Source organism: Primorskyibacter sedentarius (genome assembly GCF_004342065.1).
Lineage (GTDB): Bacteria > Pseudomonadota > Alphaproteobacteria > Rhodobacterales > Rhodobacteraceae > Primorskyibacter > Primorskyibacter sedentarius.
The window spans coordinates 1-43,225 of sequence record NZ_SLZU01000026.1 but is presented as its reverse complement, the minus strand read 5'-3'; the positions used below and the strand labels follow the sequence as shown (position 1 = coordinate 43,225).

The window sequence follows — 43,225 nt, the reverse complement described above, 5'->3', positions numbered from 1 at the left end:
AGCAAACGCGCAAAGCCTGATCAGAAAGGCGCTCGCGGTCAGTTCAGCGCACTACTTTCTGCGACCGCAACACGTTGTTTTTCCACAGAATGGGCGGGAAGCGGTCTTTCGTTGCTCGTGCGAGCCAGTTACGCAAGGATATTGAAAACCGACATTCAAGCGACCTGGAAGCAGAATACTGCCTTACTGCTCTGCAAATCGACTTCGAGCTGCAACAACACTTTGCGCGCTGGAGTGTCGCGTGATATTTCAATGACTAAATTTGGATCCATAAACGGTCCGTGTAATAAGGCGTATGATCGACATGCATATTGAAGAGATAAAAATTGAAAATTTTCGGCTCCTTCAGGATTGCTTCTTGGATATGAGTGAAAAGACAACGATCCTTGTAGGGAAAAACAATACAGGGAAAACATCCTTTGCTTCCCTTCTGGAGCGGTTTTTGGAAAAGCCCGATAATTTTACATACACTGACTTTCCCATATCGATAAGGGAGAAATTGCTCGGTATTGATGAAGAGACAAATGTCGAGGAACTCGCGATCAGGCTGGTTCTGCGTATAGCTTACGACGAGACTGATGACCTTGCGATACTCTCCGAGTTCATGTTGGATCTTGATTCGACGCGACGACATACCAACATCCTTTTCGAATGCTGCATAGACAAAACGAAACTCCTTCGTGTTCTCCCGAGCGACCCGAAAGAGCGAAAGAAGTTCATTGAAAACAACCTCGGCGGAAAGTTTCTGAAAATCAAAGTTTATGCATTTGATGATTTCGGGCACGCCGATCAAACGCCATACTACCTGGCGCACCGCGATCAACTGGAAGAGAAAGAACGATCCGAAATACGGGCGCTATTGAATTTTCAGGTCATTCACGCGCGAAGAAATGTTGCGAGTTCCGAAGATGCCGGACGTGGCGCGAAGCCCCTGTCGGCGATATCTACAAAATTCTTTCGAAAGCGTGACATCGAGGCTGACGCTGATGATAATGATGCTGCGACCGGTGGGGCAGGCGGTGAAAGCATTGAAAAGCTCAGATCAATGCTTGCCAGTATCGATGATCAGCTTGGAGAGCAGTATACGCAGGTTTTTGGGGGATTTTTGAAAAGCTCACGCGACTTTTTGGAGTTGGGTGATTTGAAGGTCGTGTCGAATATTCAATCGCAATCACTCATCGAAACATCATCACAGGTTATATACGGTGAAACCGGTAACTTTCTTCCTGAGCACTATAGCGGACTCGGATACCTGAACATCCTCTACCTTCTGTTGCAAATTGAGTTGTGTCGTGACGACTTTACCAGACGAAACGCGCCTCTTAACCTCTTGCTTATCGAAGAACCCGAAGCGCACACGCATCCGCAGATGCAGTATGTCTTCGCGGACAAAATCCAAGGATTGATTTCGCAAGTTCCAAATTTGCAAGCTTTGCTGACAACCCATTCGTCCCACATCGTTTCAAAATCGAAATTTGAGGACGTCAGGTATCTTTCAAGGCCGTCCCCGGCGGAACCTGTCACGATCAAGAATTTCCACACTGATCTGAGCGCCAAGTACGAAGAGCTTGGAGCGGACGGAGCAGCGCTTTTTCAGTTCCTCAAGCAATACCTCACAATCAACTCTGCTGAGCTATTCTTTGCGAGCAAAGCGATCTTCATTGAGGGAACCACGGAACGCATCCTGCTTCCCCTATTCATTGAGTTGCATGACAAGGAAAATGTCGATGAAACCACGGAGAACGGGCTGTCTTCGCAGAACATATCCGTTCTTGAAGTCGGCGCTAACGCGCGTGCGTTTGCTCCGTTCCTTGAATTCATCGGCGTTCGCACATTGGTCATCACCGATATCGACACAACCAAAGCGGTTATCAGCGAGAAGATGGGAAAGACCAGCTATCTCGCATGGCCTGTTGCAGAGTCGAGCCACACCTCAAATGAAACCCTGAAGCACTTTCTCTCAGCGCCTGATCCTACGGAAGAGAAGGACTTCTCGGACTGGCACAAGCGGCTTGTAGATGGAGCTGCCTCCTCGGGCGAAGGGCAGATTGAGCTTGCCTACCAGCATGCAGAGGACGGTTACCACGCAAGGAGTTTTGAAGACGCTTTCATTTCGATCAACCTGGATAAAGTCAAGGCCCGAAAGGATACGTTGGCCGGTTTGAAAAACCGAGACAAGCTGGAGAAATTCAGCGGTAATGACTTTTATTCTCTCACAGCTGATATACTCGGAAAGAAGTCCGATTTTGCCGGATCGGTTTTATATCTGGCGCTTGTAGAGGGCGAAAGCTGGCGTGTGCCAAAGTATATAATGGATGGTTTGAAATGGATTCACAAAAATTGAAGCCGGTAGATCGGATCTCGGAGCTTGTTTCCGGTAGCGAGAACTTCGTTCTTCAAGGAGGAGCCGGAAGCGGAAAGACAGAGAGCCTGAAAAGAGTCGTCCAACAGGTTCTGAGCGTCAATCCAAGCCTTCGTATTGCGTGTATCACTCATACGAACAAGGCAGCAGACGAAATTTCCGATCGTGTAGCGGACAATATAAAGGTTTCGACAATTCACTCGTTCTTGGGTGAGACAATTTCGCCATTCAAGAAGAACATCCAACAGGTTTTTCCAAAGCTCTTCGAATTACCTGAGTTTGTTGCTCTTGGGGATGACCACTATAACGGCGATGAAAAGGTGAGGAAGAAGGAGGAACACGACCGGTTCAAGAAGGCGCACGGCAGGATCGAAAGCCGTCGCAGGACGGTACTCGGTGAAGATACGGCGAAAGTTACCGGAAAGCGGGAATACGACAAGGAACCCGACACATACATTGAGGAGCTCAATGGGTTGATCGGCGAGGTCAACGAGGCAATCCGCGACAAGCTGGCGGCGAGACAACCGAACGAGTTTTTTTACAACGATACTGCCTATGATAATTTCAACGATCCGTCATACGGCCATGATGGCCTAATCGCGTTGGCCTGCCACATATTTGAAAGCTTCCCTACGCTGGGCAGGATCGTATCAGATCGGTACGACTGTATCTTTATCGATGAGTATCAGGACACAAGTGCAGATGTCGTTCGCGTCCTTCTACGCTGTTTGCCGGGAGACGCCAAGACCAGCATAGGACTGTTCGGCGACTCCGAACAGGCCATCTATTCAGACGGCATAGGAAGCGCTCAGCCACATATCGATGCCAAAGAGCTTATTCTTGTCGAGAAGGAGGACAATTATCGCTGCTCTCCCCAGGTTATAGATTTTAGCAATAAATTTCGGACGGACGGTCTAAAGCAGGGTGTAGCATTGAAATCGCTTGATGACGGAACCCTTGAACCCCTTGAGAGCCGCCAGGGCAGCGTGAAGCTGGTGTACGCCTTGGCTCCTGAGGAGATTGATACGGGAGATAAGGCAGCAAACCAGAAGGAAAATGCGGCATTATTCAGAAATGCGCTTGATGCATTGGTTGAGAAAGCTGCCTCCGTATATCCGGGTTACGTTCAGTTGAAACTAACGAATAAGTCCATTGCGAACGACGTCGGATTTGGAAGGCTATATCAGTTCTTTGACGATCGATACTCCGAACCACGGGATCGCATGCGCAAGACGCTTGACAGGTTGCAGTTTGGCGAACTGATTGACTTGCTTGCTCTATACAGAAGTGTGCCGGGCGACAGGCGCTCATATAACCGTTTGATCGCGAAATTACGCAAACGTGGTTATTCTATTACGTCAGTGGCAGACAAGGCCAGGCTCGATAAAATGCTGTACTCGGCCGGGTCGAAGGATCGCGCCGCATATGAGGCCATAGAGCATGCCGCCGAATGTGGCCTAATACGAGTTTCAGACAGCCACAAGGCATTTGTTGATCGGCGCAATGAGCTTTTGGCAAAGCTTGCAGATGACCCTATCTTTGCCGAGTTTGAAGAACTTCACCGGAGCGGCCACCGTACCAAACTCCAAATGTCAAAAGAGGTGGCCGCCACTAATATGAAGCACATCAGCGTTGAGGTTCTGGAGCAAGAGTACGACGACAGATTAAATGATTTGAAGCAGAAGAATTTTCTTAATTCATTGTTTTCCGCAGAACTCCCGCTGCGCGAGATAATGTCCTTCTACGAGTATGAGGACGGCGAAGGAGAGTTTTCCACGATGCACAAAACGAAAGGAACTGGCATCGAGAATGTTCTTCTCGTTATCGATGAATATGGCTGGACGAGTGAGTATGATTTCGCAAGCTGCTTTATGAAATGCACTCCGGAGACAAAGCGGGAAATCGCATCTAAGAAGCTTATCTATGTTGCGTGCTCACGGACAAAGAAGAATCTCGTATGTGTTCGCCTGATGAAAAGTCAGGATGAGGCTGATCAGTTTGCGTCCTTCTTTCCTGATACTATAAAATTTTAGTGGTTCATCAGAAATCACCTCTACAGTTATTGGTTGGCATACAGACGTTATAGGATCGTGCGTTCAACATCATCGGAGATTGGACTTCGAGGCTATTTTATTCGTAATTGCGGCGAATGGCCGGTCTGGCGTCTCGCAGGGGCAAAGTCTATGATGACGACGAATGTCCGAAATGGGCCGTCATCGGTTGTGGTCTCCCAGGGCGGATTGCGGAAGTTCGCTGCGTACGCAAACTAAATTGTACAACTTGAAAAAGGAGACGTTCAGTGCGGCGGTCCAGTTTCTCGATGTACCAAAGCCGTGAGTCGAATTCTGTCCGCTTCAATTGGAATTTGCCTGAAGGTAAACGGTGCGAATAGGGTTTCGAACACAGGGTGATCAACCGACAGAAACGCGTTAAGGGCCGAAAAAACAGTCGTAGTAGAGGCGGCTTGGCTGTTTTTCTACGTCAGACTCGCCACGGCAAGTCAGGCGTCCGCCAAAGGTTTCAGCTTTCTCTACGCTATAGAAACTTAATTTAGCACGTCAGCCCATTCGGGGTGTTTACGAAACTGAGAAGCGGCGAACGGGCATAGGGGCACGATCTTTTTCCCTTGTGCTCGCATGTCAGTGACAATGTGTTCGATCAGCACCTCTCCGTACCCGAGGCCACGCAGGGCGTCGTCCACTTCGGTGTGGTCGATGATGATGATCTTCTCGCCAGCTTTGGAGAACGTCGACACGGCCTCGCCGTCCTTGGTGCGGATGGTATAGCGCCCGCTTGTCCCGCCGTCTTCAAAATCTACTTGCATGAGGAACTCATTCAAATTCTGGTCTGAGGTTTATCGGTTCAGATGACTCCAGACCGCACTCATCACAACCGACCCTTCGCCCACCGATGACGCCACGCGTTTGACCGAGCCGGACCGCACGTCGCCCACTGCAAAGATGCCGTGGGTCGATGTTTCGAATGGCGACCGCCCCCCGTTTTCGGTACCCGTCAAAACGAAGCCCTTGTCGTCCAGCGCGGCATGCCCGGCCAGCCAATCTGTGTTTGGCGCAGCCCCCGCCATGATGAAAACCGCGCGGCTTTCATAGCGATGATGCGTGCCGTCGGCTTTGTTAGTTACAGTCACGGCGGATAGCCTGTCTTCGCCATGCAGATCGGCAATTTCGGTTTGGTAGTGGATTGTGATCCCTGGGTCGGCCTCAAGACGGGAGGACAGATAGTCCGACATAGACGCAGCAAGGCTTCCAGAGCGCACCAGCAGATGCACGTGCGCCGCCGCGCGGCTCAGGTACATGGCCGCTTGCCCCGCCGAATTGCCGCCTCCTACAACGATGGCTTCGGAGTTTCGACAGAACCGAGATTCCATCTCGGTGGCCGCATAATAAACACCGACCCCCTCGAATTCTTCCAGCCGCGGGATTGGCAGCTTGCGATACTGAACACCGGTTGCCACGACGATCGAGCGCGCGCACAGTTTCCGTCCGTTCGAACAAGTCGCATAGAAGCGGTCGTCGCGACAGGCCAATGCCTCGATCCGCAATGGCATGGCAAAGCGGGTGCCGAATTTCATCGCTTGAACCTCGCCGCGCCAGACAAGGTCTACACCAGAGATGCCCGTGGGAAACCCCATGTAGTTTTCGATCCGGCTGGACGTTCCCGCTTGCCCACCGATTGCGATATCTTCGGCCACGATGGCGGAAAGCCCTTCGGCACCGGCGTAAACCCCCGCGGCCACGCCCGCTGGCCCACCCCCGACGATCAAAACATCAACCACTTCGTCGTTCGCGATGATCAGTTCAAGCCCCAACGTCCGGGCGAGCTTTTCCGGCGTCGGATCGTCAATCACCTCACCGCCGAATATCACCGCAGGGCCACAGCCTTGCAAATCGCAGCTTGTACGTTCCGCGTCGGCTTCGGCACTCTCCAGATCAATCAGCTGTGCCGCGATCCGGTTGCGCTGTGCAAAGATGGCGACCTTCTGAATGCTCTTGTCGACATCCGCGCCAATCAACTTTAGCTCGGTTTGCCCAAGCTCGACATTCCCGCGGCGTCTGGCGGCAAATACAGTCAGAATTATATCGCTCATCTCTGGGATGCGGGACATCAGCTTGGTCAGGTCGGTGTTCTTGACAACGATTACCGTGGAGTCTTTGCACGCTCGCATTTGGATCATTGACACTGCACCGGACAGCGTCCCGATTTCACCGGTAAATTGCGATGGTCCCATCGTGGCCGCGATCGTGCGATCCTGCGTAATCGGATGCACGACTTCTATCTCCCCGCTTTCAATATAAAGCAGTTCCTCCAACGGATCACCGGGTCGAATGATCGTGTCGCCTGCGTCATAAGTCCGTATCTTTCCAACCTCGCGCAGGGCTTCGACGTGGTCCGCTTGCAAGGGCGTCCGTTGCATCTGGCTAAGATCGTTGGCAAAGCTTTCCATGCTCGGCGTCCTTTTTCGCTGTACGTTCGTTGGGTCTCTTGGCGCGTCGCGGATGCTTCGGCGAGGATAGCCGCAGGATGCACGGACGCTCAAGGCATCTTCCGTCTTCCGCACACGCAGCGGGCTCATCTTACCCCGTGAAATGGGAGCCACCTGACGATTGAGAGGCCTCAATCGTCAGGCTGGTTGAGCAGACTTTGAGATGCGGCCACTTCTTGTCTCAATTGATACGCTCACCACAAGCACTATTGCCGCATAAACCGCGTAGACGAACGGGCTGTGTTTCTCGGCCCCCGACCATATTCACCGACGTCGGGAAACGGAAGTTCGCTGCAAGCACAAGCGCACTCCGGACCAGGCGGGGAAGCGGGCGAACATGTAACTTGCTGCATGCTTTCGAAATATACGATGGTGAGCGAAAACTCCGAACCCATTCATCCCCTGCCGATGCTGACGCAGATGCCAAAGGCTTTATATGGGCTCTGCTGCGCAACTGGCAGCGCAGGATGGTTCACAGCACCGGTCGGTCATACCAGTATGCTCGGCTGCAAGTGATAGGCGGCACGGAGGCACGTTGGATGGCATGCAGACTGACCGGATAGGTCAGCCACAGATTCTTGTCCAATTGTCGGCATAGTGTTTTAACCGATTGGCTTCCGGCTCTTGGAGGCTCGTCCGACATGCCGACACGCGCTGAATACTCGCAGGAGCCATGATCAGGAGCGCGGCTCCTTGGCTCGTGCCGGTTGCGCTGACCATCGGGGTCACTTCGCAGCCTGTCGATACCGAGAGCATCTGCAGATAAATGCGGTTTCTTGCAAAGGGCCCTTCGACAATGATTGTGCCGCGATGCCCGACAAGCTCGAGGCAGCGTTTGGTTACCAATGCGAGGTAGAGCGCGACCGCAACCCCTCGCGCTGCGCTTCCAATGCTGGGCTCCGGACCTACCCAACGGGAAAAGCACCCCCGATATGGTCCGGTTTCGGGCACCACCGCGGGGGTCAAGATTATGCCTTGATCAAGAACCTCGGCCAAGGCTGCCTCCGTCGCCTCCGGGTAGGAGCCGCCCGAAGCGAGATCGTGTTCGCGGCCGCCCATGAACCTTGCGGATGGGACTGCCGCACCCTGTGCGTTGACATTGATCAAGACGTCCCTGCCCGGATCGAGCGACACAGGATGCCCGCCAATGGACATTGCGATGGTCCATGTGCCGCTCGACACGACTGAAAACGGGGGCGCCTGTGTCAGGATGTGCGGCAGGAGCGAGGCGTTGCTGTCATGGATGCCGCAATGCACCGGTGTGCCCGGTGCAAGCCCGGTGCGTGTTGCGATTTCGGGAAGCACCGGTCCCAAAATATCGGCCGATCGCCGCGCCGACGCGATTTTATTCGCGATCCCCAGCCGGTCAACCAGCGTTGAGAACTGCCCGTCATGCGGATTCCAGAGATCGGTGTGACAACCCAGCGAGGTGACGTCCGTGGCGGCAACGCCGGTCAGGCGATGACCCCAGTATTGCGGGTAGGTCACGATGGTGTCGGTGCGCGCCCTGAGCCCTGGATCGGCCGAGAATTGCCAGTGCAGTTGCGCACCTATGTTCAACCCGCCCGCAAGGCGCGGCGAGCCGGTCTCGTCGAATGGCGGCCGTAGCTCGTTGTAAGAGGCAGCCGTTTCGTCGGGGCCGTCGAACTCGTAGTCCAGTATGGGCGCGGCCAATTCGCCATTGGCATCAAGCAACGCCGCGCAGGCACCATGGGTGGTGATCGAAATTGCGTCAATGCCGTGTTCGGCATGAAAGCGGGCGAGCCCTTCCAGCAGGAAAACCCAATGCCCCTCGACGTCGAAATGCGGGTAAGGCGGACCTTCAAGCACCCTGTTGGGCCGGGTGATCACGGCAATTTCTGACAGGTCGGAAAGGTCGACAAGCGCCAGCTTGGCATTGGTCTTGCCGATGTCGATGACGGCAACATGTCTCATGGCATGTGAAACACGGTCTCAAGAGACACGGCCACTGGTTCGCTATTGGGCTGGGTTTCCATGATATCAGCCATATGCGCCCACCATTTTTGCATCACGGGATGCTTGGGCAAATCCTCCATCCCGTGATTTTCTGCCCGCCAAAGCACGCCGAACAACAGGCCTGTTTCGCGGTCGAGGTGGATCGAGTAATCAGACACCCCGGCCTTTTTCAGCAACGCGACCAATTCCGGCCATATCGCGTCATGCCGCTTGCGGTATTCCTCTTCACAGCCGGGGTGAAGCCGCATCCAAAATGCGTATTTCTCCATCACTGCGCCCGCCACATCTTCCAGAGGCGGGGCAATGCGATCACTCCGATCAGCAGCGCACCAATCACGATCGACATGACGATCCCCGGCACGTTGAGAAGCCCAAGCCCGAATGTCACCAGCCCCATCACGAATGCTGCGATCACCACACCCGGTATTGTGCCGGATCCGCCAAGGATGTTGACCCCGCCAAGAACCACCATTGTTACCACCTCCAGTTCCCAGCCTGTGGCGATGGAGGGGCGGGTCGAGCCCAGCCGAGAGGTCAGGCAGATGGCGGCAACGCCAGACATCAACCCGGTCAGCAAAAACAGGATGAACTTGACCCGCGCTACCCGAATGCCGGAAAACAGCGCCCCCGTGGGGTTGTTGCCGATGGCATATACAGCGCGGCCGAAGTTGGTCATGTGCAGGATCATGCCATAGATCACCGCGATTACGGCAAAGAGCACCAGTTCGAAAGTGATCACCCAGAAGACATAACCCTGTCCAAAGAAGGCGAAATCGGCCGGATAACCGCGGAACGCCTGATCGCCGAGCACGATGTAAGAAATACCGCGGAACAGGCTCATCGTGCCGATGGTCACCACGATGGAGGGCAGCCCGAGGCGCGTCACCAGCACTCCGTTGAAAGCGCCGCACAGGAGACCCGTACCCAGGCCAACGAGGATCAGGACCGGCGTCCCGGCGCCCATTTGCACCGCCGCGCCCATCGCCGTTGAGGCCAGCGCGATGATGGATGCAACCGAAAGGTCAATTTCGCCCGAAATGATCAGCAGCGCCATGGCAAAGGCGATCATCGCCTTTTCAGTGAAATTGAAGGTGGCGTCACTCAGATTCCAGGCATTCAGGAAGTATGGCGAGGCAAAGCTGTTCGCAACGAAGATGGCGATAGCCACGAGCAGCAGCAATGACTCCCAGCTTTTCAGGCGTTTCTGAAGCGGCGATTGCAGCCGGTCTGGGATGAAACGGGTTGTATCGGTCATGCCGCGTGCTCCGCTGATTTGAGGATGATCCGACCCTTGGTGCGCGAGGCCCGCGCATTGACCGCCACCGCGATGATGATTGCGCCGCCCGAGATGGCCAACTGCCAGAAGGGCGAGACATTGATCACCGGAAGGGCATTCTTGATGACGCCGAGGAACAACGCGCCCAGCAGCGCCCCACCGACCGAGCCGATGCCGCCGGCGATGGAGATGCCGCCGATCACGCAGGCGGCGACCACGTCCAGCTCGAACCCGCCCGCAATATCGACATAGGCCACCGCGTAGCGCGACACCCAGAGATATCCGGTCAACCCGGCCAGCGCGCCTGAGATTGTGAAGGCCCAGAATTGCGTGCGCCCCACCTCAATGCCGGTATAGGTCGCTGCATGCGGATTGCCGCCCACCGCATAAGCCGCCCGGCCCAGCGTGGTGCGCGACATGACGATCGTGAAGACGATTACGGCAAGGATCGCGGTCCAGCTCAGCATCGGCAAGCCCAGAAGCTCGAAGCGTGGGAAGGCCTTGAAGGCAGGGCTCATCTCGTGGCTGTTGACCCATTTGCCGTCGGAAATCAGAAAGATAATGCCGCGGAAGATGGTCATCGTGCCCAGCGTCACCACGATGGGCGGAATGTCGAGCTTCCACACCAGAATTCCGTTGAACATTCCCATCAGCGCGCCGAGCGTGATGGCGACCACCAGAATGAGCGCAACTGGCAGGCCGGGAAAGGCCAGGTTGAGCATCGACACCACCATGCCGGTCAGCGCCAGATTGGCGGCGACCGAGAGGTCAATGCACTTGGTCAGGATCACGATCATCTGGCCGATGGCCAGCAGGATCAGCGGCGATGTGTCATTGAACACATCCGCAAGGTTCGAAGGCGTCACGAAGCCCGGAAACCGGGTGGAGATCAGCGCCAAAAGGACCGCGATTGCGCCCAGCAACAGCGCTTCGCGCGAGGTTATCAATCGTTGCAGCATTGCGTCCTCATATCCCCGCCGCGTGGCGGACAAGCGTTTCGGGGGTCAATTCGTCGCCTGCCAGTTCGGCCACCATGCGACCTTCGCGCATCACGATGACGCGGTCCGACATGCCAAGAACTTCCGGGATCTCCGAGCTGACCATAATGACGGCCAGACCTTCGGCGGCCAGTTCGGCCATAAACTCGTGCACCGCGGCCTTGGAGCCGATGTCGATGCCTTTGGTCGGTTCGTCGAGGATGATGACCTTGGGCTGTGTCGCCAGCCATTTCGCAATCACCACTTTTTGCTGGTTGCCGCCAGAAAGATTGCCAACAGCGGTATCGAGCGACGCCGCGCGCAGGTCGAGCCGCTGGGTGTATTCCCGGGCAAGCCTGAACTCCTCTGCCAACCGAAGGAACCCTTTGTGCGAGGTCCGCCCAAGCGAAGGCAGGGTAACATTCTGAAAGATCGGTAGCGCAGTGATCGCACCTTGCTTGCCGCGGTCCTCGGGCACATAGACGATGCCCGCGTCCACCGCATCGGCGGGCGACCGGATAGCCTCTTCCACACCATCAATCGTCACGCGTCCGGCGGACGGTTTGGTGATGCCGAACAACGCCTGCATGAATTCTGACCGGCCCGCCCCGACAAGCCCGTAGAACCCGAGGATCTCGCCACGTTGCAGGCGGAAGCCGACATCCGCAAACTCGGTTGGGTGGTTCATACCCTCGACGCGCAGAACCTCGTCGCCGGGTATGTTGTTGCGTGTCGGGAAAATCTGGCTGACGTCGCGCCCGACCATCATCTTGACCAGATCGGACTCGGTCACATCGGCGATCTTGCCATCGGCAATGAACTGCCCGTCGCGGAACACCGTGAACCGGTCAGCGATGCGAAAGATCTCGTCAAACTTGTGACTGATGAAAAGGATCGCCTTGCCTTGCGACTTTAGCGTCTCGACAAGTTCGTAAAGCTCCTGGATCTCCTTGTGTGACAACGCTGCCGTGGGCTCGTCCATGATCACCACACGCGCGTCGATGGAGAGCGCCCGGGCAATTGCCACGAGGTGTTTGTTGGCAATTCCCAGATCGCGCAGTTTGTGCGCGGGGTCGATTTCTGCCCCTATGCCGCGAAGAATTTCTGTGGCTTTTGCCTCCATCGCAGCCCAATCGATCAGCCCGAACCGCCCACGCGGCTCATGGCCGAGAAAGATGTTCTCGGCCACCGAAAGCTCATCAAACAGAACCGTTTCCTGATGGATCGCGGTGATCCCGGCATCCGCAGCGTCTTGTGCCGTAGGAAAGCGTTTGGGCGCACCATCAACAAGGATTTCGCCACCATCGGGCTGATATATCCCGGTCAAGGTCTTGACCACGGTGGATTTGCCAGCGCCATTCTCGCCGATCAGCGCGGTAACCTGCCCAGGGTACAGCCGCAGCGACACGCCATCCAGCGCTTTGACGCCGGGAAAGGTCTTGGTGATCCCGTCAAGGGCCAGCACGGGTACATCCGTCGGCGCGTCTGTCTGGGTCTCGGCTTGCATCAGCATGCGAATGGCCCTTTTTAAGTTTCAAAAATGTGCTGAGAGATCCGGAGGCAAAGCCCCCGGATGGTCGTCTTGCAAAGGCAGGGTGCAATCAGAAGATCGACTTGAATTCGTCGATGTTCGAGCTGTCATAAACGAACGGGTCGGCCATGGCAGCGGAATTTGTCTCGTCCAGCGTGATCGTTCCCATGCGCCCGATGGAGATCTCAGCACCCGGCTCGGCAGTTGCCTCGCCTGCCGCAAGGGCATGCGCGATCATCGCCGCCGAATAGCCAAGGTCGATCGGGTTCCAGATAGCAAAGCTCTTGGAGGCACCGCTTTCAATGGCACCGGCCATTTCCGAGGGAAGCCCAAGGCCGGTCACGTTGACCTCGCCGATCTTGCCGGCGTCCTCTACAGCCTGCGCCGCAGCCACGATCCCCACACTCGTCGGTGCGATGATCGCATCGAGGTCAGGGTAGGATTGCATGAGGCCCTGCGCTTCGCGATAGGACTTGTCGGCCAGATCGTCGCCATAGACGGTCGAGACCACCTCGATGCCCGGGTAGTTGGCCATTACCTTGTTCATCTCCTCGATCCAGATGTTCTGGTTGGTCGAGGTGGTGGTGGCCGAGAGCAGCGCAACCTGGCCACCGTCGGGCAGATGGTCAGCTGCCAGCTTGATGATCATGTTGCCGATAAGCGGGTTGGACGAGGGGTTCAGGTGCATCTGGCGGCCTTCTTCGGCGACGCCACTGTCCCAGGAGATCACAGTGATACCGCGCTGCATCGCCTTCTTCAGTGTCGGCACAAGTGCGTCCGTGTCATTGGATGACACGGCAATAGCATCGACGCCCTGCGCGATCAGCGAGTTGATCACCTCGATTTGACCCTCGGCGGTGGTGTCTGTCGGGCCGGTGTAGATGATTTCGACATTGCCCAGCTCTGCGGCGGCCTCTTCCGCGCCTTTGTGTGCGGCTTCAAAAAAGCCGATGCCCAATGCCTTGACCACCAGCGCGATGCGCATGTTGTCCTGCGCCATGGCCGACGTGCCCATGAGTGAAGCTCCGAGGCTGAGGCCAAGTGCGAGTTTGGTGAAATTGCGACGTTTCATGATGGTTTCCTCCCAAAAACATGATTGTTGAGGCGGGTCTACGAGGCCGCTTCGTCCTCTTGCTGCGCCGCGCCCGATTGCGCGACGATCAGTTTGATGTCTGCGGCCTCCAGCATGGCGGCGGCCTTGTCGGTGATGCCCTCGTCGGTGATCACCGTGTCGATCCTTGCCAGCGGACAGAGCACCAGGCTGGAGCGATTGTCGAATTTCGTGCTGTCGACAAGGACCACCAATTCGTCGGCCTGACCGATCAGCTTTTGTTCCGCCTGAATAAGCAGAGGGTCCGCCTCCATCAGCCCGATCGGACCGAGCCCCTGGGCGCCCATGAACATGCGTTTGGCATAGAAATTCCGGGTCACGTCATTGTCGAACGGCGACAGGATTATGTTTTGTTCCCGGTAGATTGCACCGCCTGAGAGCATGATCGTGTTTTTCGAATGTTTGAGCAGATGCTCGGCGATCGGGAAGCTGTTGGTGAAAATCTGGCAGCGGCGCGATGCCAGCGGATGCACCATCTGGAATGTCGTGGTGCCGCCGTTAATGATGATCGAGTCGCCGTCTTCGCACAGATCAACAGCCGCCCGGGCAATCGCCTGCTTCTGGCGGCTCTGCATCGTCTGGTTGACAGAAAACGGTCGCCCGGCCAAGCCCACGAATTGCGGCGGGGTGATCGCTTCGGCGCCACCACGGACACGGCGCAGTTTTTTCTGCATATGAAGTGCTGCGATGTCGCGTCGGATCGTGGCTTCGGAAGCTTCGGTGAGGTTGCACAGGTCGGCTACCGTCACCATCGGGCGATCCTGAACGGCGGATAGAATGATCCTATGGCGTTCTGTCTCGTGCATTTCGTCCTCCCTTGATGGCTCACACTCGGCGAATCGCTGCCTTCTGTCAATCATAAATAATCACAATCAATCATTCTGCACCGCAGAATGACTATTAATGATCGAAAATGATTGACTTCCGTCATGCGGCAAAGCAGTGTCCGACCCAAGCCATCATGCAGGGCGCGCGGCGCCATATGGGAGGACACCATGCTGAAAACCGTTGAAACGCAGCTTCTTGAGAACCGTTGGAGCGAGGCCGAAGCAGCTGGAAAAAGCGAATCAGAACTGCTGCTTTATCGTTCCAATATTCTTGGTGCCGACAAGCGGGTGACCAACTATGGCGGCGGCAACACTTCGGCCAAGGTGGTGGAAATTGATCCGCTCACAGGCAAAGAGGTCGAGGTGCTTTGGGTCAAGGGGTCGGGCGGCGATATCGGTTCGATCACCATGGACGGTTTCGCCACGCTCTACATGGAGAAGCTCGAAGCGCTGAAGGGGCTTTATCGCGGTGTCGAATTCGAAGACGAGATGGTGGGTTACCTGCCGCATTGCACTTATAAGCTGAACCCGCGCGCTGCTTCGATCGACACGCCGCTGCATGCCTATGTCCCGCGCAAGCACGTCGATCACGTGCATGCCGATGCGATCATCGCCATTGCGGCCTCGAAGAATTCGAAGCAACTGACGAAAGAGATCTTCGGCGACAGCATCGGCTGGCTGCCGTGGAAAAAACCGGGTTACGAGTTGGGGCTTTGGCTGGGCAAGTTCTGTGAGGACAACCCCGAGGCCGATGGTGTCGTGCTGGAGAGCCACGGGCTCTTTACCTGGGGTGACAGTGCCAAAGCCTGCTATGACAAGACCATAGAGGTCATCAACACCGCCACCAAATGGCTGGCAGAAAAGACCGACGGCGTCGCCGCCTTTGGTGGCGCGAAACACCAGAGCCTTTCCGAAGCCGAACGCCGCGCCGTCGCCGCGCGGTTGATGCCCGCCATCCGCGGATTTGTCTCGGGCAATCAGCACATGGTCGGGCACTTCAACGACAGTGACGCGGTTCTGGAATTCGTCAATGCGCAGAATATGGAGCCGCTTGCGGCGCTTGGTACGTCGTGCCCGGACCATTTCCTGCGCACGAAAATCCGCCCCCTGGTGGTGAATTTTGACCCGGCACAGGGCAACCTCGACGAGGTACTGGAAGGCCTGCCGACACAGATCAACGCCTATCGCGAGGATTACGCCGCCTATTACGAACGCTGCAAGCATGACGACAGTCCGGCCCAGCGCGACCCGAACGCGGTGGTCTACCTGGTGCCGGGCGTGGGCATGATCACCTTCGCCAAAGACAAAGCCACAGCGCGGATCTCGGGAGAGTTCTACGTCAATGCGATCAACGTCATGCGCGGAGCCTCTTCGGTCAGTGAATATACTGGCCTGCCCGAACAGGAGGCATTCGACATCGAATACTGGCTGCTCGAAGAGGCCAAGCTGCAACGCATGCCCAAGCCGAAATCACTGGCCGGCCGCGTGGCGCTTGTCACAGGTGGCGCGGGCGGCATCGGCGCGGCCACGGCAGAGCGTTACCTGCGCGAAGGTGCCTGTGTCATGCTGGCCGACATCGATGCAGAGGCGCTGGAGGCAACCTCGAAGAATCTGGCCGGGCGCTATGGCCGCGATGTGGTGCGCACCGTCAACATGAACGTCACCGACGAAACGGCCGTGGCGCGGGCGTATGACGAGGTGGCAGTGGAATTCGGCGGGGTCGATATCCTGGTGTCCAACGCCGGCATCGCCTCGTCGGCCCCGATAGAGAAGACTTCGCTGGCGCTCTGGAACAAGAACATGGATATCCTGTCCACTGGTTATTTCCTCGTCAGCCGTGAAGCCTTCAAGCTAATGCGGGTGCAGAACATGGGCGGCGCGGTGGTCTTCGTCGCGTCCAAGAATGGGCTCGCCGCCAGCCCCAATGCAGCGGCCTATTGTACCGCCAAGGCGAGCGAAATTCACCTTGCCCGCTGTCTTGCGCTGGAAGGTGCCGAGGCCGGCATCCGGGTCAACGTGGTCAACCCCGACGCAGTGCTGCGCGGGTCCAAGATCTGGGAAGGTGACTGGCTGGAGCAGCGCGCGGGCACCTATGGCACCGACAAGGAGGGGCTGGAGGAAATGTACCGCCAGCGCTCCATGCTGAAACGCTCGGTCCTGCCCGAGGACATCGCCGAGGCCGCTTATTTTCTGGCTTCCGATCTTTCGGCGAAATCCACCGGCAACATCCTGAACGTGGATGCCGGCAACGTTCAGGCGTTCACGCGCTGAGCGCGAGCTGGGAGGAAAAAAATGAGTACCTATGACAGCGCCAAGGCGCAGTTTGCCGATTGGGGCATTGAAACCGACGCTGCAATCCATCGGCTGAAGGACATCCCGATCTCCATGCATTGCTGGCAAGGCGATGACGTAGTGGGTTTTGAGAAGAAGACCGGCAACTCAGGCGGCGGTATTCAGGCGACCGGAAATTACCCCGGCCGTGCCCGCACCCCGGACGAATTGCGCGCCGATCTGGAGTTCGCCTATTCGATGATCCCCGGCTCTCACCGGCTGAACCTTCATGCAATGTATCTTGATACCGACGAGACGCCGGACCGGGACGAAATCGAATACAAGCACTTCGAACCTTGGGTGGATTGGGCGAAGGCGCAGGGCATCGGGCTGGATTTCAATCCGACCTTCTTTGCCCATGAGAAGGCTGACGACAACCTGACTCTGTCTCATCCTGACAAGGGTATCCGGGACTTCTGGATCGAGCACGGGCAGCGCTCGCGCGAGGTCGCCGCCAAGATGGGAGAAGAGTTGGGCAGCGCCTGCGTCAACAACATCTGGGTGCCTGACGGCTACAAGGACGTTCCCGTCGACCGGATGGCAGCGCGGCGGCGGCTGGAGGCTTCGCTCGACGAGATGCTGGCGCCGAAGCAGGAAAAGACGCTGATGCGCGACGCGGTGGAAAGCAAGCTCTTCGGCATCGGAGTTGAGGCCTGCACTGTCGGTAGCCACGAATTCTACATGGGCTATGCGATCCGCAAGGGCACGCTTCTTTGTCTCGACATGGGTCATTTCCATCCGACAGAGAACGTCGCCGACAAGCTGTCATCCGTGGCTCTGTCGGTTGATGAGATCCTGCTGCACGTCAGCCGACCGATGCGTTGGGACAGTGATCACGTGATACTGTTGAATGATGATATTCAAGCGATGGCGAACGAACTGGTTACATCCGATCTGCTGGGGCGCACCCATATCGGGCTGGATTTTTTCGACGCCACGATCTCGCGCACTGCGGCTTGGGTGATCGGCACTCGCAACATGCAAAGGGTACTATTACGCGCGCTGCTCTTGCCGCTTGAGCGGCTTCGCAATGCCGAAGACGGGCTCGACTACACCACCCGATTCATGCTGACAGAAGAATTCAAGGACCTGCCCTTCGGCGCGGTCTGGGCAGAATTCTGTAAACGCGGGGATACGCCCACTGGGACGGCGCTGATCGCCGATCTCGAAGCCTATCAAACGTCGGTGTCGGAACGCTGATTCACAGCCTCCGCCCTGGGAAAAGAGGGGCGGCGGCGTTTTTCACGCCGGTAGCCTCGAAGATAAAATCGATGACCTGTTTCGCGAAGCGGCAATCAAGTGGACAAAAAGAACTTTGATTCTGCCAAAACCTTCTCGAAGCAGGAGAAGTGCCAGGGGCACTTCATCGTTCGTGGCCAATGCGGTCGAGAAGTTCGGTCAGTCGAGCAACATAGGGCGGGAATGTGTTGCCGTCTGCCGCTTCCAGATCGGCAATAGTCAGTCCTTCTGGAAGCTGGGCTTTGGCGCGGTCGAGAAGGTCGGCGGCCTTTTGCAGCTTGCCAAGTCCGGCGGAGGTCGCTGCGTGCCTGTACATTAGTTCGGTCATAAGCGGCGCCTTGCCATATGCTTCTTCCGCCAACGCATAATCCTCTGCATAAAAGGCTGCGGTCGCCAGCGCCGCATTGTACCACGGCGGAGGCAAGGAATTGAACTCGAAAGCACGTCTGGCCCAAGCGATAGCATCCGCGCCAACCGGCGCCCGCCGCGCGCCACCCCAAGCGGCCTGCGCAAGAATGTCAGGGTTATTGCGGCCAAGCGCGACCGCTTTGCGTAGGGCTGCCTCGGCGGCTGCATGGTCGCCCGCGCGGCCATGCAGGAACGTTGCCTGGATCAGAGTCTCGGGGTCGTTGGGTGACAGTTGAACCGCACGCTCTGTGGCTGCAATACGGCGCGTCAGGTGATCTTCAAACGCCTCTATGGTTTGCGCACCCTCCATTTGAAGCAGATGCACGACCGCCAGCGCTGTCCAGGCCCGTGAGCCTCCCCCTTTAAAGTGGTCCGCCCCTATAGTTAGGAAAGCGGAGGACCAGAGATGGCCATTAAGAGACCCAAGCCTGAAGAGATTGTTGTGAAGTTGCGGCAAGTTGAAGTTCTGATGGGGCAAGGTATGCCCCGGATTGATGCAATCAGACAGATCAGCGTGACTGAACAAACCTATTATCGCTGGAAGAAGAAGTACGGCGGAATGGGCACAGAACAGCTCAAGGAACTGAAGCGGCTACAGAAAGAGAACGAGCGCCTTCGCCGGGCAGTTTCTGACCTGACATTGGACAAGCTGATCCTAAAGGAGGCCGCATCGGGAAACTTCTGAGCCCCTCGCGTAGGCGGGCCTGCATCGATCATGTGCGCAGTCAGTTCAAGGTTTCTGAGCGACGGGTTTGTCGCGTGTTGGGCCAGCACCGATCCACACAACGTCGATTGCCACGTGGGCGTGCTGACGAAGAGCGCTTGGTCGCGGATATGATCGAATTGACGCGCCAGTATGGCCGATATGGCTACCGCCGGGTTGCGGCTTTGCTGAGGGACGCAGGCTGGCAGATCAACGACAAGCGGGTTGAACGCTTATGGCGACGCGAGGGGCTTAAAGTGCCGATGAAACAACCAAAGAAGGGACGGCTCTGGCTCAATGATGGGTCGTGCGTCCGTTTGCGACCTGAGTATCGCAACCATGTCTGGTCTTATGACTTTGTGCATCACCGAACCGAAGATGGCAGGGCGTTCAGGACGCTCAACATCTTGGATGAACACAGCCGAGAATGTTTGGCAATCCGGGTAAAACGCAAGCTGAACTCGACTGAGGTCATCGACGCTCTGACAGACCTGTTCATTCTGCGTGGTGTGCCAGCCTATATCAGGTCGGACAATGGCCCAGAGTTCATCGCTGAGGCCGTCAGGGATTGGATCAAAGCCGTTGGTGCCAAGACTGCATACATCGAGCCGGGGTCACCCTGGGAAAACGGTTATTGCGAAAGCTTCAACGGGCGGATGCGCGACGAGCTGCTGAACGGCGAGATCTTTTACTCGCTGCGTGAAGCCCAAATCATCATCGAACGATGGAGGAACCACTACAACACCAAGCGACCACACAGTGCATTGGGCTACCGCCCGCCAGCGCCTGAAACCATCGTCTTGATGGACCAAAGGCCAATCATGCACTAACTTTCAATGTGGACCACTCAATTGGGGCGGCTCAGGCGCAAACCGTCTATCGTGGTGTCGAACGGGTAAGATCCCGCTTCATTCTGACGATGGCCGCCAATAACCTGGCCCGATTGCCAAGATTGCTGGCAGCATGAAGCGCATGGTGGCTGCATGGGGCCGATAACCGCCGCCCTTGTTGACCAGCGAACACCGCATTCACCCCATCGGCAGAACAACGTGTTCAAGCGGCGACTAATTCGGCGGCCTGTTAGATGGGCGCCTCGTTGTAACGTTTCTGCCAACCGGTTTTCTTTCTTGGTGGGGGCCCCTCGATCATGCCTGAATCAATTCAAACTGACAATGATCCCCGCTGTTTGATCGTGCCAGACCGCCTCGAAATCCAGAGATCTGTCAAAGACCATCGCACTGCGTTCGAGCTTCCAATTCGCTGAGAGCGGCGGACGAGCCGGATAGATCGAAACGCGACATGATTTTGCCACCGAGCAAGACATCGACACTCGATCCGACGCGCAAGGCCGAGGTAATCGCGCGCATCTGACTGATCGGCCAAGGCTCGCCACCCAACATGAAATCCTGATAGCACCCTTGAGTGCCACAGGTCGCTGGCATCTGCAAAGGCCTGCCACCATCAACCCGGAAATAGATGACCGCGCCGTCGCCAACGAATTTCAAATCAGCTGGGCGAGTGTCCGGGGTAAGGGAAATGGCAATGCTGCCGCCGTTTCCGCATCCGATTTTCAGTCGGTGACCTTCGGCATTTTGTACGACGGCGCTGCCGTTATCGTCACCCGCCTTCGGTGGTCTCATCGCCCATTCGGCGAGAACCCCGGTCGCAGGCAGGCAGGAAATCAAAAGTGCGATCATAAGTCTGGTCATGGCAGCGTCTACTTTCAGTTCGACTTTCATTCGAGCACCACTTGTTCGGCGGCAATTTCCGCCCTCGTGTCGTCTGGAAGTGATGACATCATGACCCGATAAAGTTCGGGACCCCGTGGCATATCGCTTCCTCGATAGTCCAGAGTGTCGGGCGATCCACCGATCAACTCTCCCCCAAGTGAGAACACGCCATGGATCCCAGCCAACTTGTCTGAGGATTGCAGCAAAGCATCGGTGCCGTCGAAGTTCAGGCGACGCGGCAACCCGTCAATTGAGGAAAGCAGCAACACACCATCTCCGGATGGGGCCACGATCCCTGTCGATTGACCGATGATAGAGGCTGGAAGCCTCGCCAATTCACTTCCTGTCGCACGTTCAAAGACGACGAGGTCGAAATTGCCGTTCGGCATCGCAAAAACACGATCTTCATCATCCGTCGCCATGCGCCCCCAATGTGCGCCAAGGCCGGAGGGCTCCGATGGAAAGCGATGTACCTTAGTGGCGCCTTCTCGTCCGATCTTCCAAAGTTCTACCGGCGGCGGGTTGCCCTGTGCGACGTCACCAGCGATAAAATGCATCACACCGTCTCGTCCGCCATCAATAGGGCTGAGAAGCGTGAAATCGCCGAATGCCGCGCTCGCCACGCGTTGCCAGTCAGTAGTGTCCCAGAGATGTGCGACCGTCGGTGAAGCTCCCAGAGTCAAGAGTAGCGATCCATCACGCGAAAAAGCGGCTCCCCCGGTGTTGGGGAGCGTACCAGGCTCGTGCCCTGGCAGGCGGATGATCTCGGCACCCGATTCGGCATCGAACACCACGGCCACACCCTTGGGAGGGGCTATCTGAACAAGGAAGCGCCCGTCGGGCGAGAATGCAGGCGCCTGCACCCCCCATCCGCCGTCCGTCAAGGCTTCGATCGGAAGGAGTTCGGCCACCTTTTCTGCATTTCGCGGATCCCAAAGTACCAGGCCGCTTCGCGACTGGTCGCCGTCGTGTGAGGGAAACAGACCGACGCTCGCAAGACGGGTGCCAGTGCCATCAAATTCAAAGACGGACATGACGGGCAGGTCAAGTCGAACTGATCTGGAAATGGCTGCGCGAACAAGCACCTCGTAGGCATCGCCGAACCGCGCGAGATCATTATCGTCCGGCTCTTTTGGTAGACCCTTTAATGCGGCGACAATTGCCGCGGTGCGATCCCCTGTTCTCAGCGCCTCACGGGCCTCAGTAGCAAAATCTCGAGACTGGTAATCTGCCAGATCGTCTGCCGAAATTTCTGTTCCAATCAGAATTGCAAGGGCGCTGAGCAGAATGCGCATTGAAACCCTCCTTATAATGCAACTCTATCGAGCAACAAAAATTCCGTATCCGTCAAGGCTCTGATGATGTGACCGTCCTTTTTTGTGGATCATCGCAGACCCACCTTGGCACATTGATGCCGTCGGGGGGCGGTCACATCATCAAGGCCTCCGGGATTCACACAAACCCTGCTTCGCTCCATATTTGTTCGACTTCGACCATTTTGCGCTCAGTTCTTGCCGCCGTGTCAGAATTTTGTTGACTCAATGGAGAGACGCATGAATGCTGCATGTCAATACATATGTGCCGATATATAGAACAAACAAGGAGGGCATCATGAAGTCTCTTATCGCAATTGGCGCTACAGTCGCCGCACTGACGACGTTGTCGGCAACAACGGCATCCGCACAAAGCGCAACGGTCACCCAGATCATGGAGCGCGGGACCATGCTGTGTTCCGGCCACAACGGCAGCTATTTCGGCTTTGTCGAAGTGAATGACAAAAATGAGTGGAAGGGTCTGGATATTGACCTGTGCCGCGCCCTGACCACTGCTATCCTTGGCGATCCGGAGAAGGCACAGATTGTTCCGCTCAGTTGGGCGCAACGTTTCCCGGCGCTTCAATCGGGCGACGTCGACGTCATCATCAAGGCCACCGGTTGGACCATGGGCCGCGATACCGAACTGGGTCTTCAGTTCAGCCTTCCATATTTCTTTGGCGGCACCCAAATCATGGCGCATGGCGATCTGGGGATCACCGATGCGACCGGGCTTGAAGGTGGGACGGTCTGCGTCGAAGCCGGGACTACGATTGAACGCATCGTCGCAAACTATCTGCAGACGATTGGTGTCACGACCAACAATATTTCCTATGAAAGCGCCGCTGAGTTGCGTTCGGCCTATCTGGCGAACCGGTGCGACGCGTTTGCAGCATGGGGCCCGTTCCTGGCCGTCTTGCGCGCCACAGAAATCGACAATCCCGACGCGCATGTCATCCTGAACGATCAGCTGTCCAGCGAACCAATCGCCGCTGCAATGCGTCAGGGCGACGACGGGTTTGTCGACATGGTGAACTGGACAATCGCGTCTTTGCTGATTGCCGAAGAAGAGGGCATCACCTCGGCCAATGTCGACGAAATGGTCGCCAACCCACCCAATCCGCGGGTTGCACGCCTATTGGGTGTGGAGCCGGGCATGGGCGAGCGTCTGGGCATCCGCGATACCTGGGCGCGGGAAATGATTGCTGCGGTAGGTAACTTTGGCGAAATCTATGATCGCAATCTGGGCGAAGGCAGCCCTTACAAGCTGGAACGTGGTCTCAACAACCTGTGGAGCCATGGCGGCGTTCTCTACGCGCCCATCCTTGACTGACTCTGAACAGCCGGGCCGCTCCATTCGGGGCGGTCCCTTATCATTAGGTCCGGGAAAATGGACATGACGACGACCGAAGACCTGCGCGCCAGATCCAGGCGCCGCAAGCTGATCATCCAAACGCTTCTGTTGGCCGTGACGGTCATTGCAATCTTGGGCGCGGTGCGCAGTGCGCAGCAGAACCTGGCCGCACTTGGTATCACCAGCGGATTTGGCTTTCTGGATCGCGCAACCGGTTGGGATTACAGTTTTTCTCTCGTCGAACGGTCGATCGACGATCCATATTGGCGCACGCTCCTGGTTGGCTTCGGCAACACGCTTTTCGTCGGCTTCGTCAGCATATTTCTGTCGACTATCCTTGGATTGATCATCGGGACCGCACGTGATTCCGCGCATCCGGCGATCAATGCGGCTGCGACGGTCTATGTGCAGATTTTCCGAAACATTCCGCTGATCCTGCAGGCAGTTTTCCTGTATTCCGTCCTGATCCATTTTCCCGGTCCGCGTCAGGCAGTGACTATCGCGGATGCGGTGTTTGTGTCGAACCGGGGGTTGATGATGCCGGGGCTCAACCTGTCGCTTGGTGTTGCCTTGGGGCTATTGTTGACGCTGCTGGCGCTTGCTGTGGCGCTGATCCTGCGCAAGGTGCCGCTGTTACGGGGCTTCGGCATTTGGCTGGCGACGTCTGTGTTGCTTTGCGCGGTCACGGCTGTTGTTTTGCGTCCCGAAGGTGGAACCATCCTGTCGATCCCTGAACTCAAAGGCCTGCGCTTTGTGGGCGGAATTACCGTCCCTGTTGAACTGGTCGCCATGATCACGTCGATCACGCTGTACGGGAGCGCCTATATTGCCGAAGTCGTGCGCGGTGGCCTGAATCAGGTCCCGCGCGGGCTGACCGAAGCTGGACAGGCACTGGGCCTTAGCCCGGGCGCGATCTGGGGGCGGATCAAGGTGCCAATGGCGCTGCGCAGTATTGTGCCGCCACTTGGCAATCAGTGGATATTCATCATGAAAGCCACAACCATCGGTATCGCAATCGGGTATAGCGATCTGTTCTACATCGTTTCCAATTCGATCACCCAATCCGGGCAGACGCTGGAATTGATTTTCCTGCTGATGGCGGCCTTCCTTCTGGTCAATTTCTCAATCGCACTGTTCGTCAACTGGCTGAACGCGCGGCTGCAACTCAAGGCGCACTGAGATGAGAATGTCTTACGCTGACACCACGCAACGTCTTGGCCTTTGGGCGGCATCTTTCCGCAAGCGCGGGTTTGGGACACCCTTGGCCTCTGTCATCTCCATTCTTGTCTACGGCGGTCTGGCCTATTGCATATGGCTTGCTGTCGATTGGGCCATCCTCAGCGCAGTTTGGTCGGCCAAAGACGTGGCGCGTTGTGGTGACACATCGGGCGCATGCTGGTCCGTTATCGATGCGCGCCACCGCCTCATCCTGTTTGGCTTGTATCCTTATGAAGAACACTGGCGCTCGACGCTGGCTTGTGTTGCCATTATCGCGACCGTGATCCTGTCCTGTTTTCCGGCAGCGTGGAGCGCCTGGCGGCTGGCGGTTCTTTGGGTCGTCGGGTTCGCAACCTACTACCTGTTGATGGAGGGCAGTCTGCTGGGGCTGCGTCAGGTCACTACCGATGGGTGGGGTGGTTTGGCGCTGACATTGTTTTTGTTTTCAGCGGTTGTGCTTTTGGGCATGCCAATGGGCTTGGGGCTGGCCTTGATGCGGCGGTCGGAAATGCCGGTTGTCCGGTTGTTCGCGATGGTCCTGATCGATTTCATTCGATCCCTGCCGTTGCTTACCACGTTGTTCACAGCGGCCGTTGTGCTGCCGATCTTGCTGCCAAGTTGGCTGGAGGGGGACAAGATCTGGCGGGTCATCGTCGCCTTTGCGCTGTTCTTTGCCTGCTATCAGGCAGAGGTGTTTCGCGGCGCGTTCCAGGCCATTCCAAAAGGACAGTTCGAGGCAGGCAAGGCGTTGGGCTTAGGGTATTGGAGCATCATGTTCCGGCTGATCCTGCCGCAGGTGTTTCGGCACGCCTTGCCCAGCACGATCAACATGGTTGTGGTGACGTTCAAGGAAACCGCGATTGTCATCATCATCGGGTTCTTTGATGTTCTGGCCTCGGCCAAGGCGGCATTCGGTACCGGCGAGTGGTCGCCCCATTACCTCGAAGTCTACATCTTCGTGGCGGCAATCTACTGGGTGTTCATCTTTTCACTCGGCCAATACGGCGAGTATCTGAAAGGCCGGATGGCGATTGCCGAGCGTTAGGCCCGGCTGCATCGCCATCCGGTGGGACCCCCGGTAACAGGCATGGGAGGTCGCTGCGTCGTCGGCTCAGTCGATCACCACTTTGCCTTTTGGTGTGTCCAGTTCAAACGACAGCCCGGCAGGGCCTTCGCTGACCTGCGCCAGGTTATCCACCTGTAGCGCCACAAGAACGTCGCGCAGCGCTTCGGGGTCCGGATGGGACAGTCGAACGGCTGACAGGCGCACGCCCAAATCCTGCTGTCCGGTGCTGGGATGGGGGCCGGGCGACCATTCGATAAACGCGGGCAACAGGCCATTCATCGGCAGGCTGCCATCCTCGGGCACAGTCAGGCGCCATGACCGGTCGCCGCGCGTGAACAGGACCACTTCACCCAGATCGACGGGGCTGGCGGCTATCACCGCGTCCAGATCGTCGGTGCCGACTACCCAGCACAATGCTCGCGGGCGTTCCGCCAGCCGCGCCTGTGTGACGGGATCGTCCAGCGTGAACCAACGGTTCCGGCCAGGATCAGCGGGCGCGTCGGGGTCTGTCGCGATCAATTCCAGAAAGCTTTCATTGCCCGACTGCATGACACAGTTATGCGTGCTCATCGCAGCGTGCTTGCCACCACGCGGGACAGTCACGCCAAGGGTGGTTTCCATCGCGGCGACGGCCTGTTCGAGGCTGCCTGCGCCGATGGCAAAATGATCAATCTTATTGGGCATTCATGTCTCCGTTCAGCGGGTCAAGATAGGAAGAGCCGCGGCCAGATCGGCCTTCAGGCTGTCAAGGTCTTCGAGGCCGATGTTGAAACGAACCAACTGGCCGTCTTCGGTCCAGGGCGTCGCGGTCCTGACGGGTTTGACCGGCAAGACGAGGCTCTCATACCCGCCCCAACTGACGCCGATACCGAAGTGGTGCAGGGCGTCGACAAAGGCGCGGACACGGTCGTCGGGGCAGGGGTGAAAGATCACGCCGAACAATCCGGCCGCCCCGTTAAAATCGCGTGCCCAATTGGCGTGGCCGGGGCAGGTGTCAAATGCGGGGTGCAACACCTTCTTGACCTGCGGCTGGCCCGCGAGCCATGTCGCCATCTCTCGACCGGCCTTGTCAAAATGCTCCATCCGCATCTTCAAGGTCCGCAGCCCGCGCAGTGCAAGAAAGACTTCTTGTGATCCGGTCTTATCGCCAAAGGCAAAGGTGGTCTTTCGGATTTGCGCGCCTATGTCGCCACGGCTGGCAATCATCCCCATCATGCAATCGGAATGCCCGGTTAGGTATTTCGACATTGACGCCACAACCACATCCACCCCAAGCGTTAGCGGCTGACAAAAGATCGGCGTGGCCCATGTGCCATCCAGAACTGTCGCAATACCTGCGTCGCGCGCTGCTGTGCCAATGGCGCGAATGTCGGGCATCTCGAATGTGCCTGACCCGGGGGCCTCGAACATCACGGCACATGTTGTGTCGCGAAACAAATGTACAATTGCCGCGCCAAGCATCGGGTCGAAATACTCGATCTCTACACCCATCCGTGTCAGCACTCCGTCGCAAAACCCGCGCGTGTTGCCATAGACATGGTCCGCGACCAGCAGATGTTTGCCCGGCCCACAGACCGCCATCAAAGCCATCGTGATGGCGGCAACGCCCGACGAGGTCAGCGTAACGTCGTCAGCTTTTTCCAGCGTGGCAAGCATCTTCTCCAGCTCGAAACTCGCCGTGTTGCCATATCGCCCATAATACAGAGTGCCGGATTGATAGCGGCCATCGCGGGCCGCTTCAAAAGCGGCGAGCGTGTCGAAGACGACGGTTGTGCCCATTTCGACAGGCAGGTTGACCTGTCGCGGCTCTCGCCGGGCAGGGCGGCCAAGTTGGACCAGATCGTCGCTCATGGTTTTGGGTAATTGCGGCATGTTCATCTCGCAGTTTATTTTATTGAAGGCATGACAGCTGCGCATCTATGTGTCAATATATGGCATATCAGTATCATATATCGGCACAATCTGACTCGTGGGAGCCAAGCGGTGAAAAAGATTACAGCCAGCCATTGGGGCATAGGCATTGCAACAGTGCAGGACGGCAAGGTGACGAAGGTCCAGGGCCATCCCAATGATCCCGCGTCCTCACAGATCAACGCGAACATTGCCGACAGCCTGCATGGCGCTGCCAGGGTCTTGCGGCCTGCTATCCGGAAAAGTTGGCTGGAGGGTCGTGCGAACGCCGTGCCGCGGGGGCGCGACAGTTTTGTCGAAGTCAATTGGGACCACGCGCTCGACCTGGTTGCCAAAGAGCTGACCCGCGTCAGGCAAACGCACGGCAACAGGGCGATTTTTGCCGGATCTTATGGTTGGTCGAGTGCAGGCCGCTTTCACCACGCGCAGAGCCAGTTGAAACGGTTTTTGAATACGCAGGGCGGATTCGTACGTTCCGAAGGGAATTACAGCTACAACGCAGCACTTGGTCTGATGCCACACATCGTGGGGCCGTACCGGACCCATGTGGCGCAGGCGACCCGGTGGTCGGTGATTGCACAAAACACGGATCTGGTGGTGATGTTCGGCGGTATGGCCGAACGGAATACACAGGTCAGTGATGGTGGGGTGGCACGGCACCGTATGTCTGACAATTTGCAGGCTTGTGCAAACGCGGGCGTGAAGTTTGTGAATATTTCGCCGCTTCGCAGCGATGCTGCGGATGTGCTGGACGCTGAGTGGATGCCTGCAAGACCTGGCACCGACACTGCGCTGATGATGGGGCTTGCATATACGTTGTTCGCCGATGGGCTGCACGATCAGGCGTTTCTTGATCGGTACACGGTCGGGTTCGATCACGCCCGTGACTATCTATTGGGTGTGCAAGACGGGCAGGCGAAGGATGCTGACTGGGCGGCGGCGATTTGCGGCGTGGACGCCAACAAGATCCGCTCTCTCGCGCGCCAGATGGCGGAACAGCGCACGATGATCTCCGTCGCGGCCGGGGTGCAGCGCAGCGATTATGGCGAGCAGCCCCTCTGGATGGCGGTAACGCTGGCCGCCATGCTGGGCCAGATCGGTCTGCCCGGTGGTGGCTATGTCATCGGCTATGGTGTCAACGCCAACATCGGCAATATCGAACGGCCCTTCCGCTGGGGAACGATGTCGCAAGGCGCCAATCCGGTTGAGGATTTCATTCCGGTGGCGATGATCTCGGAAATGCTACTGAACCCTTGCGGTAGCTACCAGTATCAGGGCCAGAGCCGAACCTTCCCCGATACGCGAATGGTCTGGTGGGCGGGTGGAAATCCCTTTCACCACCATCAGGACCTGAACAAGCTGCACGCTGCGTTCCAGCGCCCCGAAACCGTGATCGTGAACGAGGTAAACTGGACGGCGACTGCGCGCCATGCCGATATCGTGCTGCCCGTGGCCATGGCGCAGGAACGCATGGATTTCGGGGCCGGCAAGTCCGACAATGCGCTGGTGCCGATGCCGCAACTGGTCGTGCCCGCAGGTGAGGCCCGGATCGAATACGACATTTACACCGGGCTGGCAGCGAGGCTGGGTAATGTTGAGCATTTCACAGATGGAAAATCCGCGGGTGACTGGCTTGAAGAGATCTGGGAGGTCACGCGCCAACGCGCTGCTGACGCGGAGGTCACCTTGCCTGAATGGCATAGCTTTATCGCGGGCGATGTGATTGACGTGCCGGACCCGAGCCCAAATCAGGTTTTCCTCGCAGAATTCCGAAGTGATCCAGAAGCACATTCGCTTCCAACGCCAAGTGGGCGGATAGAACTATATTCTGACGTGATAGCAGGCTTCAGGCTTGACGATTGCAAGGGCCACGCTGCGTGGTTCCCTCCCCGGGATGTTGCTGCGGGCAAACTGGCACACTATCCTCTCGCTCTGTTGTCCGGGCAGCCCAAGACCCGCCTTCACAGTCAGTTGGACAACGGGGCCTATAGCCTTAGCCACAAGATCAATGGGCGCGAGCCGGTGTTGATCAACCCGGGCGATGCCGCCGCGCGAGGTATTCAAAGCGGCGACGTGGTGGAGTTGTTCAATGATCGCGGCCGGTGTCTGGCCGGGGCCAGGGTCAGCGATGAGGTAAGCGCAGGCTGCTTGTTTTTGTGGACGGGCGCTTGGTACGACCCTGACTTTGATGCAGAGCAGGCCCGCGACCGACACGGCAACCCCAACGTCCTGACCCACGATCAACGAACGTCGTCCTTGACCCAAAGCCCCGCCGCGCATTCCGCGCTTGTTGAGATCCGAAAATACGACGGACCGGTTCCTACCATCACTGTGCACGCTCAACCGCGCTTTCAGTCCGCTGACGATCTGGATAAGGTGCCGGAAATGAGGGCGAAAAAGACATGACAACAGATACCCCCAAGGCGCCGCGCGTCGATTCCACCCTGTCAAAGGGGCTCGCTATTCTGGAAAACCTGGCCGGGTCCGCCAATGGCAAGGGTGTGACGGAACTATCCAACGAGCTGGGTCTGACCAAGTCCAACACGTTCCGGTTGCTGCAAACGCTCACCACCCTGGGGTATGTCAAACATCGCGACGACAAATCTTATGCTGCCACTCTCAAGACCTGGCAGATCGGACGCGCCTCTGTCGAAAGCTTGAACCTTCGCGAAATCGCTGCTGAAGAGTTGGCGCATCTGAGTGAGGAAACCGGCGAAACGGTCTATCTGGCCGTACGGGAAAACCTTTCGGTGATCTATATCGACAAGATCGACAGCCAAAAACCGATCCGCTCTTGGAATGCTGTCGGGGGCACCGCGCCGTTGCATTGTGTTGGAACGGGAAAGGCGCTTCTGGCTGCGGAGTATGACAAGCTGCGTGAACAGATTGCCGGATCCCTCACGCAGCATACCGACCGCACGATCACGGATCTTGCCGGTCTGGATGCTGATGTGGCCGAGACGCGCAGGCGTGGTTTTGCCTATGATACTGGCGAATTCCGCGAACGAATTCTAAGTTTCGGGGCCGCGATCCTCTTGCCCGGCGGCGAACCTGTTGGGGCGATCGGCATCTCCCTGCCTGACGTCAATCTGATCGACAATGGCGAGGAAAAGCTGGGCGGACTGGTATTCCACTCCGCCCAGAGCATCAGCCGAAAACTCGGAAACACCTGAGGTCAGACTTTCTTTTCGGGAAACTCGACTGGTCCGCCCTGTTTTTCCCATGTTGAGAAGCCCTCTTTCAGGTGGGCAGCGTCAAAGCCCATGTCCTGCAGGGTTGCCGTGGTGATGGCCGAGCGCCAGCCAGAGGCGCAATGGAAAACGTATTTCTTGCCTTCCTGCCCGAAGACCTCCTTGTAATAGGGGCTGTCGGGATCGACCCAGAATTCGATCATCCCGCGTGGCGCATGAAAGCTGCCCGGGATGTAACCGCCGCGCTGACGTTCGCGAATATCGCGAATATCGACCACCACCACATCCGGATCATCCAGCATCGCGATCAGATCGGCGGTATCGATTTCGGTGATCCGCGCCCGTGCGTTTTGGACCATTTGTGCAGACGAGATTTTGAGAGCCATCTTGAACCTTGTGTTGATATATAGAACAGTAATATCCTATATTGACACATGCGACGCCTTCATGCAACCTCGACTCAAGGTGCTTCGGCACGACCAATTCAACGGGGGCATCTGATCATGTCAGGACACGAAGCAATCTCACTTTGGGACGCATCAGCCCAGGAAGACGACTATGCAGCACCCATGCCAGATGGCGCGTCGGTAGATGTGGCGATTGTCGGAGGCGGCTTTACAGGCCTGTCCACCGCCTTGCATTGCGCTGAAAAGGGACTGTCTGCACATGTGGTCGAGGCAGAGCAGATTGGCTACGGCGGATCGGGGCGCAACTGTGGTCTGGTCAATGCCGCACTGTGGCTGCCGCCGCAGAAAGTGCGCGAGAAATTGGGGCCGGACTATGGGCCGCGCTTCATCACTAAATTCGGCAATGGTCCGAATTACGTGTTCTCGTTGATCGAGAAGCACCAGATCCGCTGCGAGGTGACCAAGACCGGCACAATTCACGCGGCCCATTCGCCCGCCGGGTTCCGTGATCTGCAAGGGCGGCATGCGGAATGGCAGCGCCTTGGCGAACCGGTTGACCTGTTGAACCGCAAAGAAATCTCCAGCATGATCGGCACCGATCACTTCCACGGCGGTCTTGTTGATCATCGCGCCGGGACGATTAACCCGATGGGCTATTGCCGTGGATTGGCGCGTGCGGCGCGCGGTGCTGGCGCCGAAATCAGCACTGGCGTGCGCGCCACCAAATTGCAGCGTGACGGCGAACTGTGGAAGGTTGAGACCGATCAGGGCACCATTTGCGCCAAGGCGGTGGTCCTTGGCACCAACGCCTATACCGACGATCTCTGGCCCGGCTTGTCACGGATTTTTACGCTGATCCACTATTTCCAACTCGCCACCAAATCGCTGGGGGGTGACGCGGCTCATATCCTGCCGGGCAAGCAGGGGCTTTGGGATACCGGCCAGATCATGTTCAATATCCGCCGCGATGCCTTTGACCGGCTGATTGTTGGATCGATGGGCAAGGTGGTCGGTAACAAGGATCACGGGTTGTCGCACCGCTGGGCGAAAAAGCAGATCGCGCGCATTTTCCCGTCGCTCGGCCCGGTGGAGTTCGAAGAAGCGTGGCATGGCAAGATCGCCATGACACCGGATCACCTGCCGCGCATTCATGAATTGGACACCAACCTGTTCACGCCCATAGGTTACAACGGGCGCGGTATTACCACCGGAACGATGTTCGGTGAAACCATGGCGGGGCTGCTGACCGGCATGGACCGCGCCGACCTGCCGCTGCCGATGACCAAGCTGACAACGGTGCCTTCTGCACCCTTCGTGTCGCGGATTTATCAGTCGGCTTTCACTGCAAATCAAATCCTCAAGAGCATCTGATCCATGAGAAATTCAATGATCCGAGTCGGCGTGGATATCGGCGGCACTTTCACGGACGTAGCGCTGGCGTATCCCGATGGCTTGTCGACCTGCAAGGTTCTGACAAATTACACTCAGCCTGAACAGGCCATTCTGGACGGGATCGCGATAGCTGCCGAACAGGCGGGGGTCCAGTTGGCCGCGATCGAACAGGTCATCCATGGCACAACCCTTGTGACCAACTCCCTGATCGAACGGCGAGGGGCCAAACTTGCTTTCATCACCACCGAAGGCTTCCGCGATGTCATCGAGATGCGCTCGGAAAACCGGTTCGAGCAATATGACCTGAACCTGACGCTTCCTGAACCAATGGTTGCGCGGGAAGATCGGTTCACTTTGAACGAACGCATGGGGCCGAAGGGCGAAGTTCTGCTGCCACTGGACCCGGCAGAAGTTTCGGCGATGGTCGAAACCATTCTGGAGGGCGGTTTCGAGGCCGTGGCGATTGGTCTGATGCATTCCTACGCCAACAACACCCACGAGCTACAGATGGCCGATGCCTTGCGCGCGGCCAAACCGGATTTACCGGTCTCCCTCTCCTCGGTGATCTCGCCGCAGATGCGGGAGCTGCCGCGGTTCAACACGGTGATCGCCAACGCTTATGTTCAGCCGCAAGTTGCCGATTACCTTGGCCGATTGGTGGCGCGTCTGCGCGATGCCGACGTGACCGCGCCGGTCTTTATGTTGCATTCGGGCGGCGGCCTGATTTCGGTGGAAACCGCCGCGGAACAGCCTGTGCGCCTGCTGGAATCCGGCCCTGCCGGCGGTGCCATCTTTGCCGCCGATTACGCCCGTGCGCATGGGTTGGACAAGGTCCTGTCCTTTGACATGGGTGGCACCACGGCCAAGATCTGCCTGATCGAAGACGGTGCGCCCAAAACCGCGAACACTTTCGAGGTCGCCCGGACCTATCGGTTCAAGAAGGGCTCTGGCATGACCGTGTCGACCCCGGTGGTCGAAATGGTCGAGATCGGGGCCGGCGGTGGTTCGATTGCCTCCATCGACACAATGGGTCGCATTCAGGTCGGGCCGCGCTCCGCGGCTTCGGAACCCGGTCCTGCCTGCTATGGCAAGGGCGGTACAGAGCCAACCGTGACGGATGCCAACCTGCTGCTTGGGCGGCTGGATCCCGACAACTTTGCCGGTGGGGCGATCCCGCTGGCGGTCGCGGCGTCCGAAGCGGCTGTGGCCACGCGTCTGGCAGACCCCCTTGGCATCAAGGCCGGTGAGGCTGGCTTTGGTGTGACCGAGATGGTTGACGAGAACATGGCCAATGCCGCCCGGGTCCACACGGTTGAGAATGGTCGCGACATTGAGCATTTCACGATGATCGGCTTTGGCGGCGGTGCACCTCTGCATGCATGTCGACTCTGCGAGAAGCTTGGCATCACCGAATTGCTGGTGCCACCGGGGGCGGGCGTCGGTTCGGCGATCGGCTTCCTTAAGGCACCGTTCAGCTATGAGGCGACGCAGGGCCTGTTCCAGCGCATCGACGGCTTTGATGCCGATGCAGTCAACACGACATTGAAAGCGCTGGAAGCCGAGGCTCGCAGCTTTGTCGACAAAGGCGCCAAAGGGGCGAAAACTACAACCAGGCTGACGGCTTTCATGCGCTATGCCGGGCAGGGTTGGGAAATCCCGGTACCGCTCGACTATGTCACATTCACGCGCGACGATGCCGCGGCGATCCAAAGCGCGTTCGAGGACGCCTATCGCATCTTGTTTGGCCGCATCATCGACGGGTTGGGGATTGAGATCACCAACTGGTCGCTGGTTGTCGCCTCGGTTATGCCCGACGCTGCCCCGGCGACCCGCTTTGACACCGGCACGACCGCACCAATCATGCGGACCCGGCAGTTTTACGACGCTGCCCTGCGCCGCATGGTGGATGCGCATGAGGTTGAGCGCAGCGCCTTGACCGCAGGTCAGGCCGTAGAAGGCCCGGCGGTGATCGTCGAATCCGAGACCACGACAATCGTCACCTCTGCATACCGCGCGATCGGGCAGGGTGATGGCAGTCTGCTTTTGCGCCGTAAGGAGCCCGTGTGATGACCCCCACCGATATCGACTACCAAATCATGTGGAACCGCCTCATTGCGGTTGTCGAAGAGCAGGCGACCACGTTGATCCGCACCGCCTTTTCCACCTCGGTCCGCGAAGCGGGCGATTTGTCGGCGGGCTTGTTTGACAGACAGGGCCGGATGATGGCGCAGGCCGTAACTGGTACGCCGGGGCATGTGAATGCCATGGCCGAAAGTGTAACCCATTTCGTCCGTGAAATTGGCGCGCAGAATATTTTCGAGGGCGATGTTTTCATTACCAACGACCCTTGGCTGGGCACTGGCCATCTGCACGACATCACGGTCGTTTCCCCGACCTTCCGAGACGGAAAACATATCGGCTTTTTTGCCTGCACGGCGCATGTCGTCGATATTGGCGGGCGCGGCTTTGGTCCGGATGCGAACGAGGTATATGAAGAGGGGCTTTTGATCCCGATTATGAAATTCGCCGAACGTGGCGTTGTCGGCCGCGATCTGATCCGGATGGTACGCGCCAATGTGCGCGAGCCTGATCAGGTGGTGGGCGATATGTATTCGCTGGCTGCCTGCAACGCAGCCGGGGACCGCCGTTTGCAGACGATGATGGGTGAATTCGGGATTGCTGATCTGGACGGGCTGTCCGATTTCGTGATTGAAACCAGCCGCAAAGCCACCCATGCCGCAATTGCTGCCGTCCCGGATGGCCGCTTTGCTCACCAGATGCAGGTCGATGGCTACGACGCGCCAGTACTGATGGTGGTGCAACTGGATGTGGTGGGGGACCGGATCAAGGCGGATTTCGCGGGCACCTCGGGGATGAGCCGATTTGGCGTCAACGTGCCCGAAGTCTACACCCGCGCCTATGCCTGCTATGGTTTGAAATGTGCCATTGCGCCGGAGGTGCCCAACAACACCGGATCGCTGGAGCCTTTTGAGATCACGGCACCCGAGGGCTGTATCCTTGCTGCGCGTCGGCCCGCACCGGTGTCCGTGCGCCACGTATTGGGCCATCTTGTGCCTGATGTTGTCCTGGGCGCGCTGCATCAGGCCCTGCCGGATACCGTGCCAGCCGAAGGGGCAAGCGCGCTGTGGAACATTCAGATATCGGCCCGGCCAAGTGATCCGGAAAGCGGTCTGCGCAATGCCGAAGTGCTGATGTTCAATTCTGGCGGCACTGGCGGACGTCCCGCACATGATGGCTTGTCGGCAACGGCATTCCCGTCCGGTGTGTCAACCATGAGCGTCGAGGCTACCGAGCATGTCGGGCCGATCACTGTGTGGCGCAAGGAACTGCGCGACGGATCTGGCGGGGCAGGGGCACATCGTGGCGGATTGGGCCAGATCATCGAGATAGAGCCACGCGATGGATATGATTTCTTTTTCAACGCCATGTTTGACCGGGTGGAAAACCCGGCATTGGGGCGCGACGGTGGTGGCGCCGGTGCTGCGGGCCGGGTCGAGTTGAGCGATGGCACCAAACTGCGCAGCAAGGGGCGACAAATGGTGAAAAACGGCCAACGTTTGCGGCTGAGCCTGCCGGGGGGCGGTGGTTATGGCGCACCCGCAGACCGCGATAGATCGTTGATCGAAAAAGACCTGCGCGCGGGCAAGATTACGGCCGAACAGGCCAAACAAGACTACGGATTCGAAGGATAAAAAGATGACGGATAAACCGATTGCACTGATCACCGGTGCGGCCCAGGGCATCGGATATGCCTGCGCCGAAGCTTTGGCTGAAGACGGCTATGCTGTCATTCTGGCGGATATCAACGCAGAGGGCGTCAAAGCCGCTGCAAAGCAACTGGGAGCCCTGGTCGGCTTTGCTTGCGATATGGGCGACACGGATCAGATCACAGCGATGTTCGACGCCATTGCCGCCGATCACGGCCCGCTGCATGCGCTGGTCAACAATGCCGGCGTGGCGATGCCGGGTGATTTTCTGACCTATGATCTGGAGGCGTTTCAGCGGGTGATCGACATCAACCTGACGGGCGTTTTCACGGCCACGCAAATGGCTGCGCGGGTCATGGTTGAAAATGGCATTCAAGGGGCCATCGTCAACATGTCATCTATCAACGCGCAGGTCGCGATCCCGGCGATCCCGGCTTATTGCGCCTCTAAGGGCGGGGTCATGCAGCTGACAAAGGTGGCGGCGCTGGCGCTGGCAAAGAACAACATCCGCGTGAATGCAGTAGGTCCCGGATCGATCGATACCGAGATGATGGCCGGCGTCAATGCGAACCCCGATGCGTTCAAGACCGCTATGTCGCGAACACCATTGGGCCGCGCAGGTAGCGCCCGTGAAATCGGTGATGTCGTCGCTTTCCTGTGCTCGAAAAAGGCCAGCTATATCACCGGCGAGACGATTTATGTCGATGGTGGCCGTCTTGGCCTGAACTACACCTGTTAGGAACCCCGGACATGTCGCGTTACGAAGAGACCTATCAGGCCTGGCAAAATGATCCCGAGGCGTTTTGGGCCAAGGCGGGCGAGCAGATCGACTGGTTCACGCCTGCCACCGCAGTTTTCAACCCAGAAAGCGGTGTCTATGGCCGCTGGTTTGATGGCGCGACATGCAACACCTGCTATAACTGCGTGGATCGCCATGTCGAGGCAGGGCACGGAAGCCGCACGGCGCTGATCTACGACAGCCCGGTTACGGGCAGTCAAGCCAGCTTTACCTATGCAGAAATGCAAAGACAGGTCGGCGCGCTGGCATCTGTCTTGCGCGGGCTGGGCGTCACGAAGGGCGACCGCGTGGTGATCTACATGCCGATGGTTGCCGAGGCCATCTTCGCCATGCTGGCCTGCGCGCGGTTGGGGGCGGTGCATTCCGTGGTGTTCGGTGGCTTCGCGGCGCAGGAACTTGCCACGCGGATCGACGATGCCGCGCCGCATGTGGTCATCTCGGCGTCCTGCGGGATCGAGCCGGGGCGGGTGATTTCGTACAAACCGCTGCTGGATGAGGCAATCAGCCTGTCGCAAAACAAGCCAGAGCATTGCGTGATCCTGCAACGTGAGACGCACACCTGCGCGCTGACGGAACCCCGCGATATCGACTATGCGTCTGCCGTTGGGGCCGCCATCGCTGCGGGCGAAAGCACCGAATGTGTGCCGGTGGCCGCGACCGACCCGCTTTATATCCTGTACACCTCCGGTACGACGGGCCAGCCCAAGGGCGTGGTGCGCGACAATGGCGGGCATATGGCCGCCCTCAAATGGACGATGGAACATCACTACGGTGTTGCCCCGGGGGAGGTGTTCTGGGCCGCTTCGGATGTCGGTTGGGTCGTCGGGCATTCCTACATCTGCTATGGCCCGCTGCTACACGGTGCCACCACGCTTGTGTACGAGGGCAAGCCCGTGGGCACGCCCGACGCCGGTGCGTTCTGGCGGGTTCTTCAGGATCACAAGGTTGCCGCGATGTTCGGCGCACCCACCGCCTTTCGCGCCATCAAGAAAGTTGACCCCACCGGCGCGCTGATCGCGGAGTATGACCTGAGCCATTTCCGCACGCTGTTTCTGGCGGGCGAAAGGTCGGACCCAGCGACCGTCGAATGGCTGCAAGACAAACTTGACCGTCCGGTCATTGACCACTGGTGGCAGACCGAACTGGGATGGCCGATGTCAGGAAATCCGGTCGGGCTGGGGGCATTTGAGGTCAAACCGGGCTCTCCGGGGAAGCCGATGCCAGGTTACGACATCCGTGTTCTGGACGACGAAGGCCACGCGGTGTCCCCCGGAACGCTGGGCAACATCGTGTGCAAACTGCCATTGCCGCCCTCGGGATTTCCGACGCTCTGGAACGCACCCGACCGGTTCATCTCTTCTTACATGACGGAGTATCCGGGGTTCTATGCCACGTCGGATGCCGGAATTATCGACGAGGACGGCTATGTTTTCATCATGGCGCGCACCGATGACATCATCAATGTCGCCGGGCACCGCCTGTCGACGGGTGCGATGGAAGAGGTCATCGCCCAGCATCCCGACATCGCCGAATGCGCGGTGGTGGGCAAGGCGGACCCGCTCAAGGGGCAGATGCCCTTGGGGCTTTTCGTAACCAACGATGGCGCGGACCGCGATGAGGTCGAACTGGAGCGCGAATTGGTGCAGCTGGTACGCGCCAAGATCGGCGCCGTGGCGGCGTTCAAACACGCCCTTGAGGTCAAACGCCTGCCCAAGACGCGATCGGGCAAGGTCCTGCGCGGAACTGTTCAGAAAATTGCGGATGGCGCGTCCTTCAAGATGCCTGCTGCCATCGATGACCCGGATATTCTTGACGAAATCACCGCTGCGCTGTCGGCCCGTAGTCTGATCGGAACCATGACATGATCGAGCGCCAACATACCACGGAGCGGATGAGCAAGATCGTCATCCACAATAGCACAATCTACCTATGTGGCCAGGTCGGCGCGGGGGATACCGTTACCGAACAAACCAAGGATTGCCTCAGCCGGATCGACGCGCTCTTGGCCGAGGCCGGTTCGGATCGCGGACATATCCTTCAAGCCATCATCTGGCTTTCGGATATGCGGAATTTTGCCGAGATGAACGCGGTTTGGGATGGCTGGGTGCCGGAAGGCCACGCGCCGGCTCGTGCGTGCGGCGAAGCAAAACTCGCCCGTGATGTACTGAAAGTTGAAATCATCATCACCGCTGCTTTGAAACCGGCGGAATGAAGGAGAACACCATGACCGCTGCTGTCGAGATGAAAAGCGTCAACAAGTTCTATGGAACCTTTCATGCGCTCAGGGACATTAATCTCGCTGTTGCGAGCGGCGAGAAGATCGTGCTTTGTGGACCATCCGGTTCAGGAAAGTCGACCCTGATCCGGACGATCAATCAGCTTGAGGAACATCAATCCGGTGAGATCCTGATCCACGGAAAGCCGATCAATGCAGACGCCCCGAATATCGAAGTGATGCGCCGCGAAGTCGGCATGTGCTTTCAGCATTTCAACCTGTTTCCACATCTGACAATCTTGGAAAACTGCACACTGGCCCCGATGCTGGCGCGCAAGGTTCCGCAAGCCGAGGCCGAAGCCACGGCGATGGGGTATCTCGAAAAGGTTCAGATCGCGAACCAGGCGCAAAAGTATCCCGGTCAGCTGTCCGGTGGGCAACAACAGCGCGTCGCGATCGCACGTGCGCTTTGCATGAAGCCCGAGATCCTTCTGTTCGATGAACCGACATCTGCGCTTGATCCGGAAATGATTGGCGAAGTGCTCGACGTCATGGTGACGCTTGCGCAAGAGGGCATGACAATGGTCTGTGTCACTCACGAAATGGGATTTGCCCGCAAAGTCGCAGATCGCGTGATCTTTATGGATGCGGGCGAGATCATCGAGGAAAGCGATCCTGAAGGGTTCTTTGGTAGCCCTCAGAATGCGCGTACTCGGGACTTTCTGGAAAAAGTGCTCACCCATTGATCGCAGTAGTTGGTGCCCCAAATCAACAAAGCCCAGTTGCGATTTGGCAGAAACCTTCCCCTGTCAATTACCCTAATCTGACCGGTTGGCGCTGACGACGGAGAAGGGACTGCCGGAAGTCGCGTTCCGGGTGAAGCTCCGCCGGGTCTCTTGAACCTGGTCCCGTCCTGTTGGCATTCAGCGCGACCGCCGCTCCGAACTCATACTCGGTGTCGTTGAACCCGCCAATTAATCGTCACACATGGACTCTATTGCTTTCGTCTACGTTCCGGCTGACTGCGCGGAGGGCGAAATCTGCCGTTTGCACATCGCGTTGCACGGCTGCAAGCAGAGGCGACAGGTTATCGGTGAGGACTATGCCCGGTTGACGGGCTACAACAGATGGGCGGAGGCAAACCAGATCGTCGTGCTCTACCGGCGTCGCCAGAATACTCCAGGATACCGTCAGGCAATCACATCTGCAGGCATGGGCTGCCAGGCAGCTCTTGATGCAGAGCGCTATCTCGCGGGCTTGTGATTCTACGCCTCTGCGCCGGGACGCGATGTCTCCGGCGCAGGCAAGAACTGCCCCTGCTCGAACGATCCCCATGAAGAATTGTGGTCCGACCTTTGGAGGTCGGCTGCTGCGGGGCTTCTTGTGAGATTCCCGGGCCTGTTGTTACTGCCCGTCTTGAGGTTCGCTCTTTCCCAGTCCGAAATCTATCCACCCGCGCTTCGGCACGCCAAGTCGCACGCCAAAGTGCCCGGCAACATTTTTCTTGGTGGGCCAGCCTCCGATAAGTCTGGCAATGCATCTGGCGCCAGAAATGCCATCCCGTTTCATTTGAGAAGAGACTCTGGCAGCTTGATCGCGAGGCAGGTATCCAACCGTCAGCCCTTTGATTTCGACGACAACGGCATTCCCGTCATATGGGTTGTCATATTCCCGCTGGAGAACTGCCTCCATCTCCATCTGATAGCCGTTTCGGTTGGGTCCTCCAGTGATATCCAGAAGCGCCACTTGGTAATTGATCTCGCCAACGGCTTTTATCGGGAACCTTCCTCTCTCCCACTGGACGCGAGCGGTGGGAGAGGCATATGTCCGCACGGGTTGTTTCACGGCATGATCCGCCCGCATGGATCCTCGATCTTCTGATTCAGCCGCAGCTTCTTCAGGGGCGCCAAAAAGCCAGGAAAGAAGTCCCATCAGACACCTCCAGTGCCTGGGGCACGTGACCCTTTGAACTTGCCGCAATACATCTGTCTGTCGTTCCTGGTATTCGAGCTTCCCGATGTCTCAGGAAAACATGATTTGCCAATAATGCACAGATCGTTTTCCTCAGCGGCCTTCGATTTCGACAGTTTCCACCAGAATAATGTCGCAGGCCCCAAGACCTGTGTCGGTTCGGACGAGGGATGTCAGCCATTCGTATCCGTCTTGCCGGGTGATGTTCACGAGAAACCCGGTCATGCGAACAACGTCCCCCTTTCCCACGCTGCTGAGCTTTTCCCTGAAGGGGCGTTGCCGGCATGATATGAATATTCGCGCTCGATCTCTCGACATCGCCTTGCTTCAGCGGTGTGCCTCTGGGAAAGGACCCGCGATAAAGTCGCTCTCCCTGGATTACCCTGAGATGTTTCACCCACTGGGGATCTGATGCCTTGCCCCAAGGGAGCTGCGTGTGAGCGTCTTCCAGGAGTCCTCTCCATGCGCTTCGTTCAGACCGATGGAATAACGAGCAGTGATGTCCTCAAACTCCGATAGGGTCAGGGCGTCCATTCCACATTGAATAGGGGTTGCCACGACGGCCGCGATCCGCCGAAAGGAAACCCGCTTATCCACCAAAGAAAGCAGTGGCATAAGCACCCATCCCTCTTGTTCTAAAAGTCGTTGATGCGGACGCTGCCGACTTTCGCGGAACCTGCACCACTGGCCGTTTTACAATGGCAATCGAGTTTACAGCACTCCTCCACATTGCCCATCAGAAATCGCGTAGGTTTCCAAAACATAGCGTCCTACCGCACCTCTTGAAACGATGCGTACCGCAATGAAGTTTGGGTCGTCGATACCCGTTTGTTGCTTTACATATGGAGCATAGTGATTGCAAAGCGCCAGTAAGAGGTGACCCAAGTTGTCATTGGCGAACAATCCGTTGGGAACTGGATCTGGTCGGATTCCCATCTCGATTCCCTCACCGTGAGAGGAGTGGGACAAGACACCGGTATCGACCAACTGCCATTGTACATCTTGTGCTGAGACGGGCAGCGCAGCTGACAACAAGACGCTTGTGAGTATCGTTTTATGCCTCATGGGGGAACCTTTTTGGTATTGGCTGCTTCTCCGTTGAAATTAACCTTGAAGCAAGGCATAGCGTCGGTCAACTTGGGCTCGGAGCAGACATTTTGCTTCACATCTCTGAAACGCTCATCTGCACCACAAGTGCATAGGGCTGGCATCAAGGCCAGCATAGCCCATACTCCTTCGAACGCCGCAATTGCTTTCCGACAGCACCCTGAAGCAAGACGCGCATCTGGTCGACCACCGGGATCGGCTTCCAGATCATTGTTGATTTTTCCCTTTCGACACCGGCCTTTGTCGTCCATTGCTTGACCACTTCCCGGACAGGGTCACGGTGGTTCCACCGCCAGATGATCTCGTCGAGGTATCGCTGAAGGTGTCTTCGTCCGAGGTTGTGGTAAATGCCGACCAAAGCGCGCTGCACCTGGGAGATTACCGCTTCGGCCGTGTTCACATGGGCCCCGGTTTCGGGGTTGGCATACTCTTTTTGGCTGTGGATCACGCGCTGGTGGTCGGCCATGGTCTTTCCCAGGCCGGGATTGAACCGCCCCGGGTTTACCGGAGAGTTTCTGGTTCAATGATTAGGCTACTTTTTCGACCGCGTTCAAGTTTGCATAGAAGGCCTCCTCTG

The 43,225-nt window shown here is 57.6% G+C and carries 36 protein-coding genes; 17 read left to right on the top strand and 19 right to left on the bottom strand.

Going from position 1 to position 43,225, the window contains the following annotated elements:
* Window positions 1-295 precede the first annotated feature (295 nt).
* On the top strand, window positions 296-2,344 hold the full coding sequence (locus tag EDD52_RS20785; RefSeq protein ID WP_132248548.1) for an ATP-dependent nuclease: 2,049 nt from the start codon (window positions 296-298) through the stop codon (window positions 2,342-2,344).
* Window positions 2,326-4,395: a UvrD-helicase domain-containing protein gene (locus tag EDD52_RS20780; RefSeq protein ID WP_132248547.1), complete on the top strand. Its 2,070-nt coding sequence runs from the start codon at window positions 2,326-2,328 to the stop codon at window positions 4,393-4,395. The genes EDD52_RS20785 and EDD52_RS20780 overlap by 19 nt, the downstream gene beginning before the upstream one ends.
* A gap of 512 nt (window positions 4,396-4,907) precedes the next feature.
* Here EDD52_RS20780 and EDD52_RS20775 read toward each other — a convergent pair.
* The 9 genes from EDD52_RS20775 to EDD52_RS20735 all read right to left on the bottom strand — a co-directional run bounded on the left by EDD52_RS20775 (window position 4,908) and on the right by EDD52_RS20735 (window position 14,544).
* Window positions 4,908-5,186 carry a GNAT family N-acetyltransferase gene (locus EDD52_RS20775; protein WP_132248546.1) on the bottom strand — a complete coding sequence of 93 codons (279 nt, stop codon included), beginning with the start codon at window positions 5,184-5,186 and terminating at the stop codon, window positions 4,908-4,910.
* Between the two features lie 30 nt (window positions 5,187-5,216).
* The gene (locus tag EDD52_RS20770; RefSeq protein WP_132248545.1) at window positions 5,217-6,827 is read right to left on the bottom strand and encodes an FAD-dependent oxidoreductase; all 1,611 of its coding nucleotides are present in this window, start codon (window positions 6,825-6,827) and stop codon (window positions 5,217-5,219) included.
* A gap of 603 nt (window positions 6,828-7,430) precedes the next feature.
* Window positions 7,431-8,801, bottom strand: coding sequence for an FGGY-family carbohydrate kinase (locus tag EDD52_RS20765; protein WP_132248544.1), 1,371 nt, complete (start codon window positions 8,799-8,801; stop codon window positions 7,431-7,433).
* Window positions 8,798-9,112: an L-rhamnose mutarotase gene (rhaM, locus tag EDD52_RS20760; RefSeq protein ID WP_132248543.1), complete on the bottom strand. Its 315-nt coding sequence runs from the start codon at window positions 9,110-9,112 to the stop codon at window positions 8,798-8,800. The genes EDD52_RS20765 and rhaM overlap by 4 nt, the downstream gene beginning before the upstream one ends.
* Entirely contained in the window at window positions 9,112-10,098 is a 987-nt protein-coding gene (locus EDD52_RS20755; RefSeq protein ID WP_132248542.1) for an ABC transporter permease, read from the bottom strand. Before EDD52_RS20755 ends, rhaM begins: the two co-directional genes overlap by 1 nt.
* Window positions 10,095-11,078 (bottom strand): ABC transporter permease, encoded by a 984-nt coding sequence (locus EDD52_RS20750; RefSeq protein ID WP_207906068.1) that lies wholly within the window; start codon window positions 11,076-11,078, stop codon window positions 10,095-10,097. Before EDD52_RS20750 ends, EDD52_RS20755 begins: the two co-directional genes overlap by 4 nt.
* A gap of 7 nt (window positions 11,079-11,085) precedes the next feature.
* Entirely contained in the window at window positions 11,086-12,609 is a 1,524-nt protein-coding gene (locus EDD52_RS20745; protein WP_132248541.1) for a sugar ABC transporter ATP-binding protein, read from the bottom strand.
* Window positions 12,610-12,697: 88 nt separating this feature from the next.
* Window positions 12,698-13,642 carry a rhamnose ABC transporter substrate-binding protein gene (rhaS, locus tag EDD52_RS20740; RefSeq protein WP_424449935.1) on the bottom strand — a complete coding sequence of 315 codons (945 nt, stop codon included), beginning with the start codon at window positions 13,640-13,642 and terminating at the stop codon, window positions 12,698-12,700.
* Between the two features lie 95 nt (window positions 13,643-13,737).
* A complete protein-coding gene (locus tag EDD52_RS20735; protein WP_132248539.1) occupies window positions 13,738-14,544 on the bottom strand; it encodes a DeoR/GlpR family DNA-binding transcription regulator in 807 nt (268 codons plus the stop codon).
* 189 nt (window positions 14,545-14,733) lie between these two features.
* Here EDD52_RS20735 and EDD52_RS20730 point away from each other — a divergent pair, with 189 nt between their 5' ends.
* Together EDD52_RS20730 and EDD52_RS20725 are read left to right on the top strand one after the other, a co-directional pair.
* Window positions 14,734-16,836 carry a bifunctional rhamnulose-1-phosphate aldolase/short-chain dehydrogenase gene (locus EDD52_RS20730; protein ID WP_132248538.1) on the top strand — a complete coding sequence of 701 codons (2,103 nt, stop codon included), beginning with the start codon at window positions 14,734-14,736 and terminating at the stop codon, window positions 16,834-16,836.
* Window positions 16,837-16,857: 21 nt separating this feature from the next.
* Entirely contained in the window at window positions 16,858-18,096 is a 1,239-nt protein-coding gene (locus EDD52_RS20725) for an L-rhamnose isomerase (RefSeq protein ID WP_132248537.1), read from the top strand.
* Window positions 18,097-18,259: 163 nt separating this feature from the next.
* On the opposite strand, the gene EDD52_RS20720 is transcribed toward EDD52_RS20725, so the two are convergent.
* Window positions 18,260-18,868: a hypothetical protein gene (locus tag EDD52_RS20720; RefSeq protein ID WP_132248536.1), complete on the bottom strand. Its 609-nt coding sequence runs from the start codon at window positions 18,866-18,868 to the stop codon at window positions 18,260-18,262.
* A gap of 81 nt (window positions 18,869-18,949) precedes the next feature.
* On the opposite strand from EDD52_RS20720, the gene EDD52_RS20715 reads away from it, so the two are divergent.
* A protein-coding gene (locus EDD52_RS20715; protein WP_132248535.1) for an IS3 family transposase occupies window positions 18,950-20,076 on the top strand; the annotation gives its coding sequence in 2 pieces (ribosomal slippage) (window positions 18,950-19,214 and window positions 19,214-20,076; 1,128 coding nt in all).
* A 393-nt stretch (window positions 20,077-20,469) separates the two neighbouring features.
* Here the strand turns inward: EDD52_RS20715 and EDD52_RS20710 are convergent.
* Together EDD52_RS20710 and EDD52_RS20705 are read right to left on the bottom strand one after the other, a co-directional pair.
* Window positions 20,470-20,985 carry a hypothetical protein gene (locus EDD52_RS20710; RefSeq protein WP_132248534.1) on the bottom strand — a complete coding sequence of 172 codons (516 nt, stop codon included), beginning with the start codon at window positions 20,983-20,985 and terminating at the stop codon, window positions 20,470-20,472.
* Window positions 20,982-22,271, bottom strand: coding sequence for a WD40 repeat domain-containing protein (locus EDD52_RS20705; protein WP_132248533.1), 1,290 nt, complete (start codon window positions 22,269-22,271; stop codon window positions 20,982-20,984). Before EDD52_RS20705 ends, EDD52_RS20710 begins: the two co-directional genes overlap by 4 nt.
* A 316-nt stretch (window positions 22,272-22,587) precedes the next feature.
* On the opposite strand from EDD52_RS20705, the gene EDD52_RS20700 reads away from it, so the two are divergent.
* From EDD52_RS20700 to EDD52_RS20690, 3 genes are all read left to right on the top strand, one after another.
* Complete coding sequence (locus EDD52_RS20700) at window positions 22,588-23,622, top strand: transporter substrate-binding domain-containing protein (RefSeq protein WP_132248532.1); 1,035 nt, start codon at window positions 22,588-22,590, stop codon at window positions 23,620-23,622.
* A gap of 63 nt (window positions 23,623-23,685) precedes the next feature.
* Window positions 23,686-24,822 carry an ABC transporter permease subunit gene (locus EDD52_RS20695; RefSeq protein ID WP_165907610.1) on the top strand — a complete coding sequence of 379 codons (1,137 nt, stop codon included), beginning with the start codon at window positions 23,686-23,688 and terminating at the stop codon, window positions 24,820-24,822.
* A gap of 7 nt (window positions 24,823-24,829) precedes the next feature.
* Entirely contained in the window at window positions 24,830-25,906 is a 1,077-nt protein-coding gene (locus EDD52_RS20690; protein WP_132248530.1) for an amino acid ABC transporter permease, read from the top strand.
* A 66-nt stretch (window positions 25,907-25,972) separates the two neighbouring features.
* On the opposite strand, the gene EDD52_RS20685 is transcribed toward EDD52_RS20690, so the two are convergent.
* Entirely contained in the window at window positions 25,973-26,611 is a 639-nt protein-coding gene (locus tag EDD52_RS20685) for a VOC family protein (RefSeq protein ID WP_132248529.1), read from the bottom strand.
* A 12-nt stretch (window positions 26,612-26,623) separates the two neighbouring features.
* Entirely contained in the window at window positions 26,624-27,799 is a 1,176-nt protein-coding gene (gene metC / locus EDD52_RS20680; RefSeq protein ID WP_165907609.1) for a cystathionine beta-lyase, read from the bottom strand.
* 111 nt (window positions 27,800-27,910) lie between these two features.
* Between metC and EDD52_RS20675 the strand changes: the two genes are divergently transcribed.
* Window positions 27,911-30,244, top strand: coding sequence for a molybdopterin-dependent oxidoreductase (locus EDD52_RS20675; protein ID WP_243652044.1), 2,334 nt, complete (start codon window positions 27,911-27,913; stop codon window positions 30,242-30,244).
* Window positions 30,241-31,011 carry an IclR family transcriptional regulator gene (locus EDD52_RS20670; protein WP_132248526.1) on the top strand — a complete coding sequence of 257 codons (771 nt, stop codon included), beginning with the start codon at window positions 30,241-30,243 and terminating at the stop codon, window positions 31,009-31,011. Before EDD52_RS20675 ends, EDD52_RS20670 begins: the two co-directional genes overlap by 4 nt.
* Before the next feature lie 2 nt (window positions 31,012-31,013).
* Here the strand turns inward: EDD52_RS20670 and EDD52_RS20665 are convergent, their stop codons facing one another.
* On the bottom strand, window positions 31,014-31,415 hold the full coding sequence (locus EDD52_RS20665) for a rhodanese-like domain-containing protein (protein WP_132248525.1): 402 nt from the start codon (window positions 31,413-31,415) through the stop codon (window positions 31,014-31,016).
* A gap of 117 nt (window positions 31,416-31,532) precedes the next feature.
* Here EDD52_RS20665 and EDD52_RS20660 point away from each other — a divergent pair, with 117 nt between their 5' ends.
* Genes EDD52_RS20660 through EDD52_RS20630 form a run of 7 tightly spaced genes read left to right on the top strand, consistent with a single transcriptional unit; the run spans window position 31,533 to window position 40,316 of the window.
* On the top strand, window positions 31,533-32,807 hold the full coding sequence (locus tag EDD52_RS20660; protein WP_132248524.1) for an NAD(P)/FAD-dependent oxidoreductase: 1,275 nt from the start codon (window positions 31,533-31,535) through the stop codon (window positions 32,805-32,807).
* A 15-nt stretch (window positions 32,808-32,822) separates the two neighbouring features.
* On the top strand, window positions 32,823-34,895 hold the full coding sequence (locus EDD52_RS20655; RefSeq protein WP_243652043.1) for a hydantoinase/oxoprolinase family protein: 2,073 nt from the start codon (window positions 32,823-32,825) through the stop codon (window positions 34,893-34,895).
* A complete protein-coding gene (locus tag EDD52_RS20650; protein ID WP_132248522.1) occupies window positions 34,895-36,541 on the top strand; it encodes a hydantoinase B/oxoprolinase family protein in 1,647 nt (548 codons plus the stop codon). The genes EDD52_RS20655 and EDD52_RS20650 overlap by 1 nt, the downstream gene beginning before the upstream one ends.
* A gap of 4 nt (window positions 36,542-36,545) precedes the next feature.
* Window positions 36,546-37,295 carry an SDR family NAD(P)-dependent oxidoreductase gene (locus EDD52_RS20645; protein WP_132248521.1) on the top strand — a complete coding sequence of 250 codons (750 nt, stop codon included), beginning with the start codon at window positions 36,546-36,548 and terminating at the stop codon, window positions 37,293-37,295.
* 11 nt (window positions 37,296-37,306) lie between these two features.
* Entirely contained in the window at window positions 37,307-39,220 is a 1,914-nt protein-coding gene (locus EDD52_RS20640; protein ID WP_132248520.1) for a propionyl-CoA synthetase, read from the top strand.
* Window positions 39,217-39,567, top strand: a complete 351-nt coding sequence (locus tag EDD52_RS20635; RefSeq protein WP_132248519.1) for a RidA family protein — start codon at window positions 39,217-39,219, stop codon at window positions 39,565-39,567. Before EDD52_RS20640 ends, EDD52_RS20635 begins: the two co-directional genes overlap by 4 nt.
* 11 nt (window positions 39,568-39,578) lie before the next feature.
* A complete protein-coding gene (locus EDD52_RS20630; protein WP_132248518.1) occupies window positions 39,579-40,316 on the top strand; it encodes an amino acid ABC transporter ATP-binding protein in 738 nt (245 codons plus the stop codon).
* A 658-nt stretch (window positions 40,317-40,974) separates the two neighbouring features.
* Here the strand turns inward: EDD52_RS20630 and EDD52_RS20620 are convergent.
* The 4 genes from EDD52_RS20620 to EDD52_RS20610 all read right to left on the bottom strand — a co-directional run bounded on the left by EDD52_RS20620 (window position 40,975) and on the right by EDD52_RS20610 (window position 43,114).
* Window positions 40,975-41,502, bottom strand: coding sequence for an HIRAN domain-containing protein (locus EDD52_RS20620; protein WP_132248516.1), 528 nt, complete (start codon window positions 41,500-41,502; stop codon window positions 40,975-40,977).
* Between the two features lie 132 nt (window positions 41,503-41,634).
* The gene (locus EDD52_RS24305; protein WP_279389282.1) at window positions 41,635-41,766 is read right to left on the bottom strand and encodes a hypothetical protein; all 132 of its coding nucleotides are present in this window, start codon (window positions 41,764-41,766) and stop codon (window positions 41,635-41,637) included.
* Between the two features lie 486 nt (window positions 41,767-42,252).
* Entirely contained in the window at window positions 42,253-42,606 is a 354-nt protein-coding gene (locus EDD52_RS20615; protein WP_132248515.1) for a hypothetical protein, read from the bottom strand.
* Window positions 42,607-42,751: 145 nt separating this feature from the next.
* Window positions 42,752-43,114 carry a transposase gene (locus EDD52_RS20610; protein WP_132248514.1) on the bottom strand — a complete coding sequence of 121 codons (363 nt, stop codon included), beginning with the start codon at window positions 43,112-43,114 and terminating at the stop codon, window positions 42,752-42,754.
* Window positions 43,115-43,225: the final 111 nt, after the last annotated feature.

Bases quoted from the DNA above. Each gene is read 5' to 3' on its own strand.
- EDD52_RS20785 (WP_132248548.1), top strand. From the start codon at position 296: ATGATCGACATGCATATTGAAGAGATAAAAATTGAAAATTTTCGGCTC.
- EDD52_RS20780 (WP_132248547.1), top strand. From the start codon at position 2,326: ATGGATTCACAAAAATTGAAGCCGGTAGATCGGATCTCGGAGCTTGTT.
- EDD52_RS20775 (WP_132248546.1), bottom strand. From the start codon at position 5,186: ATGCAAGTAGATTTTGAAGACGGCGGGACAAGCGGGCGCTATACCATC.
- EDD52_RS20770 (WP_132248545.1), bottom strand. From the start codon at position 6,827: ATGGAAAGCTTTGCCAACGATCTTAGCCAGATGCAACGGACGCCCTTG.
- EDD52_RS20765 (WP_132248544.1), bottom strand. From the start codon at position 8,801: ATGAGACATGTTGCCGTCATCGACATCGGCAAGACCAATGCCAAGCTG.
- rhaM (WP_132248543.1), bottom strand. From the start codon at position 9,112: ATGGAGAAATACGCATTTTGGATGCGGCTTCACCCCGGCTGTGAAGAG.
- EDD52_RS20755 (WP_132248542.1), bottom strand. From the start codon at position 10,098: ATGACCGATACAACCCGTTTCATCCCAGACCGGCTGCAATCGCCGCTT.
- EDD52_RS20750 (WP_207906068.1), bottom strand. From the start codon at position 11,078: ATGCTGCAACGATTGATAACCTCGCGCGAAGCGCTGTTGCTGGGCGCA.
- EDD52_RS20745 (WP_132248541.1), bottom strand. From the start codon at position 12,609: ATGCTGATGCAAGCCGAGACCCAGACAGACGCGCCGACGGATGTACCC.
- rhaS (WP_424449935.1), bottom strand. From the start codon at position 13,642: ATGGGCACGTCGGCCATGGCGCAGGACAACATGCGCATCGCGCTGGTG.
- EDD52_RS20735 (WP_132248539.1), bottom strand. From the start codon at position 14,544: ATGCACGAGACAGAACGCCATAGGATCATTCTATCCGCCGTTCAGGAT.
- EDD52_RS20730 (WP_132248538.1), top strand. From the start codon at position 14,734: ATGCTGAAAACCGTTGAAACGCAGCTTCTTGAGAACCGTTGGAGCGAG.
- EDD52_RS20725 (WP_132248537.1), top strand. From the start codon at position 16,858: ATGAGTACCTATGACAGCGCCAAGGCGCAGTTTGCCGATTGGGGCATT.
- EDD52_RS20710 (WP_132248534.1), bottom strand. From the start codon at position 20,985: ATGAAAGTCGAACTGAAAGTAGACGCTGCCATGACCAGACTTATGATC.
- EDD52_RS20705 (WP_132248533.1), bottom strand. From the start codon at position 22,271: ATGCGCATTCTGCTCAGCGCCCTTGCAATTCTGATTGGAACAGAAATT.
- EDD52_RS20700 (WP_132248532.1), top strand. From the start codon at position 22,588: ATGAAGTCTCTTATCGCAATTGGCGCTACAGTCGCCGCACTGACGACG.
- EDD52_RS20695 (WP_165907610.1), top strand. From the start codon at position 23,686: ATGACGACGACCGAAGACCTGCGCGCCAGATCCAGGCGCCGCAAGCTG.
- EDD52_RS20690 (WP_132248530.1), top strand. From the start codon at position 24,830: ATGTCTTACGCTGACACCACGCAACGTCTTGGCCTTTGGGCGGCATCT.
- EDD52_RS20685 (WP_132248529.1), bottom strand. From the start codon at position 26,611: ATGCCCAATAAGATTGATCATTTTGCCATCGGCGCAGGCAGCCTCGAA.
- metC (WP_165907609.1), bottom strand. From the start codon at position 27,799: ATGCCGCAATTACCCAAAACCATGAGCGACGATCTGGTCCAACTTGGC.
- EDD52_RS20670 (WP_132248526.1), top strand. From the start codon at position 30,241: ATGACAACAGATACCCCCAAGGCGCCGCGCGTCGATTCCACCCTGTCA.
- EDD52_RS20665 (WP_132248525.1), bottom strand. From the start codon at position 31,415: ATGGCTCTCAAAATCTCGTCTGCACAAATGGTCCAAAACGCACGGGCG.
- EDD52_RS20660 (WP_132248524.1), top strand. From the start codon at position 31,533: ATGTCAGGACACGAAGCAATCTCACTTTGGGACGCATCAGCCCAGGAA.
- EDD52_RS20655 (WP_243652043.1), top strand. From the start codon at position 32,823: ATGATCCGAGTCGGCGTGGATATCGGCGGCACTTTCACGGACGTAGCG.
- EDD52_RS20650 (WP_132248522.1), top strand. From the start codon at position 34,895: ATGACCCCCACCGATATCGACTACCAAATCATGTGGAACCGCCTCATT.
- EDD52_RS20645 (WP_132248521.1), top strand. From the start codon at position 36,546: ATGACGGATAAACCGATTGCACTGATCACCGGTGCGGCCCAGGGCATC.
- EDD52_RS20640 (WP_132248520.1), top strand. From the start codon at position 37,307: ATGTCGCGTTACGAAGAGACCTATCAGGCCTGGCAAAATGATCCCGAG.
- EDD52_RS20635 (WP_132248519.1), top strand. From the start codon at position 39,217: ATGATCGAGCGCCAACATACCACGGAGCGGATGAGCAAGATCGTCATC.
- EDD52_RS20630 (WP_132248518.1), top strand. From the start codon at position 39,579: ATGACCGCTGCTGTCGAGATGAAAAGCGTCAACAAGTTCTATGGAACC.
- EDD52_RS20620 (WP_132248516.1), bottom strand. From the start codon at position 41,502: ATGGGACTTCTTTCCTGGCTTTTTGGCGCCCCTGAAGAAGCTGCGGCT.
- EDD52_RS24305 (WP_279389282.1), bottom strand. From the start codon at position 41,766: ATGACCGGGTTTCTCGTGAACATCACCCGGCAAGACGGATACGAATGG.
- EDD52_RS20615 (WP_132248515.1), bottom strand. From the start codon at position 42,606: ATGAGGCATAAAACGATACTCACAAGCGTCTTGTTGTCAGCTGCGCTG.
- EDD52_RS20610 (WP_132248514.1), bottom strand. From the start codon at position 43,114: ATGGCCGACCACCAGCGCGTGATCCACAGCCAAAAAGAGTATGCCAAC.